This is a genomic window from Pseudoduganella sp. GW821-FHT05F09 (assembly GCF_059419605.1).
The window spans coordinates 56,097-98,327 of sequence record NZ_JBWKSD010000013.1 but is presented as its reverse complement, the minus strand read 5'-3'; the positions used below and the strand labels follow the sequence as shown (position 1 = coordinate 98,327).

Genomic DNA, 42,231 nt, shown 5'->3' with positions numbered 1-42,231 from the left:
GCGCCGGCGGGCGAGGGCGGCGCGGCGGCGGCGGCCGGCGGTGCGGCGGCCCCGGCGCCGGAGCAGGAGGAGGCCAGCTGGCAGGATATCCTGCCGGTCGATACCCTGGGCCTGGAAGTGGGCTACCGCCTGATCCCGCTGGTCGACAAGACCCAGGGCGGCGAACTGCTCAAGCGCATCAAAGGCATTCGCAAGAAATTCGCGCAGGAAGTGGGTTTCCTGGCGCCGCCCGTGCATATCCGCGACAACCTGGAACTGAAGCCGTCGGCTTACCGGATAGCGCTCAAGGGCGTGGAAGTGGGAACCGGCGAGGCCTTCAACGGCCAGTTCCTGGCCATCAATCCCGGTATGGCCAGCGGCACCTTGCCCGGCCTGGTGACGGAAGACCCGGCGTTCGGCCTGCCCGCCATCTGGATCGACGCCAGCCTGCGCGACCAGGCGCAGACCATGGGCTACACCGTGGTGGACGCCGGCACCGTGGTGGCCACGCATCTGAACCATTTGATCACCACGCACGCGTCCGAACTGCTGGGCCGGGCGGAGGTGCAGGCGCTGCTGGACCACCTGGGCAAGGAATCGCCCAAGCTGGTGGAAGACCTGGTGCCGAAGATGCTGTCGCTGTCGACGCTGCAGAAAGTGCTGCAGAATCTGCTGGCGGAAGGCGTGCACATCCGCGACATGCGCTCGATTATTGAAACGCTGGCCGAGCACACCGTGCATACCCAGGACCCGAACGAACTGACGGCGCTGGTGCGGATTTCCCTGGGCCGCGCCATTGTGCAGCAGCTGTTCCCGGCCGGCGGCGAGCTGTCGGTGATGACGCTGGACAACCGCCTGGAGCGCCTGCTGATGCAAGCGCTGGCGGCGAGCGGCCCGGACGGCGCCGGCATCGAGCCCGGCCTGGCCGACACCATCGCCCAGCAGGCGCAGGCGGCAGCGGCGCAGCAGGAGGCGCTGGGGCTGACGCCGGTGCTGCTGGTGCCGGGACCGCTGCGCACCTTGCTGTCGCGCTTCCTGCGCCGCGCCTTGCCGCAGCTCAAAGTGCTGTCGCATGCGGAGATCCCGGAAACCAAGACCATCCGCGTCACCGCGCTGGTCGGCGCCCAATAAGTCGCAGCGGTTTGCGCAAACCGGCATCGCTGTCCAGTCCGCAGGCCTAGACTGGAGCGATGCCGAACGATGACTACGATGCGCCCTGGAAGGAAGCGCTGGCGCGCTACTTTCCCGAATTCCTGGCGTTCTACTTTCCGCAAATCTATGAGCTTATAGATTGGACCCAGCCTTTCGTCTTCCTGGACCAGGAGCTGGCGCAACTGGCCGAAGGCGTGTCCGGCAAGCGCGTGGCGGACAAGCTGGTGCGGGTTTGCCTGCACGGCGGCGCGCAGCGGGAAGCGCTGGTGCACGTGGAAGTGCAGACGCAGCGCACCGTCGAGTTCACCGAGCGCATGTACATCTGCAATTACCGCGCCTATGATCGCCATCGCTTGCCGGTCATCAGCCTGGCGGTACTGGCCGATGCCAGCCCGGTGTGGCGGCCGCATGCGTTCAGCATGGAGGTGGGCGGCTGCAGGGTAAGGATGGATTTTCCGGTGGTGAAACTGCTGGATTACATGCCGCAGATTGATGTCTTGCTGGAGATGGAGAATGTATTCGCGCTGCTGACCAGCGCCCATTTGATGACGCTGGCCAGCCAGCATGATCCGGAGAGGCGGCTGGCGTACAAACGCCGCGTCGCGCGCCTGCTGTATCGGCGCCAATGGAGCAAACGGCGTATCATCAATTTATTCAACGTGATCGATTGGCTCATGCGCTTGCCGGACGCGCTGGAACAGCAGCTCTGGCAGGAATTGCGTGAGTCGGAGCAGGGAGGCATCATGCCGCACATGTTATCGATAGAGCGCATCATTCGCGAGGAAAGCCGCCGCAAAGGCCTTGAGGAAGGCCGCGAAGAGGGCCTGCGGCAAGGTGTGCAGGAGGGCATACAGCAAGGCATGCAGCAAGGCATACAGCAAGGCATGCAGCAAGGCATGCAGCAAGGGCGCGCGGTCTTGCTGGCCAAGCAATTGCGGCACCGGTTTGGCGTGCTGCCGGCGCTTGAGCTCGAGAGGCTGGCCGCCGCCAGCGACGAGCAGCTTGACCGCTGGGCCTTGGCGCTACTCCATGCCGATACGCTGGAACAGGTTTTCAGCGAACACTAGGCCACGCAGCCAACGCCGGCAAATCCGAAATGCGGGCCATTTCCCGCCCTGTTCCATCGATCGTTTCCCCTGTGCATCGTCAATAATGCAAGCATGAGAGTGAGCCCCGCCCGTTTTGAAGGCGCGGCACTTGTGTAACAGGGGAATTGGTCATGAACGTCAAAAAATTTACTGCACCTACATCGCGTGAAGCGCTGCGCAAAGTACGCGAGGCCCTGGGGCCGGATGCGGTGATCTTGTCGAATCGTCCTACTGATGGCGAGGTGGAAATTCTCGCCCTCGCCAACGACGACGCCGCTTCGCTGGCGCTGCCTTCCCCCGATTCGCCGATGGCGCAGCCGAATCCTTACCTGGATCTGCCGGAAACCCCGTCCTATCTCGCGCCGCTGGCGGCCATGGCCCCGGTGGCCGCCGCCCCGGCCGCGCCAGCCGCCGCACCCGCCCCGCGCCCCGCGCCCCGCACCGCCGCACCGGAAGCAGCCGTGCGCCAGCCGACGCCGCGTGCCCCCGCAGCGCCAGCGCCCGTCGCCGCGCCGTCGCTGGACATGGACCGCATCAGCGCCATGGTGGCCGACGCCGTCGCCAGCGCCAAGGCCAACGCGGCCGCCGAGATGAGCGGCATGATGAGCGAAATCCGCGCCATGCGCGGCATGATGGAAACCCAGCTGGCGGAAATCTCCTGGGGCTCGGCCCAGCAGCGCGAGCCGCAAAAGGCCGCCGTGCTGCGTGAAATGCTGGCGGCCGGTTTCTCGGCCAGCCTGGCGCGCTACCTGATAGAAAAACTGCCGGCCGGCCGCGACGCCGCCGACAGCCTGCGCTGGATCAAGACCGTGCTGACCCGCAACCTGTCGGCCATCGCCAACGAAGACGCGCTGATCGAGCAGGGCGGCGTGTTCGCCCTGGTCGGCCCGACCGGCGTCGGCAAGACCACCAGCACCGCCAAGCTGGCCGCGCGCTGCGTGATGCGCCACGGCCCGGACAAGCTGGCCCTGATCACCACCGACGCCTACCGTATCGGCGCCCACGAACAGCTGCGCATCTACGGCAAGATCCTGGGCGTGATGGTGCATTCGGTGAAGGACGAGGCCGACCTGCGCATCGCCCTGAAAGAACTGAAGAACAAGCACACCGTGCTGATCGACACCGTCGGCGTGAGCCAGCGCGACCACATGGTGGCCGAGCAGGTCGCCATGCTGCAAGGCACCGGCGCCAACGTCCAGCGCCTGCTGTGCCTGAACGCCACCTCGACCCAGGAAACCCTGAACGAAGTGGTGCGCGCCTACCAGGGCAGCGGCCTGGCCGGCTGCATCATGACCAAGCTGGACGAAGCGGCCTCGATCGGCAATGTGCTGGACGTGGTGATACGCCAGAAACTGAATATGTTCTACGTCTCGAGCGGCCAGCGGGTGCCGGAAGACCTGCACCTGGCCGACCCGGCCGCGCTGGTCGAGCGCGCCTTCCGCCTGAAGCAGGGCGCCGCCGCCGGCCAGTACGCCGATCACGAACTGCCGCTGGTGATGTCGGCCGCCGGCGCCTTCGGCGGCCATGTCGCCGGCCTGGAGCACGCACTGCGCGAGGTGCGCCTTGGCTAACTTCGACTTCGACCAGGCCGAGGGCCTGCGCCGCATGCTGGCGGGGCCGCAGCCGCGCATCGTCACCTTCCTCTCCGCCACGCCGCAGGACGACAAGGGCGCCATGCTGGTCAACCTGGGCGCCTCGCTGGCGCGCGCCGGCAACGACGTGCTGCTGGTCGACGCCTGCGCCAGCGCGCACGGCGTGGCCTCCCGCCTGGGCGTGGACAGCGGCGCCAGCCTGCTGGACGTGGCGCGCCAGGAATGCGGCCTGAACCAGGTAATCCACCAGGTGCCGCAAGGCTTCGGTGTGGTATCGATGACACGCGGCGTGGCCCGCTCCGGCCCCGACGAAACGCGCCGCCTGGCCAAGGCCTTCGACGTGCTGGCCAAGCAGACCGGCCTGATGATAGTCGATGGCGAGTTCGACGGCGAGGCGTTTCCGGTGCCGGTGATGGCCAGTTCCGACATCGTGGTGCAGGTCTCGAACAGCGCCACTTCGATCAAAAACGCCTACAGCATGATCAAGCGCCTGAACCACGAACTGGGCCGGCGGCCCTTCGGCATCGTGGTAACGGGCGCATCCGAGGCCGAAGCCAAGGTGGTTTACGATAATATGGCGCAAGCGGCGAGCCGATACCTGGCTGTCACCCTGGTTTCGATGGGGTCGGTGCCGGCTGACGAGTACTTGCAGCGCGCGGCGCGCCTGGGGCGGGCGGTGGTCGACGCCTTTCCTCTGGCCGGTGCGTCGGTCGCGTTCCGGCAACTGGCAGGACGTCTGGCGCTGGCCGGCGCGCCTCAATTCCGCACGGGGAGTAGCAACCATTTTAGCGTCTGAGAAAAATTAGAACGATATGTACACGGCCAAAGGGAAAGCGGACAAGAACTCGCTGCTGACGGAGCATATGCCGCTGGTCAAGCGGCTGGCCCACCACATGAAGGCCAAATTGCCACCCAGCGTGGAAGTCGATGATCTGGTGCAGGCCGGCATGATAGGCCTGCTCGACGCCATCAACCGCTATGAGGAAACCCACGGCGCCCAGTTTGAAACCTATGCCGTGATGCGCATCCGCGGCGCCATGCTCGACGAGCTGCGCAATAGCGACTGGATGCCGCGCAGCATGCGCCAGGACATGCGCAAGATCGAAACCGCCATGGCCACCTTGCAGCAGCGCCTGGGCCGTCCGCCCAGCGAGTCGGAAGTGGCCAAGTCGCTCAAGCTGTCGCTGGCCGACTACCAGGAAATGCTGTCCGAAGGCGGCGGCCACCAGCTGATCTATTACGAAGACTTCCGCGACGACGACGGCGGCGAAAGCTTCCTCGACCGCTACCACAGCGACGAGGACGCCGACCCGCTGCGCGCGCTGCTCGACACCGACTTCCGCCAGGCCGTGATCGACGCCATCGACGCCTTGCCGCCGCGCGAGAAGATGCTGATGGGCTTGTACTACGAAGAAGAACTGAACTTGAAGGAAATCGGCGCCGTCATGGGCGTCTCCGAATCACGCGTATCGCAGCTGCATACGCAAGCGGTGGCGCGTCTGCGCGCCTCGTTAAGGGAGCAGGCATGGACTGGGCCAGCATAGCAGGACTGATACTGGGCGTGGCCGGCGTGCTGATCGGCCAGGGCATGGAGGGTGGCAAGCTGAGCTCGCTGCTGCAGCCGGCCGCCTTCGCCATCGTGGTGATCGGCACGCTGGGCGCGGTGCTGCTGCAGACCAAGCCGGCCACCTTTGTGCGCGGGCTGCGCATGGCGCGCTGGATCGTGGCGCCGCCGCCGGACACGCGCGTCGCGCTGGCGCGCGAAATCGGCGCCTGGAACACCACCGCCAAGCGCGACGGCATGCTGTCGCTGGAGCGCTATATGCTCGCCTCGAAGGACAAATTCAACGCCAAGGGCCTGCGCCTGATAGTCGACGGCATCCATCCGGACAAGCTGCGCAACCTGCTCGACACCGAAATCACCGCCTACGAAACGGCCGAGCGCCAGGCCGTGCGGATCTGGGAATCGGCGGCCGGCTACTCGCCCACCATCGGCATCCTGGGCGCGGTGCTGGGCCTGATCCAGGTGATGGAGAACCTGGCCGACCCCAGCAAGCTGGGCGCCGGCATCGCGATCGCCTTCGTGTCCACCATCTACGGCGTGGGCCTGGCCAATCTGCTGTTCTACCCGATAGCCAACAAGCTCAAGGTCATCGTCACCCAGCATGTGCACCAGCAGGAGATCGCCGCCGCCGTGTTCTACGACATCGCGACGGGCGACCACAGCCGCGTGATCGACGAACGCATCGCCACCCTGCTGCGCGAGTACGACTGAGATGCAGCGCCGCGCCCGCAGGAAGTTCGACGACGAGCCGGAGAACCACGAGCGCTGGCTGATCTCCTACGCCGACTTCATCACCCTGCTGTTCGCCTTCTTCGTGGTGATGTATTCGATCGCCGCCGTCAACACCGGCAAGTACAAGATTTTCTCGGACGCGCTGGGCGACGCCTTCGGCGGCCAGGGGGCGGCCAAGCCCATCAACACACAGGTGCAGAACCTGCCCATCCCCAATCCCGCGCTGCGCCGGCGCACCGAGCTGCTGCGCAAGGAAAAAGAGCAGATGACCAAGCTGGCGCAGGACCTGCTGTCCACGCTGGCGCCGCTGGTCAAGGAAGGCAAGGTGCGGGTCACGCAGAACAGCCGCGGCGTCAGCGTGGAGATCAACGCCAGCGTGCTGTTCGATCCGGGCGCGGCCCTGCTGACGTCCGAATCGCGCGAAGCGCTGCAGGCCGTGGCGGTGCTGCTGAAGGCGGACCCGCACGCGGTGCAGGTCGAGGGCCACACCGACAACGTCCCCATCCGCAACACCAATTTCCCGTCCAACTGGGAGCTGTCGGCCGCGCGCGCGGGCGCCGTGGTGCGGCTGTTCATCGATTCCGGCGTGGCGCCGGCGCGGCTCACGGCGGTCGGCCACGCCGACAACTACCCGGTGGCGCCCAACGCGCAAGCGGACGGCCGCGCCCGCAACCGCCGCGTGGCGGTGACCATCCTGTCCGGCATCCCCGACCCGTCCACCGAAGTACCCACCGCTCCGCCCCCCCCAGCTCCGTAGGGCGGGTTAGCGGCGTGCCGCGTAACCCGCCATGCGCCGCCGCCAGTGCCAGCCGACGCCGGCCCCCACCACGCCCAGCAGCAGCCCGCCCACCGGCGCAGGCACCGGCAAGGAACTGTCGTCGGCCGAGGCCGGCCCGGTGCGCAGCTCGGCCGGGAAGGGGCGCGGCGGCGCCGGCACGATCTGCCATTGCGCCTCATCCTGCGGCGCGCGCGCCATGAATTCATCGATGGAAAACACGGGCGCCGAGCCAAAAGCGCGGCTGGACGGCACCTGCGGAATGCGCACCAGCACCAGCGCTTCCACGTCTGCCTGCAACTGCTGCTCATAAGCGCTCAGCGCGCGGCCGGGCGCCGGGCCGCCGAGCAGCTTGAGCAGGTCCTGGCCCAGCGCCGCGAAGGCCACGGCCGGGTAGAGCCGGGTCTGCTCCTCGGTAAAGTAGCCGTAGGCCTTGTGGCCGCTGGCCAGGCTGAGGTCCTTGGCGGCCTTGTAGCCGTAGGCGCCGATGGCCTTGATGCGGCTGGTCGGCCCCTGTCCGGGCACCTGCCAGCCCAGCGCCCTGAACGCGTCCATGCTGATGCCGGCGCAGTTGGCCGAGGCGTGGCGGTAGCTGAATTCGTGCCGGTAGAAGCGGCGGAAGCGGTCCTGCATGCTGCGCTGGTAGGCTTGCGCGGTGCGCGCGTCGCGCAGCACCGCCACCAGCATGGTCGACGGCCGGTAGTACTGCTGGCCGCTGTTCAGGTCCATCAGGTAGTTGTCCATGGGGACCATCGACGCAATGATGCCTTTTTCGCTGTAGCTGTCCAGATTGTAGAAGTTGTTCACCATCCAGTCGGCCCATTCGCCATGCCGGCCCAGGCGGCCGGTGGCGACCGCGAAGTGGCCGCCGTAGGCTTCGTCGTCGTCGCCCTGGGCGCCGTTCAGCATCAGGGCCAGCACGGCCTTGCCGCCCCAGTCGCGGGCGGCGGGCCGGCGTTCCCAGATCAGGCGCGTGGCGTAGGGGCTGCGCGCGCCGCCGTTTTCCTGGCGCACAAAGGCGCTTAGCGTGTCGCCAGCGGCGGCCAGGGGCTGCGGCCGCATGCTGGCCGCGTCGATGACATAGTCCAGCGGCCAGATGGTGCGCGCTTCGAAGCTGGGCTGGCCGGCCTGAGCGCGCAGCGTGCCGCGCACGCGGACTGCGCGCCGGCGGAAGAAATCCAGCGTGGCGGCGTTGAAATAGGAGCGGTTGGACGCGATTTTGGGCGCCAGCTGCATGGCCAGCGGCGCCGCGCCGGGCGCCTGCAGGGCCTGGCCGGACGGCGCCAGCGTGGCTTGCGGCACCAGGTGCGGCGCACCCAGCCAGACCAGGTCGGGCAAGGCGGGCAAGGCTGTGGAGGCCGGCTGGCGCGGCACGGCCAGGCCCTCCTGCTGGAAGTACCACAAGGCCTGCCGGGGCGCGCAGCCGCCGCAGCGCCCGTCGCCGTAGCGGAACTGGCTGGCGTCGTACAAGCCGAGGCGTTCGCCGCCCTCGAGCGCGGCTTTTACGGGAGCGGGCTGCGCCGCTGCGGGTAATACGGCGGCAAACTGGAGCGCAAGTGCGCCGGCGGCAATGGCGTGGTGTGTGTGCATGGAGGCATTATGCAAGAATTTGCATAAAATGCATCAACGCAACTAATGAGTATCAATGATGGTTGATTTGCATCAACCGCTGAGCGCTTTTAGCCGGCCAGGAAGCCGCGCCGGGGCGAGGAGGAGGTGGGCTGGCCGCTGGGGCCGTAGAAATTGCCCTGGGCCTGGGGACGCAGCGCTTGCAGCGCGCCTTGCGTGTGGCTCAGGTGTTTGCTGATGAGGGTGCCGTTCAGGCGGTTCAGTTCTTTGGCTTCGCGGGTCAGTTCCAGCACCTGCTGCCAGAGCGGGGCGGCAGTGGCGTCGCCGCTGGCGGCCAGCCAGGCTTCCATGCCCGCTTCTTCCGCTTTGTGGCCTGCTGCGCCGAGCGCGCTGTGGCGCTGGCTGGCCAGCACGGCCATGTCGTTGACCAGCGCGGCTTTGCGCGGCGTCAGTTCCGTCAGTCCGTCTATGTCCGCCGCCACCAGTTGCTGCTGTTCCTGCTTCAGCACCGCCAGCAGGGCGGTGATGACGCGCTGTTCTTCGCGCAAGCTGCTGAGGGGCGTGAGTGCAGGAGAAACTGCAGGTGCGACGGATTGCATGATTTACCTATCTTTTACGTGAGTGCAGCAGATCCTTGACTGTTTCCAGCAAGCCATCGGCCACTTTTTCCGAGTTGACTTGGAATTGCCCATCGGCAATTGCAAGCTTGATGCGTTCCACTTTTTTCGTGTCGAACACGGCGCTGCTGCCGCCGGCGCTGCTGGCGGCCATGGCCTGGCCCTGCGCCGACAGCTTGACGCTGTCGGTCGCCACAGGGGCGGTGCTGGCCTTGTCGGCGCCGCGCGCGGTGGTGGTAGTCGCAGGCGAGGCTGGCAGGCCAGGCGTGCTCTTGACTGAGTCGTTAATTTTCACAGCAATATCCTCGTCTGGTTGGGGTGTAAAAGCCCCGGGATCTGAGTTATTAACGGCGCTGTGAGCATAAACTTTAGCGTTTTTAGAACGCCACCTCCACCAGTCCCCCCGCTTTGGCGATACCGCTGACTTGCTGGCCGCTGGCGGTGCGCACTTGCACCAGCTGTCCTTCCGAGGCGGCCGAAACGGCGCGCGCCTCGGCCGAGACGCGGAAGCCGGCGCCGCCCGACACCACCCTTACCAGCTGCCCGGCCACCATCACCGGCTTGCTGCGCAGGGTGTCGAGCCGCATCGGCGTACCGGCCGCCAGCGAGGCGTTGCTGCTGCGGCCGACGATCTGGCCAATGTCGGTGGCTATGCCGGCCGGCAAGGTTGTCAGATCGCCCTTGACCAGCACCAGCTGGCCCGCTTCGATGGCTTGTCCTTGCGCCAGCGGCACGGCGCTGGCGACGTATTCGGCCTGCACCGCCACATTGGCTTGAATATACACCGTCCACGCGGAAGGGGCCGCACAGCGCACGCCCACCGTGGTCTTGCCCCAGGCGCGCGCGCCGGGCATGAAGAAGGGCTGCAGCTGGGGACAGGGCGCCAGCGCCATGCGCTGGTCGACCGGGCCGACCGTGACGGTCACCGCGCCCGGCAGGCCGGCGCTCTGCGTTTGCAGGAACTGCTCCACGCTCAGGCGCAGCGCGCCCAAGTCCTGGCGCGCGGCGCCCGGCGGCTGGGCCAGGGCGGCGGCGGAACTCATCAGTAGCAGGGCGGCGGTCAGTGTGCGTTTCATAGTGGGCTTTCCTTGAATGTGGCCATGATAGCCCCGGCGCGCGATCCCGAAGCGGCGAATAAGCGCCCAAATCCGGGGCTAATCGCGCGATCGGATGGACGATCCCATCCGTATCATCGAAGCTGTCATCAATAGAAAGCAGGCGGGAGATTGCGATGTTAGGGAAACTGGACGAATTCATGCGCTTCAACGAGACGGCCCTGAGCCTGCGCTCGCAGCGCCAGACCGTGCTGGCGTCTAACATCGCCAATGCGGACACGCCGAACTACAAGGCCAAGGACATCGACTTCACCGCCGCGCTGAGCACGGCGATGGCGGGCGCGGCCCAGCCTTTGAAGACCACGGCGCCCAAGCATTTCCCCGTCCCCCAGCAAAGCGCCGGCACGCTGGCCGACGGCACGCCGCTGCAATACCGCGGCATCGTGCAGGGCGCGGTGGACGGCAATACGGTGGACATGGATGTGGAACGCAACCAGTTCGCCGACAACGCGCTGCGCTACGAGGCCGGCATTACGCTGATCAATTCCCAGATCAAGGGGCTGATGGCGGCCATACAGGGAGGTCAATAATCATGTCGCTGTTTAGTATATTCAATGTTTCCGGTTCGGCCATGAGCGCCCAGGCGCAGCGCCTGAACGTGGTGGCCAGCAACCTGGCCAATGCCGACAGCGCCACCAGCGCCAGCGGCGAGGCCTACCGCGCCAAGCAGGTGGTGTTCGAGGCGCAGCCGGCCGCCAACGGCGGCGCGTCCACCGGGGTCAAGGTGCAGCGCGTGATCGAGGACCCGTCGCCGCTCAAGCAGGTGTACGACCCCAAGCATCCGATGGCCGACGACAAGGGCTATGTCAGCATGCCGAACGTGAACGTGGTGGACGAGATGGTCAATATGCTGTCGGCCTCGCGCTCCTACCAGACCAACGTGGAAACCATGAACGCGGCCAAGACCCTGCTGCTGAAAACCCTCACCATCGGCCAGTAAGCCGCAACCTTAGAAAGATAAGCCATGACCACTGTGTCCACCAACGCGCCGGTGTCCGATACGCTGCTGAACGCCGTCAACCCGAAGAAGCAGACCGCCACCGACGGCGTGCAGGCCGATACCGATAAATTCATGACGCTGCTGGTCACCCAGCTGAAGAACCAGGACCCGATGAACCCGCTGGACAACGCGCAGCTCACCAGCCAGCTGGCGCAGCTGTCCACCGTCACCGGCGTGAACAAGCTGAACACCACGCTGGAGTCGCTCAAGGCCAGCTACCAGTCCTCCGAGAACGTGCAGGCGGCCGGCATGATCAACCACGGCGTGCTGTCGGCCGGCAAGAACGTCGGCCTGAGCGAGGGCAAGGCCATCCTGGGCATCGACCTGGCCACGCCGGCCGACACCGTCGACATCGTCATCAAGACCGCCGCCGGCAAGGAAGTGGCGTCGATCCAGATGAAGGACCAGCCGGCCGGCACCCAGCCCATCACCTGGGACGGCAAGCTGGAGGACGGCACCACGCTGCCCAACGGTAACTACGTGTTCAGCGTGGAGGCGCGCGCCGGCGGCGCGGTGCTGAAGGACGCGACCGCGCTGCAGTTCGGCGTGGTGGCCAGCGTGTCCACCGGCGCCGGCGGCGTCAAGCTGAACGTGCCCACGGCCGGCCAGCTGACCATGGCCGATATCAAACAAATTCTGTAACCCACCTACTGCATAGGGGAAATCATGTTCCAACAAGGACTCAGCGGCCTGAACGCCGCTTCCAAATCGCTGGACGTTATCGGCAACAATATCGCCAACGCCAGCACCGTGGGTTTCAAGGGCTCGCAAGCACAGTTCGCCGACCTGTACGCCAATTCGCTGAACGGCGTGAGCGGCAACAATGCCGGTATCGGCGTGTCGGTGTCGCGCCTGGCGCAGCAGTTCACGCAGGGCAATATCGAAACCTCGAACAACCCGCTGGACATCTCCATCAACGGCGGCGGCTTCTTCCGCACCACCACCCCCAGCGGCGGCGTGCAATACAGCCGCAACGGCCAGTTCCAGCTCGATAAGAGCGGCACCATCATCAACGCCCAGGGCAATGCCATCACCGGCTACCCCGCCACGTCCGACGGCGTGATCCTGCAGGGCGCGCCCGAGCCGATCCAGATCGACACGGCCGACCTGGTGCCGGTGGCCACCACCAAGGCCAACTACGAGCTGAACCTCGATTCGCGCAGCAAGGTGCCGGAGAAAATCCCGTTCAACGCCAAGGACCCGCTGACCTATAACAAGCAGACCGTGCTGGACGTGTACGACACGCTGGGCAATCCGCACGTGCTGTCGACCTATTATGTGAAGACCGACGCCAACACCTGGGACGTGTATGTCGCCAGCGACGGCCTGGAAATGAACGCCGCCACGGTGGCGGCCGCCGCGTCGACCGATGCCGGCGCGATTGCCGCGCGCGCAGCCTACCAGGCCGCGGTGCAGGGCGGCGACCTGCCCACCATCGCCCAGGCGGCGATTGATTACGCCGACGCGGCCGGTGCTGCCATGCAGGCGGTGCTGGACGCCATCCCCGGCGTGACGCCGGAACAGAGCGCCGCGCTGGCCGCGCTGTACGGCGGCGCCGGCAACCCGGCCAACGTGGGCGCCATCGTCGGCACCAATCCGGACGCCATCAATCTGGCGCTGTCGAAGGCCATCTCGGCGCCGCCAAGCAAGGCCGCCACGCTGATCTTCGATCAAAAGGGCGCGCTGAGCACGACCGCCATGGCCAACCTGGTGCCGCCGCAGAGCATGCCGTTCACGCTGACGCTGCCGATCTTCCCCAACACCGGCTCGGTCGCGCCACTGACCATCAGTACCGGCTTTACCGGCACCACGCAGTACGGCACCGCCACCAGCGAAAAAGCGTCCACCCAGGACGGCTATTCGTCCGGCCACCTGGAGCGTTTCGCGGCCGGCGCGGACGGCGTGATCCTGGGCCAGTACAGCAACGGCAAATCGCGTCCGCTGGGCCAGATCGTGCTGGTGAACTTCGCCAACAACGACGGCCTGACGCCGCTGGGCAACAACGCCTGGGCCGAGAGCTCGACCTCGGGCACGCCGCAAGTGGGCATACCGGGCACCGGCGCCAACGGCCAGCTGCGCTCCTCGTCGGTGGAAACCTCGAACGTGGACCTGACGGCAGAGCTGGTGAACATGATCACCGCGCAGCGCGTCTACCAGGCCAACTCGCAGACCATCAAGACCCAGGACCAGGTGCTGCAGACGCTGGTCAACCTGCGTTAATAGAAAGAGGGAAGGCAGCAATGGACCGTCTCGTCTACACCGCCATGACCGGCGCCAGGCATATCCTGGAGCAGCAGGCCACCACGTCGAACAACCTGGCCAACGCCACCACCACCGGCTTCCGCGCCCAGCTCGATTCCTTCCGGGCCGTGCCGGTGCAGTCGGAGGGGCTGCCGACGCGCACCTTCGTGGTCGACTCCACGGTGGGGGCGGACTTCCGCGCCGGTCCCATCCAGACCACCGGCCGCAGCCTGGACGTGGCGCTGCGCGGCGAGGGCTGGATGGCGGTGCAATCGTCCGACGGCTCCGAGGCGTACACGCGCAACGGCAGCCTGAAGGTGAGCGAGAACGGCCTGCTGCAAACCACCAGCGGCCAGACGCTGGTGGGCGAGAACGGTCCCATCGCCATCCCGCCGCAAAGCGAGGTGGCGGTGGCGGCCGACGGCACCGTCAGCGTGATCGACACCAGCCAGACCAAGCCGGGGCCGGCCAATGTGCTGGGGCGCATCAAGCTGGTCAATCCGGACACCAAGGGCCTGGAACGCGGCACGGACGGCCTGTTCCGCCAGACGAGCGGCTTGCCGGCCGATCCGGACGTCAACGTGCGCCTGGTGGACGGCGCGCTCGAGGGCAGCAACGTCAATCCGGTGGACGCCATGGTCAACATGATTTCGCTGGGGCGGCAGTTCGAAACCCAAATGAGCTTGCTCAAGAATGCCGAGAATAACGCCGCGAAAGCCACCCAGATCCTCGCTTTGACTTAATGCCCGACCCTGCATAATGGTGACGTGGAAAAAGCTCCGGCTGCCACGACCATTACGGGAGAAAGCAAATGATACGATCGCTGTGGATAGCCAAGACTGGCATGGAAGCGCAGCAGACGCAGATGGACACGGTTGCCAACAACCTGGCCAACGTCAGCACCAACGGATTCAAGAAGTCGCGCGCCGTGTTCGAGGACTTGCTGTACCAGAACGTGCGCCAGCCCGGCGCGCAGTCGTCGCAGCAGACGCAGCTGCCATCGGGCATGCAGGTGGGCACCGGCGTGCGCCCGGTCGCCATCGAGCGCATCCACACCCAGGGCAACCCCCAGGCCACCGGCAACGATAAAGACCTGATGGTCAACGGCAACGGCTTCTTCAATGTGCTGCTGCCCGACGGCACCACCGGCTACACCCGCGACGGCTCCTTCCAGCGCGACAGCAACGGCCAGATGGTGACCTCCAGCGGCTTTGTGCTGCAGCCCGCCATCACCATCCCCATCAACGCCAACAGCATCACCGTGGGCCGCGACGGCACCGTGTCGGTGACGCTGCCGGGCCAGACCGCCGCGCAGCAGATCGGCAGCATCCAGCTGTCCACCTTCATCAACCCGACCGGCCTGGAGTCCAAGGGCGAGAACCTGTACGTGGAAACCGGCGCCTCCGGCGCGGCGCAGAACAACACCCCCGGCACCAACGGCACCGGCGTGATCCTGCAGGGCTATGTGGAAACCTCGAACGTCAACGTGGTCGAGGAAATGGTCAACATGATACAGACCCAGCGCGCCTACGAAATCAACAGCAAGGCCATCACCACGTCGGACCAGATGCTGGCCAAGCTGTCGCAGCTGTAAGCAAGGAGCACCGCCATGAAACCGATCACTCCCATCATTGCCATGCTGGTGTCGAGCCTGCCTCTGGCCGGCTGCGGCACCGCGCCGACCTCCATCGTTCAGGGCGCCACCACCGCGCGGCCGCTGACGCAGGCGCAGATGGCCGCGCCGACCAGCGGCGCCATCTTCCAGGTGCAGAACTACCGTCCGCATTTCGAAGACCGCCGCGCGCGCCTGGTGGGCGACGTGATCAACATCGTCATCACCGAGAAAACCTCGGCCGTGAAGAGCGGCGCCAGCGCGGGCGGCAAGTCCGGCAGCGTCAACTTCAAGGCGCCCGGCCAGCTGGCCGGCACCTTCGGCAGCCAGATCACCACCAGCGCCGACAACAAATTCGCCGACAACGCCAGCCAGAGCGCCAGCAACACCTTCACCGGCACCATGGGCGCCACCGTGGTCGAGGTGCTGCCGAACGGCAACCTGATCGTGGCGGGCGAGAAGCAGATCGCGCTGGACAAGGGCGTGGAGTACATCCGCTTCTCCGGCATGATCAACCCGGACACCATAGGCACCGGCAACACCGTGGCCTCCACCGCAGTGGCCGACGCGCGCGTGGAATACCGCACCAGCGCCAAGATCGACCGCGCCGAAATGAATTCCATGGCGGCGCGCTTCTTCCTCAGCGTACTGCCGTTCTGATTATGAAAACTCCAAGCAAACTCCTCGCCGCCGCCCTTGCCGCGCTGTGCCTGCTGGCCCAGCCGGCCCGCGCCGAGCGCCTGAAAGACCTGGCCAGCGTGGCCGGCGTGCGCCAGAATCAGCTGATGGGCTACGGCCTGGTGATCGGCCTGGACGGCACCGGCGACCAGACCACCCAGACCCCGTTCACGGTGCAGACCGTGATGTCCATGCTGCAGCAGATGGGCATCACCCTGCCGGCCGCCAACACCCTGCAGCTGAAGAACGTGGCGGCCGTCATGGTCACCACCTCGCTGCCGGCCTTCGCCCAGCCGGGCCAGCTGATGGACGTGACCGTCTCGTCCATGGGCAATGCGAAAAGCCTGCGCGGCGGCACCTTGCTGATGACGCCGCTCAAGGGCGCGGACGGCCAGGTGTACGGCATGGCCCAGGGCAATGTGCTGGTGGGCGGCGTGGGCGCGCAGTCCGGCGGCACCTCGGTGGTGGTGAACCACCTGAGCGTGGGCCGCATTTCCGGCGGCGCCACGGTCGAGCGCGCGGTGGCCAATTCGCTGGGCGAGGGCAACCAGATCAAGCTGGAACTGAACACCACCGACTTTTCCACCGCCAGCCGGGTGGTGGAAGCGATCAACGACAAATTCGGCGCCGGCATCGCCTACGCGCTGGACGGCCGCGTGATCCGCGTGCAGGCGCCGTCGAGCAGCGACCAGCGCGTGGCCTTTCTCGGCACGCTGGAGAACCTGCAGGTGAACCCGGCCCAGATGGCCGCCAAAGTGATCATGAACGCGCGCACCGGCTCGGTGGTGATGAACCAGGCGGTGGCGCTGGAAACCTGCGCCATCTCGCACGGCAACCTGACGGTGTCGGTCTCCACCGACGCGCAGGTAAGCCAGCCCGGCCCGCTGTCCGGCGGCCAGACCGTGGTCACGCAGAACGCCAATATCGACATCAAGAAGGACGGCGGCAAGGTCATGCTGGTCAAGGGCGGGGCCCAGCTGGCCGACGTGGTCAAGGCGCTCAACGCCATCGGCGCCACGCCGCAGGACTTGCTGGCGATACTGCAAGCGATGAAGGCCGCCGGTTCGCTGCGCGCCGAACTCGAGATCATTTGAGGACGCCGCCATGATACGAGCAGCCTCCAGCACCGCCGCCGCCGGCGCCAACGACCTCAGCGCCACCCTGGCCGCCGACGTCAAGGGCGCGGCCGCGCTGCGCAAGGGCGCCAACGCCGGCTCGCCGGACGCGCTGAAAGGCGCCGCCACCCAGTTCGAGGCCATGTTCATCAACATGATGATGAAGAGCATGCGCGAAGCGTCGCCGGGCGAGGGCATGCTGGACAACCAGCAGACCAAGATGTTCACCTCCATGCTGGACCAGCAGACCAGCCAGAACCTGGCCAAGAAAGGCGTGGGCCTGTCCGACGTGCTGGTGCGGCAATTGTCCAAGCAGAACGAGCAGGCGCTGGCGCTGGGCGGCGAGACCGCCCCGTCCGACGCGTCCGGCATCCCCAACACCGGCAGCCTGGCCAGCGCGGCCGTGGCGGCCCGCCTGCAGCGCGCCATCGAGGCGGCGGGCGGCGCGGCCGCCTCCGCCAAGGCCGGCGCCCAGGCCGACGTGCCGGGCGGCAGCGCCGCCGCCATGGACAGCGGCAAGGGCTCGCAGGCGGCCCACGTGCGCGCCTTCCAGAGCAAGCTGGGCAGCCACGCGGACGAGGCCAGCAAGGCCACCGGCATCCCGGCCAAGTTCATGCTGGGCCAGGCGGCGCTGGAGAGCGGCTGGGGCAAGCGCGAGATCAAGGGCCGCGACGGCAGCAACAGCAACAATCTGTTCGGCATCAAGGCCGGCCCGGGCTGGAAAGGCAAGACGGTCGAGGCCGTCACGACGGAATTCGTCAACGGCAAGCCGCAGCAGAAAGTCGAGCGCTTCCGCGCCTACGACAGCTATGCCGACAGTTTCAAGGATTATGCGAAGTTACTCACCGACAACCCGCGCTACGAGAAAGTGTTGGCCAGCGCCGGCGACGCCAGCAAGTTCGCGCATGGCCTGCAAAAAGCCGGCTACGCCACCGATCCGCAGTACGCCAGCAAGCTCACGCGCATCATCCAGCAGTCGCTGGCGTAACCATGTTTAACGCGGACGGGCACACTGTTGCCCGTGTGCATTTCAAGTTTTGGCAGCCGCTGCCGTAGACTACGTATATACAGAAAGCAAACACACCATGTCCAGTCTTCTCAGCATCGGCAAAAGCGGCTTGCTGGCGGCCCAGGTAGGCCTGTCCACCACGGGGCACAATATCGCCAACGCCAACGTGCCGGGATACAGCCGCCAGACCCTCGTGCAGTCGAATATGCAGCCGGAGGCCAGCGGCGGCTTCTTCGTCGGCACCGGCACCGAAGTGACCCAGATCAAGCGCCAGTACGACGATTTCCTGACCAAGCAGCTGCTCGGCGCGGAAGCGAACGAGGCCAGCCTGGACGGCTTCTATGCCCAGATCAGCCAGATCGACAACCTGCTGGCCGACAGCACCTCCGGCCTGTCGCCGGCGCTGCAGGACTTCTTCAAGGGCGTGCAGGACGCCAGCTCCAATTCGGCCACCGACGCCTCGCGCAGCGCCATGCTGTCGACCGCCAACACGCTGGCGGCCCGCTTCCAGGGCCTGAGCGACCGCCTGACCGAGATCGGCGACGGGGTCAACAGCCAGATCACGTCCACCGTGACGCAGATTAATTCCTACGCCGAGCAGATCGGCAAGCTGAACAACGATATCGCCGGCCTGACGGTGGACCCGTCGCGCGCGCCGAACGACTTGCTGGACCAGCGCGACCAGCTGATCAGCGAGCTGAACAAGCTGGTCAAGGTCACCGTGACCCAGGGCGACGCGCACACGCTGACGGTGTCGATCGGCACCGGCCAGCCGCTGGTGATCAGCAACCGCAATTTCGCGCTGGCCACCACGCCTTCGCTGACCGACCCCACCCGCATGACCATCGGCTACCAGACCAACAACGAGGTTTCGCCGCTGCCGGAATCGTCGCTGACCGGCGGCGCGCTGGGCGGCCTGCTGGAGTTCCGCAGCGGCTCGCTGGACCGCGCGCGCAACGAGCTGGGCCAGGTGGCGGCCGGGCTGGCGGCCAGCTTCAACGCCCAGCACCAGCTGGGCCAGGACCGCAACGGCGCGCTGGGCGGCAATTTCTTCTCCGACATCAACGCCTATATCGGCGTGGACTCGCGCAACAGCCCGGTCAGCACGGCGGTGGTGACCGGCGTGGTGAAGGACGCCAGCGCGCTCACCAGCAGCGACTACGACCTCAATTTCGACGGCACCAACTACGTGCTCAAGCGCGCGTCGGACGGCCAGTCCACCGTGCTGACCTATCCGCAGACCACCGGCCCGCAGATGGTGGACGGGGTGGAATACACGCTCAGCGGCACCCCGGCCACGGGCGACCATTTCGCCGTGCGTCCGACCTATATGGCGGCCTCCGAGTTCAAGGTTTCGCTGACCGACGTCGGCAAGATCGCGCTGGCCGCGCCCATCGTCACCAACGCGCCGCTGAGCAACACCGGCAACGGCAAGATCACGCCCGGCACGGTGGACACCAACTACCTGACGGCGGGCAATGCGCTGACCGCGCCCGTCACGCTGAGCTATGACGCGCTGACCGGTTCGCTGAGCGGCTTCCCCGCCGCGCAGGACGTGGTGGTGACGGCCAACGGCGTGAGCACCACCTATCCGGCCGGCACGCCGTCGATACCGTACACGGACGGCGCCTCGATCAGCTTTGGCGGCGTGAACATTTCCATCAGCGGCACCCCGGCCGACACCGACAGTTTCACCGTCAGCCCCAACACCGGCGGCACGCGCGACAACCGCAACGGCACGCTGCTGGGCGACCTGCAGGCCAAGAACATCCTGAACGGCGGCAAAACCACCTACCAGAGCGCGTATGCGTCCATGGTCAACTTCGTCGGCAACAAGACGCGCGAAGTGCAGATCGGCGCGGACGCGGCCACGGCGGCGGTCAAGCAGGCCAGCAATGCCCAGCAAAGCGTATCGGGCGTCAACCTGGACGAGGAAGCGGCCAATCTGCTGCGCTACCAGCAAGCCTACCAGGCGTCCGGCAAGGTGATGCAGATCGCCAGCACGCTGTTCGACGTGCTGATCTCGCTGGGCCGATAGTTAAGATAAGCAAGCAGCAAGCAAGGAAAAGCATCATGACCATGCGCATCAGTTCCAAGACCATTTACGACAACGGCGTGGGCCAGCTCGGCACGCTGCAGACCTCGCTGGCCAAGACCCAGCAGCAGCTGGCCACCGGCCGCCGCGTGCTGACCCCGGCCGACGATCCGATCGCCTCGGCGCGCGCGCTGGAGGTGACGCAGTCGCAGTCGATCAACACCCAGCTGGCCACCAACCGCTCGAACGCGCGCGCCTCGCTGTCGCAGGAGGAGGTGGCGCTGGCCTCGGCCACCGCGCTGTTCCAGGACATCAAGACCCTGACGGTGAACGCCGGCAACGGTTCGATGACGAATAAGGACCGCGAATCGCTGGCGGTGGAGCTGGAAGGCCGGCTGCAGGATTTGCTGGGCATCGCCAACACGGCCGACGGTTCGGGCGGCTACATCTTCTCCGGCTTCAAGGACAGCATTCCGTTCTCGCTCAACGCCACCGGCGCCACCTACCAGGGCGACCAGGGCGAGCGCAACCTGCAAGTGGGCTCGTCGCGCAAAATCAGCGTCAGCGATTCGGGCTCGGCCATTTTCGAGAACAACGCCACCGGCAACGGCAGCTTCAAGACCGGCGCGGACCCGGCCAACTTCGGCCGCGGCGGTACCGGCATCATCTCGCCCGGCGCGGTGACGGACACCAGCGCGCTGACCGACCACCAGTACGCGATCAATTTCTCGGTGATACCGGCCACCCCGGGCGTGCCCAAGGTGACCACCTACACCGTGATGGACCTGACCTTGAACCAGCCGGTGCCGGCCAATCCGGTGCCGCCCGATCCCATCCCCTACACCAGCGGCCAGAGCATCAGCTTTGACGGCCTGCAGTTCGAGATCAAGGGCGATCCGGCCGATCTGGACACCTTCACCGTGGACCCGAGCAACAAGAAGTCCGTGTTCGAGACCATGCGCGACCTGCTGACGGCGCTGCGCCAGGACGGCGAGGGCGCGGCCGGCCAGGCCCGGCTGACCAATGCGCTGAACCAGGTCAATTCGAATATCGACAACGCGTCGGACAATCTGCTGGCGGTGCGCGCTTCGGTGGGCGCGCGCATGAAGGAGCTCGATTACCTGGACAGTTCGGGCGACGACCTGAATATCCAGTACGCCACCACGCTGTCCAATCTGACCGAGGTGGACACCATCAAGGCCATTTCCCAGTTCACCCAGCAGCAGATCAACCTGGAAGCGGCGCAGAAGTCCTACAAAACGCTGACCGGGCTGTCGCTGTTCAATTACATCGGTTAAGCCGGCGGCGCGGCCGCATCGCCGTATCCGGGCATAAAAAAAGGGCGCTGTTTCCAGCGCCCTTTTTGCGTTCTCCGGCCCTTACTTGTCGGCCAGGATGCCCTGCACCGGCGGCTGGCGTTTCCAGCTGCTGTCCAGCTCGGAGCCCGCGCCGGATACCGGCGACAGATTGCCGAAGTGCTGCAGCTGGCGCGCCAGGTCGGCCACACCGGCCGCCAGCGTGCCGCTGGCGGGCGGCGCGGAGACGCCGGCGGCGTCCGGCGCCTGCCAGGACAGCGCGCCGTTGCCGCTGTCTTGCGCCGCCTGGCCGTAGCCGGACAAGGCCTTGGTCAGCGCCGTCACCTGGTCGCGCAGCGTGTCCGGCGCAGCCGCAGGGGCTGCGGCAGGGGCGGGCGCCGCTGCCTTGCCGTCGTTGCGGTCGGTCAGATACCAGACGTCGGCCATGGCGCCGGTGCGGCCGTCGGTGGTCTGGAAGCTGCCGCTCAGGCCTATCCAGTTGCCGTTGTCCTTCTCGCTGGCCTTGGCCGCGCCGGTGTTCAGGCTGGCCACGCCGGCTTCGGCCAGGGTGCGCAGTTCGCCCTCCTGGCTGACGCCGTCCTTGTTGCCGTCGACCCATACGCGCAGCTGGCCGAAGGCGCTGTCGCGGCTGTCGACCACGCCGTCGCCGTTGCTGTCCAGCGCCGCCAGGGCCTGGAAGCCGTCGGCGGCGCGGCTGCCGTCGGCCAGGCGGGTGCTGGTGCCGAACAGCTCGCTGCCGTCGTTGATGCGGCCGTCCTGGTTGCGGTCCAGGGCCAGCAGGGCGTCGCCCTTGGCGGTCCAGCCGGTCTGCACCGGCGCGCCGCTGGCAAACAGGTCGAACTGCACGCCGTCGGCCATGGCCACGGTGCTGATGCCGTTGCCGTCCAGGTCCAGCTGCAGCGGGCTGCCCAGCGGCGTGGCGTGGATCTGCTCGGTCGTCATGCTGGCCAGCTGGGTGGCGCTGAGCCCGCCGGCCTGCAGGGCCGTGAAGGCGCCGAACTCGACCAGCGTCATGTTCTGCAGCTGCTGCGTGGTCAGCGCCTGGATCTGCGCCACCTTCAGCGCGCGGATCTGGCTGGTGGTGAGCGAGGTGATCTGCGGCACGCCCAGGCCGGCGATCTGCAGCGTGGTGAGCAGCGCGATCTGGGTGCTGCGCATCACTTGCAGGTCGTCGATTTCCATCGCGTTGAGCTGGGTGGCCGTCAGCGCGGCCAGCGCCTTCGAGCCCAGCGCGTTGATCTGGCTGCTGGTCAGCGCGGCCATTTGCGCGGCGTTCAGGCCGTTGGCGAAGGCCACGCCCAGCGCGGCGATCTGGCTGGTCTTCAGCGTCAGGATCTGGTCCACGCCCAGGCTGCCCACCTGGGCCGAGTTGAAGCCGCCCACCTGCGCCGCCGACAGCGGCGCCAGCGAACTGAAGGCGCTGACCTGGGCGGTGGTCAGGGCGGCGATCTGCGGCACGCTCAGGCCGGCGATGGTGCGCGTGCTCAGCGAGGACAGCTGGTCGTTGCCGAGCGCGGCGATCTGCTGGGTTTTCAGGCCCGCCAGCTGCACCGAACTGAGCACCGACATGTCGTCCAGGTCGATGGCCCGCAGTTGCGCCGTGTTCAGCACGCCGAGCTGGGTGGCCAGCAGCGAACGCACCTGCAGCGTGTTCAGGTTGGTGATCTGGGTCGGCGTCAGCAGGCTCAGCAGGCGCGTGTTCAGGCCGGCGATCTGGGTGCTGCGCAGCGTGTCGAGCTGGCCCGGGTCGAGCGCGGCCACCTGGGCCGACGTCAGCGCGTTGAGCTGCACCGTGGTCAGCGGCGCCAGCGTGGCCAGCGCGGTCAGCTGCGCCGTGCTGAGCGCGGCCACCTGGGCCACTTTCAGGCTGGCCAGCTGGCGCGAGTTGAGCACGCCGATCTGCTCGTTGCTCATGCTGCCCACCAGCTCGGTGCGCAGGCCGGAGATCTGGACGGTGGTCATGCCGGCCAGGTCTTCCAGTTCGATGGCGCGCATCTGCGCCGTGTTCAGGCCGTTCAGCGCGGTGCTGGTCAGGGTGCGCACCTGGCCGGCGCTGAGCGAGGCCAGCTGCGCGGCCGTCAGCCACGACAGCTGCTGGCTGGTCAGCGCGGCGAACTGCGCCGTGCGTATGGTGGCCAGGTGGGCTTCGTCCAGCGACGCGAGCTGGTTGCTGGACAGCGCGCCCATCTGCAGCAGGCCGAAGCCTTCCAGATTGGGCAGCGCCAGCAGCTGGCTGGTGCTCAGCGCGCGCATCTGCGCCGTGGTCAGCGCGGCCAGTTCGGCCGAGGTCAGCACCGTCATCTGGGCGTCGGTGAGCGCCTGGATCTGCCAGGTGCGCAGGCTGGCGAACTGGCGCGTGGTGAGCGCCTGCAGGTCGGCGTCTTCCAGCGAACGCAGCTGGCTGCTGTTCAGGCCGCCCAGCGCGGTGGTGCTGATGGCGCGGATCTGGGCCGTGCTCAGCACCGGCAACTGCAAGCTGGTCAGCCAGGAGATCTGCAGGCTGCCCAGCGCGGCCAGCTGCAGCGTGCCCAGCGAGGCCAGCTTGCTCTCGTCCAGCGAGGACAGCTGGTCGCTCGACAGGCCGGCCAGCTGGCCCGGGCCGAAGCCCTGCAAGCCGGGCAGCAGGGCCAGCTGGGTGCTGGTCAGCGCCGCCAGCTGGGCGCTGGTCAGGGCGTTGATTTCCACCGAGGTCAGGGCGGCCATTTCGTCCGGCGTGAAGGCGCGGATCTGTTCGGTGCGCAGGCTGGCGAACTGGGCGCTGCCCAGGGCGGCCAGGTCGGCCGGGTCCAGGCCGGCGATCTGGCTGGTGCTCAGGGCGCGCAGCGCGGCGATGCTGAGGGCGCGCCATTGCGCCGTGCTCAGCGCTTGCAGCTGCGTGGTGCTCAGCACGGCGATCTGCGGCGTGGTGAGCGCGGCCACCTGGCTGGTTTTCAGCTGGCCGAGCTGGGTTTCATCGAGCGTGGCGATGCGCTGGGTCGGCAGCGCCGCCACTTGCAGCGGCGACAGCAGCGACAGCGCGTTGAGCAGGTTGAACTGCGACGAGTTCAGCGCGCCCAGCTGGACCGTGGTCAGCGAGGCGATCTGCGTGCTGTTCAGGCCGGCCAGCTGGTCGGCCGTCAGCGCGGCGATCTGGGCCGTGGTGAGGGCGCGGATCTGGTGGCTGCGCAGCGCGCCGATGTCCGGCACTTCCATGGCGGCGATCTGGTCGGTGCTGAGCGCGGCCAGCGAACGGGTGGCCAGCGCGCGCACTTGCGCGGTGGTCAGCGCCATCAGCTGCAGGCTGCTCAGGCCGGTGGCCTGCGCGCTGTTGAGCATGCCGATGCCGGCGGTCGACAGGAAACTGATCTGCTCGGCGCTCAGGGCGCGCAGCTGGGCCGTGCTCAGGCTGCCCACCTGGGTCGAGCGCAGCGCGCCCAGGTCGTCCAGCGCCATCAGCGCCATCTGGTCGGTGCTCAGCGCGGCCAGCTGGCGGGTGGCCATGGTGGCGTACTGGCGCGTGTCCAGGCCGTTGAGCTGGTCGGCGTTGAGCTGGCGTATCTGGGTGCTGGACAGGCCGGCCAGCTGCAGCGAGGTCAAGGTGGCCAGGCGTTCGCCGCTCAGCGAACCGAGCTGGGACGAGGTCAGGGCGCGCAGCTGCAGGCTGTTGAAGCCGCCCAGCGAGGCCAGCGCGGCCAGCTGGTTGGTGGTCAGCGCGCCGATCTGCGCGGTGCGCAGCAGCGACAGGCTGACACTGCTCAGGCGGGCGAACTGGTCCACGGTCAGGGCCGCCAGCTGGTTGCTGGACAACACCGTCAGCTGGGTCGATTTCAGGCCGGGGATGTCGTCCGCTTCGATCTGCGCGATCTGGTTGGTGCTCAGGCCGGAGATGGCGGTCGAGTTGAAGCCGCCCACCTGGCGGCTGTCGAGCGCGATCAGCTGCGCCGTGGTGAGCGCGCCCAGCTGCAGCGAATTGAAGGCGTACAGCTGGCGCGTGGTGAGCAGCTGGATATCTTCCAGCGCCAGCGCGGCGATGCGGCTGGTGCCCATGGCCGCGATCATGGTGGTGTTGTAGTCGCCGATATTGCCCAGCGAGGCCAGCTGGGCGTCCGACAGCGCGGCCAGCTGGCTAGGCAGCAGGGCCGCGATGGCGGAACTGGTCAGCGCGTGCAGCTGGACGGTGTCCAGCGTCTTGATCTGGGTGGTGCTCAGGCCGGCGATCTGCGCGGTGGTCATGATGCGCAGCGCGTCCACCGTCAGCGCCGCCATCTGCGCCGTGCTCAGGCCGTCCATGGCCTTGAGGCTGAGGGCGCGGATCTGCGCGCTCGACAGCAGGGCCAGCTGGGCGCCGCTGAGGCCGCCGATCTGGGCGCTGCCCAGGCCGCCGAGCTGGCGCGTGGTCAGCGCGGTCAGGTCGCCATCGACCAGGCCGTGAATCTGGTCCGAGCTGAGGTAGCCGATCTGCGCCGAGGTCAGGCCTTTCAGGCTGCTGAAGGCGTCGATCTGGGTGCTGTTGAGCGCGGCCAGCGCGACGCTGCTGATGGCGGCGATGCCGGCGCTGGTCAGCGCACTCAGCTGGTCGATGCTGAGCGAACGCAGCGTGGCCGAGCTCAAGCCGTTGATCTGGCCGGTGGTCAGCAGGCCGATTTCCTCGGCCTCGACGGCGGTCAGCTGGTCCGAGCGCAGCGCGTTGAGGGCGGCGCGCGACAGCACCCGCATCTGGGTGCTGGTCAGGGCCTGCACCTGGGCCGAGCTGAAGAAGCTGATCTGGGTGGTGCTCAGCGCCATGACCTGGCCGGTGCGCAGCGCGGCGACCTGGCCCAGCGTGAGCGCCTTGATCTGGTCCGACGACAGGCCGGCGATCTGCGAGCTGTTCAGGCCGGCCAGCGTGCTCAGCGCGGCGAGCTGGTCCTGGTCCAGCGCGTTCAGTTGCGCGGTGGTCAGCGCGGCGATGGCCTGGGTGCTGAGGTTCTGCAGCTGGGGCACCGTCAGCGCCTGGATCTGGGCCGTGCTGAGGGCGCGGATCTGCTGCGTGAGCAGCACGGCGATGTCGGCCTCCTCGATGGCGGCGACCTGGTCGGTGCTGAGCGCGGCCAGCGTGGCGCTGGTCAGGCTGCGGATCTGCGCGCTGTCGAAGGCGATGATCTGGGTGCCGCTCAGGGCGCGGATCTGGCTGCTGGTCAGGCCGGCGATCTGGCTGGTCTTCAGCGTGGTGATCTTGTCGTCGGCCAGGTTGGCGATCTGGTCGGTGGTGAGCGCGCCGATCTGGCGGCTGGACAGCGGCGCCAGCGAGACCAGGCTGTCGAGCTTGCTCTGCCCCAGCGCGGCGATCTGCTGCGTGGACAGGGCCGCGATGGCGCTGGTGGCCAGCGCGCTGAACTGGGTGGAGGTGAGCGCGTTGAGCTGGTCGGTGGCCAGCAGGTTGAGCTGGTTGGTGCGCAGCGCGTTCAGGTCCACCACTTCGATGGCCTGCAGCTGGTCCGAGGTCAGCGCCGCCAGCTCATTGGCGGTCAGGGCGCGCACTTGCAGCGTGGTCAGCGCGATCACCTGGTTGCTGGTGAGCGCCTGGACCTGCGCCGAGGTCAGCGCGGCGATCTGGGCGGTGCTCAGGCGCGCGACCGTGTTGTCGGCCAGCGAGGCGATCTGGTCGGTCGTCATGGCCGCGATGGCGGCCGTGCTGAAGGAGGCCAGCGTGCTCAGCGCAGCCAGCTGCTCGCTGCTCAGCGCCGCCTTCTGGGCCGGCGTGAGGGCGCTGATCTGGGCTGAACTCAGGCTGGAAATCTGTTCGGTGGTGAGGGCGGCAATCTGCTCCGTCAGCATGGTCGACAGCTGGTTGCTGCGCAGCGCGGCGATGTCTTCCACTTCGATCGCGGCCACCTGGTCGCTGCTCAGCGCGCGCAGCGCGGTGCTGCTCAGGGCGCGGATCTGCAGCGTGGTCAGCGCGATCAGCTGGTCGCTGTTCAGCAGGGCGGCCTGGGCCGTCTGCAGGGCGGCGATCTGGCTGCTGCGCAGGCTGGCCAGGTCGGCCGTGTTCATGGCCAGGATGTGGTCGGAGCTCAGTCCGGCAATCTGGCGCGTGCCCAGCACGGCCAGCGAGGCGATGGCGTCGAGCTGGCCGGCGCTCAGCTGGTTGAGCTGGTCGATCGACAGCGCGGCGGCGGCGCCGGTGCTCAGGCCGAAGATCTGCTCGGTGGTCAGGCCCTGCAGCTGCTCGCTGGAGAAGGCTTGCAGCTGGCGCGAGGTCATCGCGGCGATGTCTTGCGCTTCCATGGCGCCCACCGCGTCCGAGGACAGGCCGGCCAGCGCGGCCGAGGTCAGCACGCGCACCTGGGCCGTGGTCAGCGCGGCCAGCTGTTCGCTGGTGAAGGCCTGCAGCTGCGAGCTGTTGAGCGCACCCACCTGCGAGGTTTTCAGGGTGGCGATGCTGGCGCTGCTGAAGGCGGCGATCTGGTCGCTGGTGAGGGCGCGGAACTGCAGCGAGGTCAGCGCGGCCAGCGACACCAGCGCGCCCAGCTGGTCGGTGCTGAGGGCGCCGATCTGCACCGGGGTCAGGGCCGCTTCGGCGGACGTGCTCAGCGCGGCGATTTGCGCGGTGGTCAGGGCCGCGATCTGCTCCGAGGTGAACTTGCTGATTTGCGTGCTCAGCAGGGCGCGGATGTCGCTGCTTTCAATCGCGGCCACCTGGTCGGTGGTGAGCGCCTGCAGCGCCGCGCTGTTCAGGCCCTGCACCTGGCGCGTGGTCAGCGCGATCAGCTGGTCGCTGCCCAGCGCCACCACTTGCTCGGCCTTGAGCGCGTTGAGCTGGCGGCTGTCGAGCGTGACGATGTTGCGCGTGCTCAGCGTGCTGATCTGGTCGGACGTCAGCGCCGCCAGCTGGCGGGTCGACATGCCGGCCAGGGTGCTCAGCGCGTCGAGCTGGTCCGAGGTCAGCGCGCTGACCTGGTTGTTGCCCAGGGCGCCGATGGCCAGGCTGCTGAGCGCGCCGAACTGCGCCAGCGTGAGCGCGGCGATCTGCTCGCTGCCCATGCGGACGATCTGGCTGGTGCGCAGCGCGGCAATGTCGCGCGTTTCAATCTGGGTGATCTGGTCGGTGCTCAGCGCGGCCAGCACCGAGGTGGCCATGGCGCTGAACTGGGCGACGGTGAGGGCCACGATCTGGTCGGACGTGAGCGCGGCCACCTGTTCGCTGCTCAGGGCGCCCAGCTGCAGGCTGCCCAGGCTGGCGATGTCCTGGGTTTCCAGCGTGCCGATCTGGTCCGAGGTCAGCGCGCGGATCTGCACGGTGGTGAAGGGCGCCAGGCCGTCCAGGCCGATCAGCTGGTCGGAGCTGAGGGCGGCGACCTGCGCCGCGCTCAGGCCGCGCAGGTCGCCGGTGTCCATGGCGGCCAGCTGGGCGGTGCTGAGCGCCGCGATCTGGCTGGTGCTCAGGAAGCCCACCTGGCGCGAGCTCAGCGCGCGCACGTCGCTGGTTTCCAGCGCGCCGATCTGGTCGGTGGTCAGGCGCGACAGCGTGGTGCTGTTCAGCGCGGCCACCTGCAGGGTGCTCAGGGCGGCGATCTGGTCGCTGCTCAGCGCCTGCAGCTGGCCGGCATTGAAAGTGGCCAGCTGGGCCGTGGTGAGGCCGGCGATGTCGTTGGTCTCGATCGCGATGATCTGGTCGGTGCCCAGCAGCTGCAGCGAGCCGGCCGGCAGGCTGTTGAACTGGGCGCTGGTCAGCGCCACGATCTGGTCGGTGGTCAGGGCCGGCACTTGCAGCGAGTTCAGCGCGCTCAGCTGGGCGCTGTTCAGGCCGGCCAGCGCCGCCGTGACCAAGGTGCTGATCTGCAGCGTGTCCAGCGCGGCGATGGCGTTGCGGTTGATGGCGTTGAGCTGGCGGCTGTCGAAGGCGGCCAGCTGGTCGCTGGTCAGGCCCACGGCCTGGCGCGAACCGAGGGCGGCCAACTGGCTGGTGGCCAGCGCCTGGATGGCGTCGGTGCTCAGGGCGCCGAACTGGGCCGAGTTGAGGGCGGCGATCTGCTGCGAACGCAGCGCGCGCACGTCTTCCGTTTCCATCACCAGCATCTGGTCGGTGCTCAGCGCGGCCACCTGGCTGGTGGTCAGCACGGCGAACTGCTGGGACGTGAATTGGGTGATCTGGTCGGTGGTGAGGGCGGCCAGGTCCTCGGTTTCCAGCGCGGCTATCTGTTGCGTCAGCAAATGGCTGAGCTGTTCGCTGGACAAAACCTGCATTTGTTCCGTCGTCAGTTCCCGGATCTCGGCCGTTGTGAATTGGGCGAGCTGCTCCGTGGTGAACGAAGCGATTTGGTAAGTGCTGAGGGTGGGGACGAGGGAACTCATGGGTATTTTCTCCTGGACGGCTCAAGCATGATACACCAGGAATTTCTCTGGGGAAATCAATTGATTGTAACCGTTGCCTAATTCTTGGGCGGTGTTTGCGGCGCCGCAACACGCGGAACGGCGCCCGGCGCCAGCCGCTGCGGAGGCGGCGCCGGGGGCGGATTGTCGCGCGCCGCCCAGCTGCGCGGGAACTGCCGCGCGCTCTCTATGCCTTGCAGGAACAGCTTCTGCAGCGGGGTCGCCATATAGGGCAGCGTCATGGCCAGCACCAGGAAACCGATGCCCAGCGTAATGGGAAAACCGATGCCGAACAGGTTCAGCTGGGGCGCCGCCCGGGTCAGGATGCCCAATGCAATGTTGGTAATTAGCAACGCGGCAACTATGGGCAGCGCCAGCTGCATGCCGGCGCTGAAAATCCGGGCGCCCCAGTCCGCCATATGCTTGAAACCGCCGCCGCTGACCGGCACGCCGGAAATGGGCAGCGTCTGGAAGCTTTCGGCCAGCGCCGACAGCAGCACCAGGTGGCCGTTGACGGACAAGAATGCCAAAGTGGCAACCAGGGCCAGGAACTGGCTGATGGCCGACGAGCGGCCCTGGGTGTTGGGATCGAAGAAGGTGGCGAAGCCCAGGCCCATGGTCAGGCTGCTGATTTCGCCCGCCATCTCGATGGCGGCGAACACGATGCGCAGCGTGAAACCCATGGCCGCGCCGACCAGCAGTTCCTGCACCAGGATCAGCAGCCCGGCGTAGGACATGGGGTCGGCAGCAGGCAGCGCCGGCACGGTCGGGGCGATAATCAGGGCCAGCATCACGCCCAGCCCCACCTTGACGGTGGTGGGCACGCTGCGGTTGCCGAACACGGGCGCAGCGGAGATCAGGCCGAGTATCCGCGTGAGCGGCCACAGCAGAGAGGCGATCCATGTGTTGATATCGGCACTCGAGAGCGTAATCATGAGCCCGCCGCCACGCTATTTTTTTGCAGCACCAGCGACTGCACTAATTAACCAGGCCGGGAATGCCGGTAAACACGCTGCGCATATAGTCCAGCATGACCGACAGCATCCATGGCCCGGCCACCACCAGGGCCACGAAGATCCCCACCAGTTTGGGGATGAAGGACAGCGTGGCCTCGTTGATCTGGGTGGCGGCCTGGAAAATGGACACCACCAGGCCGATCACCAGCGCCACCAGCAGCATGGGGGCGGCCACCATCAGCGTCACCTCCATGGCGACGCGGCCCATCGTCATGACGCTTTCGGGTGTCATGGGCGCTCCTTATCAGTAAAAACTCTGGGCCAGCGAGCCGATCAGCAGCTGCCAGCCGTCCACCAGCACGAACAGCATCAGCTTGAAGGGCAGCGAGATGACGGCGGGCGACATCATCATCATGCCCATCGACATCAGCACCGAAGCCACCACCATGTCGATGATGAGGAAGGGGATGAAGATGGCAAAGCCGATCTGGAAAGCGGTTTTCAGCTCGCTGGTGACGAAGGCGGGGATCAGCACGCGCAGCGGCACGTCCTCCGGCCCCTGCAGCGCCGGCGTGCGCGAGAGCTTGACGAACAGCGCCAGGTCGGCCTGGCGGGTTTGCTTGAGCATGAAGGACTTGAGCGGCGCCGAGCCTTTTTCCAGCGCCTGCTGCATGGTGATCTTGCTTTCCTGCAGCGGCAGATAGGCTTCGCTGTAGATTTTGTCGAACACCGGCCCCATGACGAACAGGGTCAGGAACAGCGCCAGGCCCACCATCACCTGGTTGGGCGGCGCCGACTGCGTGCCCATGGCCTGGCGCAGCAGCGACAGCACGATGATGATGCGGGTGAAGCCGGTCATCATCAGCAGCGCCGCCGGGATGAAGGTCAGCGCCGTCATCAGGATCAGCGTCTGCAGCGACAGCCCGTAGTTGGTGCCGCCGCCGCCGGCCGGGGTGCTGGTGAAGGCGGGGATGGTCGGGTCGGCGCCGGCCAGCAGCGGCACGGCCGCCAGGCCCGCCGCGAACAGGCACTTCAGGATGGCGGTCTTGCCTTGCTTATTTGCCATTACGTTTTTCTATCGTCTGTTTGAACCATTCGGCAAAGTTGGCGCCGGGCAGGGCGGCGCCGGCTTGCGCGTCCAGGCCGGCCGCGCCTTCCTGGCGCGGCAGCGTGGCCAGCGCGTTCATGCGGCCGGGCGAGGCGCCCACGACGATCCATTGCTCGCCCACTTCCACCACCAGGATGCGCTCGCGCGCGCCCACGCTGAGCGCGCCGACCAGCTTGACGTTGGCGCCGCCGGTGATGGTTTTCGGGCCGAAGCGCTTGAGCAGCCAGGCCAGGCCGACCAGCAGGCCCAGCACCAGGATCAGCGAGAAGACGGTGGTCAGCAGGCTGCCGGTGGCGGTGGGCGCCAGCGCCGGGTCGATGGCGGCGGCCGGGGCCGCAGCGGGGGCGGGGCGGGCGCCGGCCAGCGCGGCCTGCTGTTCCGGCGTGGCGGCCGGGGCCGGGGCCGGGGCAGCGGAGGCATCGGGAGCGGCGGCAGGGGCAGCGGGTGCGGCAGCTACAGCGGTTGGTGTGGCGGCTGGAGCGGCCACGGGCTGGCTGGCGGAAGAAATCGAACCGGAGGCGGTTTGCGCCGCCAGCGCGGCCAGGGGAGGCAAGGCCAGGGCCAAGGCCAGCGCCGCCGCCAGCGCGGCAAACGGGAATGCAGGCTTCATTTATTCAGTTTTCGGATGCGTTCGGAAGGCGTAATGATGTCGGTCAGGCGGATACCGAACTTGTCGTTCACCACCACCACTTCGCCCTGGGCGATCAGGCAGCCGTTCACCAGCACGTCCATCGGCTCGCCGGCCAGGCCGTCCAGCTCGACCACCGAGCCCTGCGCCAGTTGCAGCAGGTTTTTGATGGCGATCTTGGTGCGGCCCAGTTCCACCGTCAGCTGGACCGGAATATCGAGGATGAAGTCGATATCGTTGTGCGTTTCGGTCTTCGACGGCTGCTTGGAAAAGTCCTGGAACACGGCCGCCTGCGCGGCTTGCTGGTTTTGCAATGCATCGGCTTCCGCCTTGGCCTGCTCGGCGATCGCGGCGCCCCAATCATCATCCAAGCTTTGATCGTCTTGATTATCCGACATGTTTCTCTCCAGTTGCTTCGTGTATTACTACTCGCTATTATTTCGTATTATCGGTGTTCGCCAGCAGTTTCTCTACTTTTAGCGCGTATTGCCCGTTCAGCACGCCGTACGTGCAGTCCAGCACCGGCACGCCGTCCACCGTCGCTTCTATGCTTTCCGGTATCGTCAGCGGAATGATGTCGCCCACCCGCATGTTCAGGATTTCGTCGAACGACACCTTGGCCGTGCCCAGGCGCGCAATCAGCTCCACCTCGGCGATCTGGATCTGCTGCGTCATCAGGCGTATCCAGCGCTTGTCCACTTCCAGCGCTTCGCCCTGCAGCGAGGAGGTCAGCGCGTCGCGGATGGGCTCTATCATCGAGTACGGCATGCAGAAGTGGATCTGGCCGGATACCGAACCCAGCTCCACCGTGAAGGTCGACGCCACCACCACCTCGTTCGGCGTGGCGATATTGGCGAACTGCGTATTCATTTCCGAGCGGATGTATTCGAACTCGACCGGATACACCGGCTCCCAGGACTTGGTGTAAGCCTCGAACACGATGTCCAGGATGCGCAGGATGATGCGCTGCTCGGTCTGCGTAAAGTCGCGGCCCTCGACCCGGGTGTGGAAGCGGCCGTCGCCGCCGAACAGATTGTCCACCAGCAGGAACACCAGGCCCGGATCGAACACCATCAGCGCGGTGCCGCGCAGCGGCTTCATGTGCACCAGGTTCAGGTTGGTGGGCACCACCAGATTACGGATGAATTCGCTGTACTTGGACACCCGCACCGAGCCCACCGACACCTCGGCGCTGCGGCGCAGGAAGTTGAACAGGCCCACGCGCAGCAGGCGGGCGAAACGCTCGTTGATGATCTCGAGCGTCGGCATCCGGCCCCGGACGATGCGCTCCTGGGTTGCCAGGTTGTAGGTTCTGACTCCCGCGACTTCTTCCGGCGCCGCAGCGTCGTCCTGGTCACCGTTGACGCCCTTTAAAAGGGCATCAACTTCTTCCTGGGAGAGAAAATTATCAGCCATGGCTTTCTGTGTGCTTGATTACTAAATAATTACTGAATAATGAAGGAAGTGAACAGCACTTCCGTCACATCCTGTTGCGGGCCGCGGTCCTCGAAGGGCGCGCGCACCTGTTCCATGATCTCGGCGCTGAGCTGCTGCTTGCCTTCGGGCGTGTTGATCTCGGACGCCTTCTTGCTCGACAACAGCAGCAGCAAACGGCTGCGCACCTTGGGCATATTGTTCTTGATGACTTCCACTTCCTCCAGGCCGCTGACCTGCAGCGTGAACGCCAGCTGCAGATACTGCTCGCCGTTTTCCGGCTGCAGATTGACGGTGAACGGCTCTATCGTCACGTAGACCGGCGGACCTGCCTTGGCGGGGGCCGACTTCTTGTGCTTGGCCGGCGCTTCCTCGCCACCGCCGCCCTTGAGCATGAACCACGCGCCGCCGCCGCCGGCAGCCGCCAGCAGCGCCACCGCGCTGATGATCAGGACCAGCTTCTTGGAGTTGGCCGGAGCGGCAGCCTCAGCTTTAGGTTCCGCTTTCAATTTTGGATTCGCTTTCAAAGTTACCCTTGCAGCTAAAGTGGATCATGCCGCCATTATGGCACGCAATGCGTGCCGCTCAGAGTGCTCAGGCGAAGGTATCGACCATGCCGAGCGGGCGCTGGCGCGGAGGGGGCGCCAGCGGCGCGGCATCTGCGCCGCCGCCGTCCTTGCCGCTGCCGCTGCCGCCGCCCCGGCCGGTGCGGCCGCTGTCCTGCTGCGCGGCGCCGGCCTGGGCGGAGCCGTTGTTTTGATCCGACATGCCGGACGAGACGGTAGCGTTGCCCAGCTGGATGCCGGCGTCGGCCATCATTTCACGCAGGCGCGGCATGGCCGCCTCCAGCGCGGCGCGCACTTCCGGCTGGGCCGAGCTGAAGCTGGCGCTGGCCGAGTCGTTCGACACGTTCAGCACCACTTGCAGCGGGCCAAGGTCGGGCGGGTTCAGTTCCAGCGTGGCGCTCTGTTCGCCGCCGGCCGCCATCCAGACCACTTTCTGGCCCACTTGCTGGTCCCAGGCGGCGGTGCCCACGCGGGCTTGCAGCTGGTTGCCGGCCACGGCGCTGGCCGCTTGCGCGGTGGCCAACTGGGCTTGCGCGGCCGGCGCGATCACGGTGGGCGCCGGTGCGGCTTCCTTCAATGCTGCGGCGAAGTCCGCTTTCACGGTGCGCGCGGCGGCTGCCTGGGCATCGGCGTCGGGCTGGGTGCGGGCTGCGACGGCCAAGCCGCCATCCTGCGCGGCGGCTTGCGCTCCGGCGCCGGCGGCTGCGCTGGCCGCGCCAGCCGCCGCTTGCGCCTGCTGCTGGCCGCTGTCTTTGGGGCCGGCGCCCTGCGCTGCGGCGTCGGCCGCCGGGGCTGGCGCGGTGGACATGCTGAACAGGGACGGCGGCGGAGCGGATTGCGAGGCTGACTCTGCCGTTGCGCTGGCGGCCGGCTTGGCCGCTGCGCCGGAAGCCGGGTTCGCCGCCGCAGCCGCGCTTGCCGCCATGTTTGTCTCTATGCCAGCCGCCGCGCTCGCAGCAGCGCCGGCTGCCGTGCCTGCGGCTGCCGCATCCGTAGCGCCCTGCGCCTGGCCGCCGGCCTTGGTGTCCTGTTTTGCCGCCGCCTGGGCTGCCGCGTCCAGCGCGGCCTGGAAGGCGGCGTCCGGGGCTGCCGCTTCGGCGGCGCTGCCGGCGGCCGCGCTGTCCAGCGCGGCGGCGGCGGACGCTGCATTGGCGGCCGCCGCAGCATCGCCCGCGGCGTCGGCGTTCGCTTGCAGGCCGGCCAGCGCATCGGCCGTCTGGTCCTGCTGTCCCGGCAGCGACGCCAGGGATAGTGCTGCGCCGGAGCCGGTTTCGGCCGTGTTCTCCGCTGCGTTGGCCGCAGCCGGCGCAGGCTGGTTGAAGGCCGCCATCAGGGCCAGCATGGCGGCCATCGGGTCGGCGGCTTGCGCTGCTGCGGCATCGGAGGCGTCCTGCTTGGCGGCTTCCGCAGCGTCGGCGACGTCACCGGGTGCATGCGACGCCGTTGCGGCGCCGTTGCCAGCGTCGGCGTAGCTGGCGCCAGCGTTGGCGTCCTGTGTGTCCGGGTTGGCGCCAGTGGCGGCCGGTGCGGCTATGCTGCCGGCATTGTTGTCAACTGCCTGGGCGGCATTGCTGCCGGCCTGCTTGCTGCCCTCGGCGGACGGGCTGGCCGGTGCGCGCTCGGTTTTCGGCGCGGCGGCAGGTTTGGCCTGCTCGGCGGCGCGCGCTTGCTGCTGGCTGGCCGGGGCGTGGCGGGCGGCGTTCTGTGCCGGCTGCGCGCTCCTGGCCGGGGTGGCGCGGCTGGAGGCCGAAGAGGCGGCGGCCGGCGCAGCCGGGCGCACATAAGCCTGGCGCTCGATCTGGCGCGTCAACGCCTGCATGAACTGGTTGTCCGGCGCCGAAGACGTGGCTTTGGCCGCCTGCGCGCTGGCGTTCGCGCCGGTGCCGGTGGTGGTCGTGATGAGCGGTGTCTGCATGATGGCGCCGTATGGTGAGATCAACGTTTATAGAATGCTTGCCTTGCGGCGTGTTCGTCCATGGCCTTCTGGTCGCGCTTGGCTTCCTGCTTGAGCGCCTGCGCTTGCGCGCGGTCGTTCAGCGTGGAGTAGGACATGCGCTTGCGCTCGGCTTCCTGCCAGTTGCGTTTCTCCTGCTCGCTCTTGCGCTGGCTGTGGCGCACTACTTCTTCCTGCCCCTTGATCGCGGTGTCCAGCTTTTCCATAAACGCCTGGAAATTGCGGTAAGCCATGGGCGTAATGCCGGCCTGCTGGCTTGCTTCGAAGCGGCGGCCGTATTCGTCCCGGTAGCCGGTCAGCATGGTCAGCTTTTCTTCGGCGTCCGCCACCGCCTTCAGGGTCATTCCCAGGCGCTTGGCCGCGTCGTCGGTTTCCCGGCGCGCCAGTTCGATCAGTGTTTCAAGTTGAGATTGTGAGGCCATGATGGTTCATTATAGGCGTCGGGCTCGGCTGTCAATCAGTCGAACAGAGCGGACAATTGCCCCAAACTCTCCAGCATGTCCACGCGTTCGGTGATCTGCTGCTGCAGGAAATTCTCGATACGGTCATGCAAGTTAATCGCCTGGTCCAGCACCGGGTCGCTGCCCGCGCTGTAGGCGCCCACGGCGATCAGGTCGCGGCTGCGCTCGTAGCGCGAAAACAGCTGCTTCAGCTGGCGCGAGCGGGTCTGGTGCTCGTGCGAGGTGATGGAGTGCATGGCGCGGCTGATCGACTGTTCGATGTCGATGGCGGGGTAATGGCCCGCTTCGGCCAGGCGCCGGTTCAGCACGATGTGGCCGTCCAGGATGGCGCGCGCCGCGTCGGCGATCGGGTCCTGCTGGTCGTCGCCCTCGGTCAGCACGGTGTAGAAGGCGGTAATCGAGCCGCCGCCCATTTCGCCGTTGCCGGCGCGTTCCACCAGGATGGGCAGCTTGGCGAACACCGAAGGCGGGTAGCCCTTGGTGGCCGGCGGCTCGCCGATGGCCAGCGCGATTTCGCGCTGCGCCATGGCGTAGCGGGTCAGCGAGTCCATAATCAGCAGCACGTTCTGGCCCTGGTCGCGGAAATACTCGGCAATGGCGGTGGAGTAGGCCGCGCCCTGCATGCGCATCAGCGGCGGCGTGTCGGCCGGGGCCGCCACCACCACGGAGCGCGCCAGGCCTTCCTCGCCCAGGATCTGTTCGATGAATTCCTTGACCTCGCGGCCGCGTTCGCCGATCAGGCCCACCACGATCACGTCGGCCTCGGTGTAGCGCGCCATCATGCCCAGCAGCACGGACTTGCCGACGCCGGAACCGGCGAACAGGCCCATGCGTTGGCCGCGTCCCACGGTCAGCATGGCGTTGATGGAGCGCACGCCCACGTCCAGCGTTTCCACGATGGGCGCGCGGCCCAGCGGATTGGCCGGGCGCACATTGATGGGCGCGCTCTCGGTGGTGTGCAGCGGACCCAGGTTGTCCAGCGGGCGGCCGGCGCCGTCCAGCACGCGGCCCAGCAGTTCGGGGCCGACCGGCAGGTGGCGCGCGCGGTCGCTGGGGCGGCGGCGCGGATGCGCCACGCTGCCGGGTTTGGGGATGGTCGGTTCGATCGGGAACACGCGGGTGCCGGGCACGATGCCTTCGACGTCGCTTTGCGGCATCAGGAACAGGCGGTCGCCCTCGAAGCCCACCACCTCGGCCTCGACCTTGCCGCCGGACGGCAGCGGCACGGTGCAGGCGGCGCCCACGGCCAGGCGCAGGCCCACCGCTTCCATGACCAGGCCGGCCACGCGCGTGACGCGGCCCGACACCTGCATGGGTTCCACGAATTCGGTCAGCGCCGCGCAGTCGTTCAGGTAGGCGCGCCAGCGGCCGGCGTGCGGCGAGGCGGGAGGGGTTGCGGAAGCGGCGGCGGGAGCATTCATATCAGTCCAGCCAGCCCACGTCTTTGCCCAGCGCGTGGGTCAGGCGCTGCCAGCGGGCGGACGCCTGCGCGTCGATCTGGTTGCTGGCGGTATCGATCTTGCAGCCGCCGCGTTCGATCAAGGCGTCCTCGATCACGCGCCAGCCGCCCTTGTCCAGCTCCTCGCCTATGCCGTCGCGCACGGTTTTCGCGTCTTCCGGATTGAGCATCAGCAGCGCGGGCTGCTGCAGCACCGGCAGGTATTCGATGGCTTCGCGCACGATGGGCAGGATCAGCTCGGGCTTGACGTGCAGCGCCTGCTTGAGCATGCCCTTGGCCAGCTGCAGCGCCAGTTCCAGCACGTCGGCCGCGATCAGCTGGTCGGCGTCCTGCAGGGCGGTGCTGAAGTTGCCGGCCATCTCGCGCAGCGGCGCCAGTTCCAGGTCGGTGGCTTCCTTGCCCAGCGCAATGGCGTCGGCGTGGCCTTCGGCATGGCCGGCCGCATAGCCCTTGTCGTAGCCGTCGATGCGGGCCTGCTCGCGGATGGCGGCCAGTTCTTCCTCGGTCGGGTACTCGGGCGGCGGCGGCTCCGGCTCCAGGTAGTGCTCGTCCTCCAGCCCGGCTTCCGGTTCCGCTTCAGGCGGCGGCGCGAGCGCGGCCAGCGCGGCCGCTTCGGCTTCGCGCGCGGCCACGGCGCTGGGGCGGAAGTCGCCAAAGGACTTCATTTCCCAGCGCTGGAAGGCGGTTTGCTGTTCTTTCGGTATATGTGCCATGTAACTCTATCAACTTAGACGAAGGAATCTTCGCCTTTTCCGCCCAGCACGATCTGGCCTTCGTCCGCCAGGCGGCGCACGATCTGCAGGATCTGCTTCTGCTGCGTTTCCACTTCGGACAGGCGCACCGGTCCTTTCGATTCCAGGTCTTCGCGCATCATTTCGCTGGCGCGCGCCGACATGTTCTTGAACACCTTGTCGCGCAGGTCCTGCGAGGCGCCCTTGAGCGCGATAATCAGCATTTCCGACTGCACCTCGCGCAGCAGCAGCTGGATGCCGCGGTCGTCGATGTCGATCAGGTTGTCGAACACGAACATCTCGTCCATGATCTTCTGCGCCATGTCGTTGTCGTAGTTCTTGATGTTGTCCATCACCGAGTTTTCCTGCTCGCCGCTCATGAAGTTCAGGATCTCGGCCGCCGCGCGCACGCCGCCCAGCGTCGATTTCTTGATGTTTTCATTGCCCGACAGCAGTTTGGTCAGTACGTCGTTGAGCTCGCGCAGCGCGGCCGGCTGCACGCCGTCCAGGGTGGCGATGCGCAGCACCGCGTCGTTGCGCAGGCGGTCGGTGAAGTGTCCCAGGATTTCGCAAGCCTGGTCGCGCTCCAGGTGGACCAGGATGGTGGCGATGATCTGCGGGTGCTCGTTGCGGATCAGCTCGGCCACCGACTGCGAGTCCATCCACTTCAGCGACTCGATGCCGGACGCGTCCTTGCCGCCCAGGATGCGCGACAGCAGCACCGAGGCCTTGTCGTCGCCCAGCGCCTTGGTCAGCACCTGGCGGATGTACTCGTCCGAATCGAGGCCCACGGTGGAGGCGGCCGCGACCTGGTCGCGGAAGTCGTCCAGGGTGTCGACCACTTGCTCGTGCGGCACATTCTTCATGGTGGCCATGGCGGCGCCCAGCTTGAGCACCTCGCGCGGGCCGAGGAATTTCATCACCTCCGCCGCTTCGCTTTCGCCCATCGCCAGCATCAAGATGGCGGCCTTTTGCAGTCCGGTAGAATCAGTCATTTGCGCCTATCCATGCTTTGATGACGTTGGCGACGATGCGCGGATCGTCCGCAGCCAGTTTCTTCGCCAAGGCCAGGTTGTCGCGGTAAGTCCGCGCGGTATTTTCTTCCAGTTTAGCCATTTCCTCGGCCATGATCTCTTCCGGCGTCGGACCCACGGGTTCCTCGATGACCGGTTCTTCCGGTTCAGGCTCGGGCTCGTTGATCTCGTCGATTTTCTTGAACACCGGCCGCATCATAGGACGCACGATGCGCAGCAGGATGTACAGCAGGATCAGCGCGGTGATCAGGAACTTGGCCAGCTCCTTGGCCAGCGGCAGGTTGGCCGGGTCGCGCCACCAGTCCATCGGCGCTTCGAAAGGCTTGTCGACGCCGTCGAAGGGGGCGTTGGCCACGCTCATCGAGTCGCCGCGCTCGGCGTTGTAGCCCATGGCTTCCTTGACCAGGCTGTTGATCTTGGCCATTTCCTCGGCCGTGTAGGGCTTGACCGTGACCTTGCCGGTCACCTTGTCGACGATGCGGCGGTAGTTCACCACCACGCCCACCGTCATGCGCTTCAGGCCCACCATGGCTTTCTGTTCGTAGCGCACGGTCTTGTCGACTTCGAAATTGGTGGTCGATTCCTTGTGGCTGGGGCCGTTGCCGGCGCCGCTGGCGGCCGTGCCGGCCGGCGTGCCGGGCGCAGGGGCGGTGCCCGGCGGGTTGGTGGTCAGCGGCGCGGTGGCCGTGCCGGGAGGCTGGTTCGACAGGGCGCCCGGCACGCCGTTGGGATTGGCGTTGGCGCTGCCGTTGGTTTCGCTGCTCTGCTGGCTGCGGATGGCGGACGCCTCCGGCGGCGAGTTCGGCTTGTAGGACTCGGCGGCCTGTTCGACGGCGGCGAAATCCACGTCGGCCACCGCCTCGGCGCGCACATTGCCTTCGCCCACGATGGGCAGGATGATGGACTCGACCTGCTTGATGACCTGCTTCTGCAGTTCCTGCACGTATTTCAGCTGGCTGGCGTCCAGGCTTTTGTTGGTGCCGGCGGCGTTGTTCTTGTTGGTGTCCGACACCAGGTTGCCGGCCTGGTCCACCACCGTCACATTGGACGGCTGCAGCTGCGGCACCGAGGAGGCCACCAGGTGCACGATGGCCTGCACGTGTGCCGGGTCGATCTGGCGGTTGGGATGCAGGTTCAGCAGCACGGACGCGGTCGGTTTCTGCTGTTCGCGCACGAACACGCTGTCCTTCGGCATGGCCAGGTGAACGCGGGCCGATTCCACCGCCGCCAGCGACTGGATGGAACGCGCCAGTTCGCCTTCCAGCGCGCGCTGGTAGTTCACCTGCTCCAGGAACTGGGACACGCCCAGCTTCTGGTTCTCCATCAGCTCGAAGCCGACGTTGCCGCCCTTGGGCAAGCCCTGCGCCGCCAGTTTCAGGCGCGCGTCGTGCACTTGCTCGGTCGGCACCAGGATGGCGGTGCCGCTTTCGGAAAACTTGTGCTTGACCTGCATCTGGTCCAGCGCGGCCGTGATGGCGCCGCCGTCGCGGTCGGTGTAGTTGGAGAACAGCACGCCGTAGGCCGGCGGCTGGTTCCACAGCCACAGCGCGGCCAGCACGGCCAGCACGGCGGCCACGCCGCCGCCTATCATGACATTCCTGCCCAGCGGCGTCTGGAAGAAGGGCGGCTTGGCCTCGGGCTGCGCCGTCTCCGCTGCTTCGTCGATGTCGATTTGTTCGGCTGCTGCTGCCATGGCTGATGTGTATTGGTTGGTTGAGCGGTTTGGATATGGGCCACTTGGGCCTGTTGCACATTATCGGCGCTGGGGGCTCTCTTCCATCGCGGGAAAAGCGGGCGATTTACCGGCCTGCTTCCCGCAGCAACTTGCTATGCGGACAGGTATTCTGACAGAACTGATCATTGCGCCGCCTATTGTAGCGCGGCGCCACCGCATGATTGTTCCGCGGCAGCAACAAAATTGGAGTTCATATGAAAACAAGCGGCTTGGGCATAGACAGCAGCAGGATACAAGCCATGATGGAGCAGTTGAAGGCGCACGCGGCCAAGCCGCAGGCCAGCGTGCCGGCCATCCAGACCGAGCAGCCGGCGGCCAAGGTCCAGTTCTCGGACGCGCTGAAGGACGCGCTGGACGCGGTGTCGGCCAGCCAGACCAAGGCCGAAGCGCTGGGCAAGCGTTTCCAGATGGGGGACGACTCGGTCAGCCTGTCGGACGTGATGGTGTCGATGCAGAAATCGAGCATCAACTTCCAGGCCACCATCCAGGTGCGCAACAAGCTGGTGTCGGCCTACCACGACATCATGAATATGCAGGTGTAAAAAAAGGGCTCAGTTCACTGAGCCCTTTTTTTATCCCAGGCCCGCGATGCGGGCGTTGCGCTCGCGTTCCAGCTTGGTGATGTAGCGCTGCACCGAGTTCAGC

General features: G+C 67.0%; 38 protein-coding genes (1 of these 38 cut by a window edge). 19 read left to right on the top strand and 19 right to left on the bottom strand.

What is annotated here, in order from left to right:
* From AC07S4_RS29320 to motD, 7 genes are all read left to right on the top strand, one after another.
* Nucleotides 1-1,110, top strand: a 1,110-nt coding sequence (locus AC07S4_RS29320; RefSeq protein WP_494989948.1) for an FHIPEP family type III secretion protein, incomplete at its 5' end; no start/stop codon positions are given.
* A 59-nt stretch (nucleotides 1,111-1,169) separates the two neighbouring features.
* Nucleotides 1,170-2,198 (top strand): DUF4351 domain-containing protein, encoded by a 1,029-nt coding sequence (locus AC07S4_RS29315; RefSeq protein WP_494989947.1) that lies wholly within the window; start codon nucleotides 1,170-1,172, stop codon nucleotides 2,196-2,198.
* Nucleotides 2,199-2,350: 152 nt separating this feature from the next.
* Entirely contained in the window at nucleotides 2,351-3,790 is a 1,440-nt protein-coding gene (gene flhF / locus AC07S4_RS29310; RefSeq protein WP_494989946.1) for a flagellar biosynthesis GTPase FlhF, read from the top strand.
* On the top strand, nucleotides 3,783-4,607 hold the full coding sequence (locus AC07S4_RS29305) for a MinD/ParA family ATP-binding protein (protein WP_161073690.1): 825 nt from the start codon (nucleotides 3,783-3,785) through the stop codon (nucleotides 4,605-4,607). The genes flhF and AC07S4_RS29305 overlap by 8 nt, the downstream gene beginning before the upstream one ends.
* A 16-nt stretch (nucleotides 4,608-4,623) precedes the next feature.
* Nucleotides 4,624-5,355 carry an RNA polymerase sigma factor FliA gene (locus tag AC07S4_RS29300; RefSeq protein ID WP_161073689.1) on the top strand — a complete coding sequence of 244 codons (732 nt, stop codon included), beginning with the start codon at nucleotides 4,624-4,626 and terminating at the stop codon, nucleotides 5,353-5,355.
* Nucleotides 5,337-6,086 carry a flagellar motor protein gene (locus tag AC07S4_RS29295; protein WP_494989945.1) on the top strand — a complete coding sequence of 250 codons (750 nt, stop codon included), beginning with the start codon at nucleotides 5,337-5,339 and terminating at the stop codon, nucleotides 6,084-6,086. The genes AC07S4_RS29300 and AC07S4_RS29295 overlap by 19 nt, the downstream gene beginning before the upstream one ends.
* Before the next feature lies 1 nt (nucleotide 6,087).
* Nucleotides 6,088-6,864, top strand: a complete 777-nt coding sequence (motD, locus tag AC07S4_RS29290) for a flagellar motor protein MotD (protein ID WP_494989944.1) — start codon at nucleotides 6,088-6,090, stop codon at nucleotides 6,862-6,864.
* 6 nt (nucleotides 6,865-6,870) lie between these two features.
* Here the strand turns inward: motD and AC07S4_RS29285 are convergent, their stop codons facing one another.
* From AC07S4_RS29285 to flgA, 4 genes are all read right to left on the bottom strand, one after another.
* Complete coding sequence (locus AC07S4_RS29285) at nucleotides 6,871-8,472, bottom strand: hypothetical protein (protein ID WP_494989943.1); 1,602 nt, start codon at nucleotides 8,470-8,472, stop codon at nucleotides 6,871-6,873.
* An 89-nt stretch (nucleotides 8,473-8,561) separates the two neighbouring features.
* Complete coding sequence (locus tag AC07S4_RS29280) at nucleotides 8,562-9,050, bottom strand: flagella synthesis protein FlgN (protein WP_494989942.1); 489 nt, start codon at nucleotides 9,048-9,050, stop codon at nucleotides 8,562-8,564.
* A gap of 7 nt (nucleotides 9,051-9,057) precedes the next feature.
* Nucleotides 9,058-9,363 carry a flagellar biosynthesis anti-sigma factor FlgM gene (gene flgM / locus AC07S4_RS29275; RefSeq protein ID WP_494989941.1) on the bottom strand — a complete coding sequence of 102 codons (306 nt, stop codon included), beginning with the start codon at nucleotides 9,361-9,363 and terminating at the stop codon, nucleotides 9,058-9,060.
* A gap of 82 nt (nucleotides 9,364-9,445) precedes the next feature.
* Entirely contained in the window at nucleotides 9,446-10,144 is a 699-nt protein-coding gene (flgA, locus tag AC07S4_RS29270; RefSeq protein WP_494989940.1) for a flagellar basal body P-ring formation chaperone FlgA, read from the bottom strand.
* Nucleotides 10,145-10,299: 155 nt separating this feature from the next.
* Between flgA and flgB the strand changes: the two genes are divergently transcribed.
* The 11 genes from flgB to flgL all read left to right on the top strand — a co-directional run bounded on the left by flgB (nucleotide 10,300) and on the right by flgL (nucleotide 21,171).
* The gene (gene flgB, locus AC07S4_RS29265; protein ID WP_161073682.1) at nucleotides 10,300-10,713 is read left to right on the top strand and encodes a flagellar basal body rod protein FlgB; all 414 of its coding nucleotides are present in this window, start codon (nucleotides 10,300-10,302) and stop codon (nucleotides 10,711-10,713) included.
* Between the two features lie 2 nt (nucleotides 10,714-10,715).
* The gene (gene flgC / locus AC07S4_RS29260; RefSeq protein WP_161073681.1) at nucleotides 10,716-11,123 is read left to right on the top strand and encodes a flagellar basal body rod protein FlgC; all 408 of its coding nucleotides are present in this window, start codon (nucleotides 10,716-10,718) and stop codon (nucleotides 11,121-11,123) included.
* A gap of 24 nt (nucleotides 11,124-11,147) precedes the next feature.
* Nucleotides 11,148-11,825 (top strand): flagellar hook assembly protein FlgD, encoded by a 678-nt coding sequence (locus tag AC07S4_RS29255; RefSeq protein ID WP_494989939.1) that lies wholly within the window; start codon nucleotides 11,148-11,150, stop codon nucleotides 11,823-11,825.
* A gap of 24 nt (nucleotides 11,826-11,849) precedes the next feature.
* Nucleotides 11,850-13,403 (top strand): flagellar hook protein FlgE, encoded by a 1,554-nt coding sequence (locus AC07S4_RS29250; RefSeq protein ID WP_494989938.1) that lies wholly within the window; start codon nucleotides 11,850-11,852, stop codon nucleotides 13,401-13,403.
* A 20-nt stretch (nucleotides 13,404-13,423) separates the two neighbouring features.
* Complete coding sequence (gene flgF, locus AC07S4_RS29245; RefSeq protein WP_494989937.1) at nucleotides 13,424-14,167, top strand: flagellar basal-body rod protein FlgF; 744 nt, start codon at nucleotides 13,424-13,426, stop codon at nucleotides 14,165-14,167.
* Nucleotides 14,168-14,235: 68 nt separating this feature from the next.
* The gene (gene flgG, locus AC07S4_RS29240; RefSeq protein ID WP_161073677.1) at nucleotides 14,236-15,018 is read left to right on the top strand and encodes a flagellar basal-body rod protein FlgG; all 783 of its coding nucleotides are present in this window, start codon (nucleotides 14,236-14,238) and stop codon (nucleotides 15,016-15,018) included.
* A gap of 15 nt (nucleotides 15,019-15,033) precedes the next feature.
* Nucleotides 15,034-15,696 carry a flagellar basal body L-ring protein FlgH gene (locus tag AC07S4_RS29235; RefSeq protein WP_494989936.1) on the top strand — a complete coding sequence of 221 codons (663 nt, stop codon included), beginning with the start codon at nucleotides 15,034-15,036 and terminating at the stop codon, nucleotides 15,694-15,696.
* 2 nt (nucleotides 15,697-15,698) lie between these two features.
* Nucleotides 15,699-16,808 carry a flagellar basal body P-ring protein FlgI gene (locus tag AC07S4_RS29230; protein WP_494989935.1) on the top strand — a complete coding sequence of 370 codons (1,110 nt, stop codon included), beginning with the start codon at nucleotides 15,699-15,701 and terminating at the stop codon, nucleotides 16,806-16,808.
* A 10-nt stretch (nucleotides 16,809-16,818) separates the two neighbouring features.
* The gene (flgJ, locus tag AC07S4_RS29225) at nucleotides 16,819-17,817 is read left to right on the top strand and encodes a flagellar assembly peptidoglycan hydrolase FlgJ (protein ID WP_494989934.1); all 999 of its coding nucleotides are present in this window, start codon (nucleotides 16,819-16,821) and stop codon (nucleotides 17,815-17,817) included.
* Between the two features lie 97 nt (nucleotides 17,818-17,914).
* Nucleotides 17,915-19,876 carry a flagellar hook-associated protein FlgK gene (gene flgK, locus AC07S4_RS29220; protein WP_494989933.1) on the top strand — a complete coding sequence of 654 codons (1,962 nt, stop codon included), beginning with the start codon at nucleotides 17,915-17,917 and terminating at the stop codon, nucleotides 19,874-19,876.
* Nucleotides 19,877-19,911: 35 nt separating this feature from the next.
* Entirely contained in the window at nucleotides 19,912-21,171 is a 1,260-nt protein-coding gene (gene flgL / locus AC07S4_RS29215) for a flagellar hook-associated protein FlgL (RefSeq protein ID WP_494989932.1), read from the top strand.
* A gap of 81 nt (nucleotides 21,172-21,252) precedes the next feature.
* Here the strand turns inward: flgL and AC07S4_RS29210 are convergent, their stop codons facing one another.
* The 14 genes from AC07S4_RS29210 to fliF form a co-directional block, all read right to left on the bottom strand.
* The gene (locus tag AC07S4_RS29210) at nucleotides 21,253-29,502 is read right to left on the bottom strand and encodes an SPM autocatalytic domain-containing protein (RefSeq protein WP_494989931.1); all 8,250 of its coding nucleotides are present in this window, start codon (nucleotides 29,500-29,502) and stop codon (nucleotides 21,253-21,255) included.
* Between the two features lie 77 nt (nucleotides 29,503-29,579).
* The gene (gene fliR / locus AC07S4_RS29205) at nucleotides 29,580-30,455 is read right to left on the bottom strand and encodes a flagellar biosynthetic protein FliR (protein WP_494989930.1); all 876 of its coding nucleotides are present in this window, start codon (nucleotides 30,453-30,455) and stop codon (nucleotides 29,580-29,582) included.
* 43 nt (nucleotides 30,456-30,498) lie between these two features.
* Nucleotides 30,499-30,768: a flagellar biosynthesis protein FliQ gene (fliQ, locus tag AC07S4_RS29200; protein ID WP_161073670.1), complete on the bottom strand. Its 270-nt coding sequence runs from the start codon at nucleotides 30,766-30,768 to the stop codon at nucleotides 30,499-30,501.
* A 12-nt stretch (nucleotides 30,769-30,780) separates the two neighbouring features.
* Nucleotides 30,781-31,542, bottom strand: a complete 762-nt coding sequence (gene fliP, locus AC07S4_RS29195; RefSeq protein ID WP_494989929.1) for a flagellar type III secretion system pore protein FliP — start codon at nucleotides 31,540-31,542, stop codon at nucleotides 30,781-30,783.
* Nucleotides 31,532-32,194, bottom strand: a complete 663-nt coding sequence (fliO, locus tag AC07S4_RS29190; RefSeq protein ID WP_494989928.1) for a flagellar biosynthetic protein FliO — start codon at nucleotides 32,192-32,194, stop codon at nucleotides 31,532-31,534. The genes fliP and fliO overlap by 11 nt, the downstream gene beginning before the upstream one ends.
* Nucleotides 32,191-32,610, bottom strand: a complete 420-nt coding sequence (gene fliN / locus AC07S4_RS29185) for a flagellar motor switch protein FliN (RefSeq protein ID WP_161073667.1) — start codon at nucleotides 32,608-32,610, stop codon at nucleotides 32,191-32,193. Before fliN ends, fliO begins: the two co-directional genes overlap by 4 nt.
* 37 nt (nucleotides 32,611-32,647) lie before the next feature.
* On the bottom strand, nucleotides 32,648-33,628 hold the full coding sequence (gene fliM / locus AC07S4_RS29180; RefSeq protein WP_161073666.1) for a flagellar motor switch protein FliM: 981 nt from the start codon (nucleotides 33,626-33,628) through the stop codon (nucleotides 32,648-32,650).
* A gap of 29 nt (nucleotides 33,629-33,657) precedes the next feature.
* Complete coding sequence (gene fliL, locus AC07S4_RS29175; RefSeq protein WP_494989927.1) at nucleotides 33,658-34,155, bottom strand: flagellar basal body-associated protein FliL; 498 nt, start codon at nucleotides 34,153-34,155, stop codon at nucleotides 33,658-33,660.
* An 85-nt stretch (nucleotides 34,156-34,240) separates the two neighbouring features.
* Nucleotides 34,241-36,127, bottom strand: a complete 1,887-nt coding sequence (locus tag AC07S4_RS29170) for a flagellar hook-length control protein FliK (RefSeq protein ID WP_494989926.1) — start codon at nucleotides 36,125-36,127, stop codon at nucleotides 34,241-34,243.
* Nucleotides 36,128-36,147: 20 nt separating this feature from the next.
* The gene (gene fliJ, locus AC07S4_RS29165; RefSeq protein ID WP_494989925.1) at nucleotides 36,148-36,588 is read right to left on the bottom strand and encodes a flagellar export protein FliJ; all 441 of its coding nucleotides are present in this window, start codon (nucleotides 36,586-36,588) and stop codon (nucleotides 36,148-36,150) included.
* Nucleotides 36,589-36,623: 35 nt separating this feature from the next.
* Nucleotides 36,624-38,048 (bottom strand): flagellar protein export ATPase FliI, encoded by a 1,425-nt coding sequence (gene fliI, locus AC07S4_RS29160; RefSeq protein ID WP_494989924.1) that lies wholly within the window; start codon nucleotides 38,046-38,048, stop codon nucleotides 36,624-36,626.
* A gap of 1 nt (nucleotide 38,049) precedes the next feature.
* Entirely contained in the window at nucleotides 38,050-38,799 is a 750-nt protein-coding gene (locus tag AC07S4_RS29155; RefSeq protein ID WP_494989923.1) for a flagellar assembly protein FliH, read from the bottom strand.
* 14 nt (nucleotides 38,800-38,813) lie between these two features.
* Nucleotides 38,814-39,812 carry a flagellar motor switch protein FliG gene (gene fliG / locus AC07S4_RS29150; RefSeq protein WP_494989922.1) on the bottom strand — a complete coding sequence of 333 codons (999 nt, stop codon included), beginning with the start codon at nucleotides 39,810-39,812 and terminating at the stop codon, nucleotides 38,814-38,816.
* Nucleotides 39,805-41,544 carry a flagellar basal-body MS-ring/collar protein FliF gene (gene fliF / locus AC07S4_RS29145; RefSeq protein WP_494989921.1) on the bottom strand — a complete coding sequence of 580 codons (1,740 nt, stop codon included), beginning with the start codon at nucleotides 41,542-41,544 and terminating at the stop codon, nucleotides 39,805-39,807. The genes fliG and fliF overlap by 8 nt, the downstream gene beginning before the upstream one ends.
* Nucleotides 41,545-41,780: 236 nt before the next feature.
* On the opposite strand from fliF, the gene fliE reads away from it, so the two are divergent.
* Nucleotides 41,781-42,128 (top strand): flagellar hook-basal body complex protein FliE, encoded by a 348-nt coding sequence (gene fliE / locus AC07S4_RS29140; RefSeq protein ID WP_494989920.1) that lies wholly within the window; start codon nucleotides 41,781-41,783, stop codon nucleotides 42,126-42,128.
* Nucleotides 42,129-42,158: 30 nt separating this feature from the next.
* Here fliE and AC07S4_RS29135 read toward each other — a convergent pair whose 3' ends face one another.
* Nucleotides 42,159-42,231: the final stretch of a flagellar brake protein gene (locus AC07S4_RS29135; protein WP_494989919.1), read on the bottom strand. Its footprint extends 689 nt past the window's final position; the window shows 73 of its 762 coding nt (coding positions 690-762); its start codon lies off the right edge, out of view — the gene reads right to left on this strand; the stop codon is at nucleotides 42,159-42,161.

What these genes read in the sequence shown, in the direction of transcription:
- AC07S4_RS29315 (WP_494989947.1), top strand. Translation starts at nt 1,170, where the DNA reads ATGCCGAACGATGACTACGATGCGCCCTGGAAGGAAGCGCTGGCGCGC.
- flhF (WP_494989946.1), top strand. Translation starts at nt 2,351, where the DNA reads ATGAACGTCAAAAAATTTACTGCACCTACATCGCGTGAAGCGCTGCGC.
- AC07S4_RS29300 (WP_161073689.1), top strand. Translation starts at nt 4,624, where the DNA reads ATGTACACGGCCAAAGGGAAAGCGGACAAGAACTCGCTGCTGACGGAG.
- AC07S4_RS29295 (WP_494989945.1), top strand. Translation starts at nt 5,337, where the DNA reads ATGGACTGGGCCAGCATAGCAGGACTGATACTGGGCGTGGCCGGCGTG.
- motD (WP_494989944.1), top strand. Translation starts at nt 6,088, where the DNA reads ATGCAGCGCCGCGCCCGCAGGAAGTTCGACGACGAGCCGGAGAACCAC.
- AC07S4_RS29285 (WP_494989943.1), bottom strand. Translation starts at nt 8,472, where the DNA reads ATGCACACACACCACGCCATTGCCGCCGGCGCACTTGCGCTCCAGTTT.
- AC07S4_RS29280 (WP_494989942.1), bottom strand. Translation starts at nt 9,050, where the DNA reads ATGCAATCCGTCGCACCTGCAGTTTCTCCTGCACTCACGCCCCTCAGC.
- flgA (WP_494989940.1), bottom strand. Translation starts at nt 10,144, where the DNA reads ATGAAACGCACACTGACCGCCGCCCTGCTACTGATGAGTTCCGCCGCC.
- flgB (WP_161073682.1), top strand. Translation starts at nt 10,300, where the DNA reads ATGTTAGGGAAACTGGACGAATTCATGCGCTTCAACGAGACGGCCCTG.
- flgC (WP_161073681.1), top strand. Translation starts at nt 10,716, where the DNA reads ATGTCGCTGTTTAGTATATTCAATGTTTCCGGTTCGGCCATGAGCGCC.
- AC07S4_RS29255 (WP_494989939.1), top strand. Translation starts at nt 11,148, where the DNA reads ATGACCACTGTGTCCACCAACGCGCCGGTGTCCGATACGCTGCTGAAC.
- AC07S4_RS29250 (WP_494989938.1), top strand. Translation starts at nt 11,850, where the DNA reads ATGTTCCAACAAGGACTCAGCGGCCTGAACGCCGCTTCCAAATCGCTG.
- flgF (WP_494989937.1), top strand. Translation starts at nt 13,424, where the DNA reads ATGGACCGTCTCGTCTACACCGCCATGACCGGCGCCAGGCATATCCTG.
- flgG (WP_161073677.1), top strand. Translation starts at nt 14,236, where the DNA reads ATGATACGATCGCTGTGGATAGCCAAGACTGGCATGGAAGCGCAGCAG.
- AC07S4_RS29235 (WP_494989936.1), top strand. Translation starts at nt 15,034, where the DNA reads ATGAAACCGATCACTCCCATCATTGCCATGCTGGTGTCGAGCCTGCCT.
- AC07S4_RS29230 (WP_494989935.1), top strand. Translation starts at nt 15,699, where the DNA reads ATGAAAACTCCAAGCAAACTCCTCGCCGCCGCCCTTGCCGCGCTGTGC.
- flgJ (WP_494989934.1), top strand. Translation starts at nt 16,819, where the DNA reads ATGATACGAGCAGCCTCCAGCACCGCCGCCGCCGGCGCCAACGACCTC.
- flgK (WP_494989933.1), top strand. Translation starts at nt 17,915, where the DNA reads ATGTCCAGTCTTCTCAGCATCGGCAAAAGCGGCTTGCTGGCGGCCCAG.
- flgL (WP_494989932.1), top strand. Translation starts at nt 19,912, where the DNA reads ATGACCATGCGCATCAGTTCCAAGACCATTTACGACAACGGCGTGGGC.
- AC07S4_RS29210 (WP_494989931.1), bottom strand. Translation starts at nt 29,502, where the DNA reads ATGAGTTCCCTCGTCCCCACCCTCAGCACTTACCAAATCGCTTCGTTC.
- fliR (WP_494989930.1), bottom strand. Translation starts at nt 30,455, where the DNA reads ATGATTACGCTCTCGAGTGCCGATATCAACACATGGATCGCCTCTCTG.
- fliQ (WP_161073670.1), bottom strand. Translation starts at nt 30,768, where the DNA reads ATGACACCCGAAAGCGTCATGACGATGGGCCGCGTCGCCATGGAGGTG.
- fliP (WP_494989929.1), bottom strand. Translation starts at nt 31,542, where the DNA reads ATGGCAAATAAGCAAGGCAAGACCGCCATCCTGAAGTGCCTGTTCGCG.
- fliO (WP_494989928.1), bottom strand. Translation starts at nt 32,194, where the DNA reads ATGAAGCCTGCATTCCCGTTTGCCGCGCTGGCGGCGGCGCTGGCCTTG.
- fliN (WP_161073667.1), bottom strand. Translation starts at nt 32,610, where the DNA reads ATGTCGGATAATCAAGACGATCAAAGCTTGGATGATGATTGGGGCGCC.
- fliM (WP_161073666.1), bottom strand. Translation starts at nt 33,628, where the DNA reads ATGGCTGATAATTTTCTCTCCCAGGAAGAAGTTGATGCCCTTTTAAAG.
- AC07S4_RS29170 (WP_494989926.1), bottom strand. Translation starts at nt 36,127, where the DNA reads ATGCAGACACCGCTCATCACGACCACCACCGGCACCGGCGCGAACGCC.
- fliJ (WP_494989925.1), bottom strand. Translation starts at nt 36,588, where the DNA reads ATGGCCTCACAATCTCAACTTGAAACACTGATCGAACTGGCGCGCCGG.
- fliI (WP_494989924.1), bottom strand. Translation starts at nt 38,048, where the DNA reads ATGAATGCTCCCGCCGCCGCTTCCGCAACCCCTCCCGCCTCGCCGCAC.
- AC07S4_RS29155 (WP_494989923.1), bottom strand. Translation starts at nt 38,799, where the DNA reads ATGGCACATATACCGAAAGAACAGCAAACCGCCTTCCAGCGCTGGGAA.
- fliG (WP_494989922.1), bottom strand. Translation starts at nt 39,812, where the DNA reads ATGACTGATTCTACCGGACTGCAAAAGGCCGCCATCTTGATGCTGGCG.
- fliF (WP_494989921.1), bottom strand. Translation starts at nt 41,544, where the DNA reads ATGGCAGCAGCAGCCGAACAAATCGACATCGACGAAGCAGCGGAGACG.
- fliE (WP_494989920.1), top strand. Translation starts at nt 41,781, where the DNA reads ATGAAAACAAGCGGCTTGGGCATAGACAGCAGCAGGATACAAGCCATG.